The sequence below is a fragment of the Candidatus Halobonum tyrrellensis G22 genome, assembly GCF_000495475.1.
Lineage (GTDB): Archaea > Halobacteriota > Halobacteria > Halobacteriales > Haloferacaceae > Halobonum > Halobonum tyrrellense.
Genome location: NZ_ASGZ01000029.1, coordinates 55,334 through 111,897, shown reverse-complemented (window position 1 = coordinate 111,897; position 56,564 = coordinate 55,334). Strand labels below are relative to the sequence as shown.

Here is a 56,564-nt window from a genome sequence, read left to right as displayed (position 1 = left end):
CCGGCAGGCGCTCAACGCCAAACTCGAAGAGCGCGAGGAACTGTTCGAAGACGACGAGGACGACGAGACGGAAGGAGAGGAGGAGGACGCCGGCTACGACACGTCGCCGATGGAGGGTAACATCGACGAGGGCGACGTCGGCGTCGCCGAGTTCCAGCAGCTACTGAAGGAGAAGATGGAACTGCTCGACATGGACGAGGAGTTCGCCTCGCGATATCTCAACGCGGGCTTCTCGGGCGGCGAGAAGAAGCAGAACGAGGTGCTCCAGGCCGCGATCCTCGAGCCGTCGATCGCGGTGCTCGACGAGATCGACTCCGGGCTGGACATCGACCGCCTCCAGGACGTCTCGAAGGGGATCAACCGCCTCCGCGACGAGCAGGGGACGGGCATCCTCCAGATCACCCACTACCAGCGCATCCTCGAGTACGTCGAACCCGACCGCGTCCACGTCATGCTCGACGGCGAGATCGCCAAGAGCGGCGGTGCCGAACTCGCAGAGCAGTTGGAGGACGAGGGGTACGACTGGGTGCGCGAGGAAGCGTACGGGACAGCCTGATAAGGACAGAGCGGCAAGCTACACGAGATCAACCAATGAGTTCCGATCAAGACCACCTCAAAGAGACCGACACCGAGGACCGCTTCGACTTCAAGAAGGACGAGAAGTCGGCGTTCCGCTCGGAGAAGGGACTGACCGAGGAGACGGTTCGCGCCATCTCCGAGGACAAGGACGAACCGGAGTGGATGCTCGAGCGCCGCCTCCGCGCGCTCGAACAGTACCACGCGATGCCGATGCCGACCGACTGGCCGGGGCAGCCCGACCTCAGCGAGGTCGACATCGACGAGATCGTCCCGTACATCCGGCCGGACGTCGAGACCCGCGGCGGCGTCGACGACTGGACCGAACTCCCCGACGACATCAAGGACACCTTCGACAAACTCGGCATCCCGGAGGCCGAGAAGAACGCGCTCTCCGGCGTCGGCGCGCAGTACGAGTCGGAGGTCGTCTACCAGAACATGCAGGAGCGGTGGGAGGAGAAGGGCGTCGTCTTCTGTAACATGGACGAGGCCGTCCAGGAGCACGAGGAGCTCGTCAAAGAGCACTTCATGACGACCTGTGTCCCCCCGAGCGACAACAAGTTCGCCGCGCTCCACGGCGCGATCTGGTCGGGCGGGTCGTTCGTGTACGTCCCCGAGGACGTGACCGTGGAGATGCCGGTCCAGGCGTACTTCCGGATGAACTCCGAGGGGATGGGCCAGTTCGAGCACACGCTCATCATCGCCGAGGAGGGGAGCGAGGTCCACTACATCGAGGGCTGTTCCGCCCCGAAGTACTCCGCGTTCAACCTCCACTCGGGCGGCGTCGAGGTGTTCGTCGGCGACGACGCGCACGTCCAGTACTCGACGGTCCAGAACTGGTCGAAGAACACGTACAACCTCAACACCAAGCGCGCGCTCGTCGAGAAGGGCGGCCGCATGGAGTGGATCTCGGGGTCGATGGGGTCGAAGGCGACGATGCTGTACCCCTCGACCATCCTGAAGGGCCGCGGCGCCTCCGACAACCACATCACGATCGCGTTCGCCGGCGAGGGGCAGGACATCGACACCGGCGCGAAGGTGTACCACAACGCCCCGAACACGAAGTCGACGATCGAGTCGAAGTCGATCAGCAAGGACGGCGGGCGGACCAACTACCGCGGCCTGGTCCACATCGCCGACGGCGCGACCAACTCCTCCACCTCGGTGGAGTGTGACGCGCTGATGTTCGACAACGAGTCCACCTCCGACACGATGCCGTACATGGAGATCAACGAGTCGACGGTGGACGTCGCCCACGAGGCGACCGTCGGGAAGATCGGCGACGAGGACGTGTTCTACCTCCAGTCGCGGGGGCTCGACGACGACGACGCCAAGCAGATGATCGTCTCCGGGTTCATCGAGCCGATCACGGAGGAGCTCCCGATCGAGTACGCGGTCGAACTGAACCGCCTCGTCGAACTGGAGATGGAGGGCTCGCTCGGGTAGATGAGCACGCAGGTACCACTCAGCCTCTCGGAGGACACGATCCACACCATCTCCGAGGAGCGCGAGGAGCCGGAGTGGCTCCTCGAACGCCGGCTGTCGGCGTTCCGCGCGCTCGAAGACCTGGAGATGCCCGACGTGATCGAGACGCCGGGCCGGCGGTGGACCAACCTCGAGGACCTCGACTTCGAGACGCTGGTCGACCCGCTGACCCAGGAGGACGAGACCGAACGCGTCGTCCCCGACGCCGAGGGGGTCGAGGTGCTCCCGTTCACGGAGGCGCTCGCCGAGTACGGCGACCTGCTGGAGGAGCGGTTCGGCTCGGTCACCGACCCCGAGACGAACTACCTGACGGCGCTGTCGACGGCGCTGTTCACCACGGGGACGTTCGTCTACGTCCCGGAGGGCGTCGACGCCGAGGACGTGAAGGTCCGCGCGGAGATCAACTCCCGGTCGCTGTTCAGCCACACGCTGGTCGTGACCGAGGAGAACGCCTCGGTGACGATCCTCGAACGGATCGACACGGGCGCCGGTCTCTCCGAGACCCCCCGCGAGGCGGGCGAGAGCGCCGACCAGGACCTGGGGACCGAGCGCTACTTCAGCAACCTCGTTGAGGTCGACGCCGGCGAGAACTCGTACGTCCAGTACGGCTCCCTGCAGAACCTCGACGAGGAGTCGTACACGTACACGCTGAAGCGCGGCGACGCCGACACCTACTCGACGATCAACTGGGTCGAGGGGAACCTCGGCTCGCGGCTCACCCGCTCGGACATCGAGACGGAACTGAACGGCGACTCCTCGGAGACGAAGATCGTCGGCGCGTTCTTCGGCCACAACGACCAGCACTTCGACGTGAACGCGCGGGTGTGGCACAACGCCGAACACACCACCGCCGACCTCGTCACGCGGGGGGTCCTCGACGACCACGCCCGCTCCGTCTACGAGGGCGTCCAGGACGTCGGCCGCGAGGCGTGGGACACCTCCAGCTACCAGCGCGAGAACACCCTGATGTTGAGCGACGAGTCGGAGGCCGACGCCTCCCCGAAGCTGATCATCAACAACCACGACACCGAGGCGTCCCACTCGGCGACCGTGGGGCAGGTCGACCGGGAGGACCTCTTCTACATGACCTCCCGAACCATCCCCGAGCGCACCGCGCGCAACATGCTCGTCGAGGGGTTCTTCGTCCCCGTCCTCGAGGAGGTCGAAGTCGACGAACTCCGCGAGGACATCAGCGACCTGATCACCCGACGGCTCCACTGAACGGCCGCCCGGTCACCTCTCTCTCGACGTTCTTCCCGTCTTCCGGCTTCCCCTCCCACGTTCTCGCCGTCGCTCGCCGTCGAGCCGACTCCGGCGAGCGGTGCGCTCATACGTCGTAGCGACCGATATCCGGCGTGGATCTCCACTCGCTCCCCGCGGCCGTTCGACGACACCCCTCGGCGACGTTCGGCGTCGTCGGCGGGCTGTTCGCGCTCGCGTACCTGCTCGCGGCGTCCGACGGGCCGGTCGACGACCGTCTCCCGGTCGGACCCGAGGCGTTCCTCGTCGTCGGGGGGTTCCTCGGTGGCGCGCTCGTCTCGTGGGCGCTCTGGGGACGACTCGGCGCGGCCGACTCCCCGCGCAGGGGGGCGGCCGCGGGCGCGCTGGTGGGCCTACTGGCGCTGCCGGTCCCGTTCTACCTCCTCGAACTCGGGGTGATCGCGTTCGAGGGCTCCCTGTTCGACCCGGGGCCGGGGTCGTCGCCGCTCGCGCGGGCGGCCGAACACCTGTTCCTGCTGGTCGGGACGCCGCTCCTGCTCGGGGCGTTCGGACTCGTCGTGACCTGCGGCGGGACGGTGGTCGCCGGGGCCGCCGCGGGCTACCTGCTCGCGCGCCGGTGAGCGGCGGGCGACCGGCGGGCGACGGGCCGCGACCGCAACCCGCTCAGTCGCCGCCGAACACGCTCGCCCGGCCGGCGGCGCGACCCAGCCGTAAGAGGGCGGGCAGCGTCGCCACCGCGAGGAGCACCTCGACCCCGCCGGCGACGCCGAACGCCGCGAGGTAGCCGAAGCGGGTCTGGACGGCGCCGCCGACGACCGAACCGGCGAGGAAGCCCAGACTACCGGCGGCGTTGAAGCCGGCGACGGCGACGCCACGCTCGTCGTCGGCCGCGATGTCGACGACGAGCGCCATCGTCGCGGGCGACATCAGCGCGCCGAGGACGCCGACGAGCACCATCGCCGCCGCCGCGAGCGGGACCGACGGGGCGAGACCGACGCCGACCACCACGACGCCGAACGTCAGCGAGCCGGCGGCGACGGGGGCGACCCGGCCGACCCGGTCGGAGAGCACGCCGAACGGGTACTGCAACAGCGCGAACGGCGCGAAGAAGGCGGCGAGCATCAGCCCGGTCGCCCCCGGCCCGAGTCCGAACACCTCCCGGAAGTAGAGCGTGCCGACGAGCGCGAAGAAGCCGGCGGTCATCCGGTCGGCGAAGCCGAACGCGTACGGGACGGCGAGCGCGCGGCGGTCGCGGAGACCGGCGACGATCGCACCCAGCCCGCGCTCGGAGCCGCCGGCGGGGACGCGGTCGGGCGTGGCGAGCGTGAGCACGCCCGCGATTGCGAGCAGGCCGGCGGCGGCGTACAGCGGGGCGAAGACGGACAGCTCGTACAGCTGTCCGCCCAGCGGCGCGCCCGTCGCGGTGCCGAGACCGATGGCGATGCCGGCCGCACCCATGTTCCGGCCGTTCTCGCCGCCGAGGTCGGCGAGCGCGCTGACCGCCAGCGAGAACGCGCCGACGGTCGCGGCGCCCTGGAAGCCGCGGAGCGCGAGCGCGGCCGCGAAGGGGAGCGAGCCGCCCAGCGCCGCGAGCGCGAGGTAGCCGATCGCGCCCCCGAGCGCGGCGAGGGCGATCAGCGGGCGTCGCCGGCCGAGCGAGTCGCTCGCGCCGCCCCAGACGCCAGCGAACAGCGCGAACGCGGCGAACTCCACGGCGAGAAACAGCGTCGAGGAGGCCACGAACCCGCCGCCGCCGAGCGCGTCTGCGAGCAGGTCGACGCCGGGGTAGACGAGCGTCTGTGCGAGCATGACGGCGAGGACGACCGCCGCCAGCGCGACCCGGTCGCGGCTGTGCGTCATCCGACGTGGGTAGGCGTCGGGGCGGCTTGAGGGTTACCGGTCGGCCGCCGAGGGGAACCGTTTAAGGCCGCAGTCCACCGAGTCGATGACGATGTGTAGCGTATCGCCGGTCGACGGTGCCGACTCCGGGGTGGTCCGGCCGTGAGCGTCGGCCAGCGGGTCGGCTCGGACCACCAGCTCGCCCGTCTCCTCCAGATCGGGGTCGTGCTCGAAGAGGTGGTCGAAGCGCGCTCGCACCACCACTACCGGGCGATGGACGCCGAACTCGACGCGGAGTTGGAGGCGCTGTTGGCGGACGCGGCCGAGGAGTCGGCCGACCACCGCGAGCAGTTGGAAGCGCTGATCGCCGAACTCGACGCGGAGTCGGTCCCGTTCGACGAGATAGAGGCGCTCGTGGAGGCGCAGTACGGCAACACCAAACCCGAGGACTTCGACGGCGTCCTCTACGACCAACTGTGCAACGAGGAGACGGCGTACAAGTTCTACGACGACCTGATCGCGGCCGTCGAGGGGAGCGACGCGACCTACTCGGTCGACCGCGACCGCCTGCTCGACACGCTCCGCGGGATCCGCGAGGAGGAGGCGGAGGGCGTCGAGGAAGTGACCGACGTGATGGAGCGGCGAGCCTGACCTAGTATGAACACCGCAGACCAGTACCTCAAGGCGATCTACCTCGTCCAGGAGACGGAGGACGGGCCCGCCTCGACCGGCGCGGTCGCGGACGCACTCGACGTGAGCCCCGCGAGCGCCAACGAGATGATCGGGAAGCTACAGGACCGCGACCTCGCGGAACACGAGAAGTACAAGGGCGTCTCGCTCACCGAGGAGGGGATCGTCCGCGCGCGGGAGGCGCTGTCGAACTACTGTATCATCGAGCGCTTCCTCGCGAACGTGCTCGAAGTCGAGGAGTTCCGTGCGGAGGCGCGGTCGCTGGAGGCGGTGATCGACGACACCGTCGCCGAACGGCTCGACACGATCATCGACCGCTCGTCGGAGTGCCCCGACTGCTTCGACGCCGAGACCGACGCCTGCCGCTACCTCGACGTCGAAGGCAACCAAGAGCAAGAACAGGAGAACCCCGCGGACTGACCGCGAGCGCCGTCGAACCCGGCGAAATCACCCTGCGAAACCGAGGCGGGGGAGTTAAGTTACCCGCTCGGATACGCTCCACGTAGATGAGCGGGGGCATCGGTATCACCGATCGATTCAGACGACTCGTCGGTCTCGAACGGGAGGAGCCGGCGTTGACGTTCGAGTGTCACCGCTGTGGCGCGTCGTTCGAGATGAACAGACAGCAGTGCCCCGAGTGTGACGGGTTCGACATCCGGCGGCGGGCGTGGAGCGGTTCCGGAACGGCTTAGGGTTCCGGGGCGGTACGCCCGTGTGGCGGCCTGAAGTCCCGTGGTGTAGTGGCCAATCATGAGGGCCTTTGGAGCCTTCGACGGCGGTTCGAATCCGCCCGGGACTATCCACATTTTGTTACGAATCCCAATTCAACAGGATTCCCTAGCACCATTCTGTGGCTTATTCCAGTTGTCCGTGCGCAGTACTCCGCAGATGCAACTCGGCGCGGATGTCGACGAGATCGTGTTGACGATCGCGGATGCACGGGGCCGGATCCAGACCACGGGCGAGACGGAGTTGAGTACAGTGGCATTATCTATCGCGTTGAGATTGGGGAGAGCACCACTACGACCATCCATGTCGTGATCTCTCTCGCCACTCGATAACTGGCCGTAGCCCGGCAGCGCGTTCCGATGGAATGTTCGATCAGCCATATACAGCCCTATAACCTCCGTTGACAAAATAGTAAGGGGTGCTAAACTCTTAGATAACTCTATCTTCTCTCCTATCCATAAGTACTAAGTGGGTAGCAATACGAGTATGAATTGTGATGTCCGCTCAAAGTCAAGGGAGTCAGACTGGGGTTGGCGTTGGAGGGCTCGATGAGCTCTCCACCGAGTTGGAAACAATTGCCGTGCTGTGCTCGGCCGTCCCGGAGATTGATGCAGATCTCCGCGCCCTATCTGCCCACGTAGATGCTCTCGATGGCAGCGTCGAGGAACTGGAGGGTGACACGAGTGACCTGCAATCCGAAATCAACGACCTCGGAAGGGCTCTCGGTCAGTTAGCCACGAACGTGACTGACCTCGAAGAAACCGTCGAAGAGGAGATCGACGATCTCCGGAGCCGGCAAGACGACCTCGCGGCACGTCTTGACGCCGTCGAGGGATGTCTGAACCCCGACCTACTGGAGAAGCAGGCGGCACACATCGAAGCGCAACAGCGTTCGTTCCCGTTCGAACCGGGTGCTGAACGCAAACTCGTCGTCGAAGAGATTCAGGGCCGACCGAACTCGACGCTCCGCGGAGAGGTCGAGAAGGTACAGACGTTCGTCGATGTAGACGACCCTACGGAGTTCGAAGAGGGTGACACCGTGGACGTGACCATCACCGACCTTAACCACGAAGGAAACGCTGCGCACGCCGCACTGACCGAGACCTTCGAGGAGTAAGGATGGCAGCAACTTCCCTGCTTGACGCCCGAGAGGGCCGTACACAGACGGACATCGTGGCGGCCATCGCAAAGCTGCAGTTCCGCGATGGAACGGCCCCAAGACAGAGCGACCTCGACGAGCTGCTCCCGGTTTCGAAGGGCGCCATCTCCAACAACTGCCGGAAGCTGGTCGAGACCGACCTCGTACGCGAGACGGACGGGCGCCGGTACGAGATCGTCGAGGCGGAACTGCTGGCGCTGTACCGCGAACACGTCGACCGGTTCCTCGCCCGCGAGTCCGAGTCCGACCGGTTCGCCGACGAGGTGGCCGCGTACAACGAGACGCGCACGGCCGCCAAGCGCGGCCTCCGGGACACGTTCGAGGGCAACGACCTCCTCCTCGACGTCCTCGTCGCGGCGCTCGTCGACGCGCTCGACGACAGCCGCATCCAGACAGTTCGCGAGGTGATGCTCCACGCCGACCAGCTGGTGCGGAGCGCAGCCACCCACCTCGTGACGCACCCGGACTTCAAGGGCCGGGACGACCCGGCGTGGGAGACAGTGCGCCCCCTGCTCCAGCTCGCGGTCGCCCTTGACCGCGTCCATGCGGGCCTCGACGCTCTCGCGGACGCGCACGTGGACATCGCAGAGTACCTCCCCGGCGACACGCCGGCGGCAACGATGACGACCTACTTCACCAACAACGCATGACTGACGACCCTAATCAGCAGACGCTCGCCGACAGCCAGCCGACGACCAACCTCACGACCGACCAGCTCGAGAAACACCTGTTCAAGTGTGCGGACATCATCCGCAACACGGTCGACAAGACCGACTACAAGGACTACATCCTCCCGCTGGTGTTCTACAAGAGCATCAGCGACACCTTCGTCGACGAGTACGCGGCGAACCTCGAGGAGTTCGAAGACGCCGAACTCGCTCGCGACGAGGCGTTTCACGACTTCCAGATTCCGGAAGGGTACCTGTGGGAGGCTGACGACGATGCACTCCCCGACGGGTACGAGTGGAAGGGGAAGGACGCCGAGCAGGATCTCCGGAGTCAGAAGGAGAACGTCGCGTCGTTCATCGACGAGGCGTTCACCGAGATTGAGAACGCGAACCCCGACCAGCTCGACGGAGTGTTCCGCTCGGACTTCATGGCCGCGGATGCACTCGCAGAGTCCGACGGCAAGCTCATCCGCCTCGTCGAACACCTTAGCACCCACAACCTGAGTCAGGAGCGCCTTCCCGATGACATGCTCGGGGAAGCCTACATGGATCTCGTACGTCACTTCGCGTCCGAGGAGGGCCGCGACGGGGGCGAGTTCTTCACGCCGCCGCAGATCGTCCAGATGATGGTGCGGCTGCTTGCACCTTACGAGGCGGGCAACACCTTCCACGACCCGACCTGTGGTTCGGCTGGTTTCCTCATCGAAGCGGCCCACCACTTCCGGGAGGAGCAGGGCGGCGACCCCTCTCAACTCACGATGACGGGACAGGAGGTCAACCCCGACATCGCCTCCATCGCGAAGATGAACCTGTTCCTTAACGGGCTGAAGGGGGAGGTCAAGCGACAGGACTCGCTCAGTGAACCGCTGTTCACGGAGGACGACACCACACTCACCAAGTTCGACTACGTCCTCGCTAATTTCCCGTTCTCGGCCAACTGGGACAAGGACGGGCTGCAGGACGATCCGTACGGCCGGTTCGACTGGACTGAGAAGCTCCCTCGGGCCGACCGCGGCGACTACGCGTTCATCATGCACATCGCCGAACAGCTCAACGAGACTGGCCGGGCCGCCATCGTCGTGCCGAACGGCGTGCTGTTCCGCAAGCACGAGGGGCGGTACCGGGAACCAATGGTAGAGCGCGACCTCGTGGAGGCGATCATCGGATTGCCCGCCGATCTCTTCCAGAACAACGCCATCCCGACGTCCATCCTCGTACTGAACGAGGACAAGCCGGAGGAGCGCGAGGAAGAAGTCCTGTTCCTCCACGCCGCGGACAACCACGCGGTCGACGAGCCGTTCTATCGGGACGTCTCCAACAGCAGCCAGAACGAGCTGACGGAGGCGGGTGTCGACCACATCGTCGACAACTACCACGACTGGGCAACCGAGGAGAAGGTCAGCCGGACAGTCTCCCGCGAGGAGATACGCAAGTACGACTACAACCTCAACATCGCTCTGTACGTCGACACGACCGAACCTGAAGAGGACATCGACGTCGCCGAGGAACTCGCCGAGCTGCGCGAACTCCAGCAGGAGCGTGCCGACATCGAGGCGCGACTCGACCAGCACATGGAGGCTCTCAACTATGAGTAACGACGACATCCCCGCCGACCAGCCCGACGACTCGCCTACTATGGACGCCACCGAGCCGGCTGCCGACGGTGGCGCCGTGGCGACCGAGGCGCCGCAGAGCCGCTTCTGGGGCGTAGTGCCCACGGAGTGGGAATTGGTCGATGGTTCCGAAATATACGACGTGAACCCCTCATACACGCCCGAAGAGGAGGAAATCACGTACATCGAGATGGACGCCCTCGATACCGAACTGCCGTTTCCGAAGTACGCTACGAAGCGCAAGGCGGCGGACTACAGCGGGAAGCTCTTCCGAGAGGGCGACACCTTGTTCGCCCGCATCACGCCCTGTACGGAGAACGGCAAGACGGCCTTCGTTGACGAGATGGGGAGCGACGTGGGCATCGGCTCGACAGAATACGCCGTCCTGTCGCCTGACCACGAGCACATCCACCCGCTGTACCTTTACTACGTGGCCAAATCCCATCCAGTGCGGAACTACGCCATCTCGCGGATGCGCGGATCGACGGGGCGTCAGCGGGTGCCGTTCGACGTGTTCCGGAAGGAGTTGGAGGTCTCGCTTCCACCGATGAAGGAGCAGCGGAAGACCGCCAGCATTTTGATGGACATTGATCAGGCCATCGAAAAAACAGACGAGATAATTCAGCAGACGCACCGGGTCAAGAAAGGAGTGACGCAGGAACTCCTTCGGGAGGGTACTCGGTCGCACGACGACTTTGAAGATACTGCGGTCGGTCGCATACCTTCGGAGTGGGAGGTCTGCTCAATCGGAGACGTCGTTGAGATGGCCCAATATGGCCTCTCAAAAAGCCTGTCGACAGAGGGTGAATACCCTGTTTTCCGGATGAACAACATCGAGAACGGGTACATGGTGGACTCCCCGATGAAGTACATCGACTTGGAGGACGACGAGTTCGAGAAGTACAAAGTCGAAGAGGGGGACGTCCTCTTCAACAGAACGAACAGTTACGAGTTAGTAGGTAAGACGGGGCTTTTCAATCTCGATGGAGACTATGTGTTCGCCTCGTATCTGGTGCGGCTGCGTACTAACAGCCATGCTAACCCCTATTATCTGAATTACTATCTGAACTCGAAGAAGGGACAGGATCGGTTGATGGCCTTCGCAACCAAGGGAGTCAGCCAAGCGAACATCAACGCCCAAAACGTCCAGCGTGTCCTAATGCCTCGACCTCCCGTTGAAGAGCAGCAGGAGATCGCCGAAGTGATCCGAGAGTTCGACAGGCAGATTGAGTCGAACGAGCGGTACAAGTCCCAGCTAGCGAGGATCAAACAAGGTCTACTGAGCGACCTTATTTCCGGAGATGTTCGGACGAACCAAGCCGACATCGAGATCAACCCACGGGTGAGTAAATATGGATAAATCCGCCGCTCCAGACGAATCAGGAGTCAAAGAGGATGTCCTCAGATGGTTAGAGGGACTGAACTACGATACCTACGGCCTCAGAGAGGACGAGGGCGAGGGTGCGAGTACTCTCGACGAGAGGTACGGCCGTGACCCGACAGAGGTCATCTACTACGAGATGCTCCGTGAGTGGCTCGTGGACTCGGAGGTCGGCAACAACGACCAGATAACCGAGGACAACGTCGATGACTTCCTGACCTCGCTCCGGCGCGACCTCGCCCACGACAGCGCCAACCTCGTGGAGGCCAACGAGAAGTTCCACCGGCTGCTCGTCCGCGGGAAGCGGTTCGCCGTCACGAGCGAGGAGGGAAAGGAGACGCAGCGCATCTTCGTTCGCCTCGTCGATCTCCGCGACATCGAAAACAACCGCTTTGTCGCCGCTGACGAGTTCCGCGTGAAGCGCGGGGGGAACTCCATTCGGCCCGACGTGAACCTGTTCGTCAACGGCATCCCGCTGGTGACGATGGAGCTGAAATCGCTCGCGCAGGAGAATGACTACTACGACGCCATCAGCGACCTCCGGGACTACGAGGAGGACGTCTCCCGGTTGTTCGTTCCGAACCTCTGGAACGTCGCTGCCGACTCGATGGCGTACCGCTACGGCGCCGTCGGCGCGACCTCGTCATTCTACATGCCGTGGGAGGCCGATGAGAACGAGACTCCACCGGAGTACCGCGTCGACGAGGAGGACGCCAACCCGCTCAAGGAGCCGGTGCTGGCGATGTGCAACCACGAGACCCTGCTGGATGTCCTCCGCAACTTCGTGTTCTACGAGCATCGCACCGGCGGGACGACGAAGATCATCCCGCGATACATGCAGTACTACGCGGCCAACCGCATCGTCGATCGAGTCCGCGAGGGACGTACCGACGAGGCCATGCGCCGAGGGTTGATCTGGCACACGCAGGGCAGCGGGAAGTCGTTCACCATGCTGTACGCCGCCCGGATGCTGCTAGAGCGTGGCGTCCTCGACCACCCGAAAGTCGTCCTCGTGGTCGACACGAAGGATCTCGAGGATCAGATGGCCCAGACGCTCAACAACCTCGGGAACTTCGAGCAGTTCACCCGGGCCAAGAACATCGACCATCTCGAGCGTCGGCTTCAGACCGACCAGAGCGAACTCATCGTCACGACCATTCAGAAGTTTGAGGACGTGGAGTCCAACCTCCAACGGGAACAGCCCACGGTCGTCATGTCCGACGAGGCCCACCGGTTCATGGAGAAGGATCTCGGCAACAAGCTGGCCGCCGCGCTCCCGAACGCGTTCCACTTCGGGTTCACCGGCACGCCCGTACGGGAGTCCGAGCGGGACACCTTCGACAACTACCGCCCGGAGGGGAAGCCCGACGAACTGTACCTGCACTACTACTCCATTGGTGATGGGATCGACGACGGTCTGATCCTGCCGGTTCACTTCTCCCTCCGACACGACATGGAGTGGGAAATCGACGCCGACGCGATCGACGTCGACTTCGACCGAGAGTTCGCCGACCTCTCCATTGACGAGAAGCAGGAGGTGATCGAGAAGTATCTCACCACCACGGAGATCTCGGAACTCCGACCCCGCGTTGAGGAAGTCGTCTGGGCTGGCGAGCAGAAAGGCATCATAGACCACTTCGAGGAGTCGGTGCGACCCAACAACTGGAAGGGCATGGTCGTCACTCCCAGCCGGAAGGCCGCCGCCATCTACGGCGAGGAGCTACGGAAGTACTACGACCCCGAGGAGGTCGCAGTGCTGTACACCAGCACCGGCGACGACTCCGAGACCGTCCGCCAGTTCCACACGACATCGGAGGAGCGCGACGCGATCGTTGAGGACTTCAAGGATCCCGACAAGGATCCGAAGCTGCTCGTCGTCGTGGACATGCTCCTCACCGGATTCGACGCGCCGGTGCTGAAGACGATGTACCTCGACCGGAACCTGAAGAACCACAACCTCCTGCAGGCCATCGCTCGGACGAATCGGCCGGCCGACGGCAAGCACAACGGTGAGATCGTCGACTATCAGGGCGTGTTTGCGAACCTCGACAACGCCCTTGACTACGGATCGGACGTCCGCGACGAGATTGATCGATCACGCGAGCAACTGCTTGAGGACATCGAGGAGGTCATCGACGACCTTCTTGGCCTGTTCGACGGCATTCCCCGCGACAATCGGCAGGAGACGCTCAACAAGTGCCTCGCAAGGCTCAGCAAGCCCCAGCCGAAGCGCGACTTCAAGCAGGGATACCGTGAGCTGCAGGATCTCTACGAGACCCTGTCACCTGACCGGGAGCTGGTCGATCGCGGGATTCAGGACGACTACAAGTGGCTAACCAACGTGTATATTGCCTTCCGGCGGAACAACAACCGCGAAGAGAATCCCGAGGAGAATCTTCGTGAGAAGACGAAGGAGATCATCGCCGACAACGTCGAGATCGGCGACATCAAGAGCAGCTACCCGGTCTACAAGCTCGGAGAGGAACATCTCCAGCAAGTCGACCAGATGACCGAGCCCGCCGCGAAGGCGAATGCTATCGAACACGCCACGCGGGAACACCTTCAGCCCCGGGTCGACCGGAACCCGAAGTACAAGTCGCTCAGCGAGAAGCTGGAGGACATCGTCGACCGCTGGCAGCGCGGCGACCTCACAGATCCGGAGGCCGTCGAGAAGCTCGAACGCGTGGAACGCGATGTCATCGAGTTCGAGGAAGACCTCGACGAACACGGCCTGAGCGAGGCGGCACACGCCATCTACTCCGAGCTGACGGAAAACTACAGCGACGAGGTGGCCGATGAGGATGAGGCCGAGCGCATCGCGACCGACATCTTGGAGCAGTTCGACGCCGAGATTGAACGGTTCGAGGGCTGGGAGACCAACTCCCAGACGCGCAAGGAGATCCGCCGCCTCGTTATCCGTCGGCTGGCCAAAGAGCACGGGAAAGTCGCGCTCGCCAAGGACGACCGGTTCCTCGAGCAGACCATCGAGTACCTCGTCGAAAATGCCGAATGAGAACGCCGGTTCGCTCCGGGTCTTCGACGAGACGATCGATTACGAGGTTCGACGCAGCGAGGACGCGACCCAGCCACGGATCGATGTCGACATCCACGGCGTGGCGGTGGTGCTGCCTGCCGAGAGCGACATCGATCCGCAAGAACTCGTAGAAGACAACGCACGCTGGATCCTCAAGCAGTGGCGCCAATACCAAGATCACCGTGAACAGGCACCATCGCGGAGGTTCGAACCCGGTGAGACCTTTCTTTACCGTGGTGATGACCGGCAGATCGAAGTGAAAGATGTTGATAAGTCACACGTTGAGCCTGAAACGTTCGCTCTCGCGGCTGATGCCGTAGAAGAAGAGGGGATTCAGGACACACTAGAGTCGCTCTACCGACGAAAGGCCCGGTTGGTTTTCAAGTCCAGAATCGACCACTATGCTGATGAGATGAGCGTTGAGCCGGGGAAACTTGAGCTTCGTAACCAACGAACTCGGTGGGCTAGTTGTTCCCCCCAGAGAACACTTAGCTTCAACTGGCGGCTCGTGATGGCACCTGACGACGTGATCGATTATGTCGTAGTCCACGAGCTCGCTCACTTGCGCGAAAAGAATCACACGCGTCGGTTCTGGAACCTCGTCCAAAAACACGATCCGAAGTACGAGGAACACGTCGACTGGCTTACGGAGAATAGCGTCCAACTCATTTTTACTGAAGACGACCTCTAAGTACTTCTTGTAAGTTCCCGCAAGATCGGCAATGCAGTTTCACCGTCATTCCGCATCACCGATAGAATCACCATCAGGAGTCACGAACTCAACGTCGCGTGCATATGCGGCCTCCACGGCGATTCCGAACTCGTCGCGGGGTATGACGATGACGTCGACATCCTCGACACCAGCGTCAACCTCGCCGTGGGCGGCCACCACATCGCCCGGGTCGCCGATCTCCTCGGTGTCGTACTCGATGCCGTCCTCGTCCTCACCCCGCGTCGGCACATCGGTCACGGGTGGTGCGTCCGACTCCGGCGGTGCTGGCGGCGCGGGATCCTCGGTGTCGTCCTCATCGCCACGGACGCCTGCGACGATCTCGGTCACCTCGTCTTCGTCTTCCTCGCGTATCAGGAGCGTTTCGGCGATCTCATCGGCGTCCTCGTCGGTGTCCTCGGCCATCGCCTCGACGGCCTGCTCCTTCTGCGCCGCCGTGTACCGGCGGTCGGGGGTACTTCCGTCGGTGTCGCCACCATCGTCACTTGCGCTGCTTTCGTCACTGTCGTCGTCCTCGGTGTCGTTAGTGTTCACACCCCCCGCATCCGGGTCGTCGTCACCCCCGTCGTCGGAGTCGGTGTCGACGCCCTCGACGAGGTGCTCGACCGCATCGAACGCGTCACCGCCGAACCCGAACTCGCGCATCACCTCGTACACGTCCGCCTCGGGGTGGGTCTCAACGTACTCACGCACGTCGGCGAGCGGCACGTCCTGCTTCCAGTCGCCGTCCAGTACGCCCTGATCGTCGTCCGGCTGCTCGATGGCCGCGAGCTGTGCGCCCCGGGCAGTCCACTCGATGCCGACGAAGCACTGGACGCGGTCATCATCGCTGAGAGCGCGAGACTGACCGGCTTCGATGGTGAAGTCGTCGAGTTTCTTGACGTCGTCCTTGAGCTTCTGCGGGTTCAGGTTCGGGAGGTCGTGTTCGTCGGCGTACCGGGAGTACGCATCCACGACGTGGTCTTTCCGCACTCGACCGTAGGCTCCGTCCGGTTCTTCCACCTCATTGAACGCGGTCGTCGCGAAGTCGCGGACGGGGTTCGCCGCGTTCTTCATCTGCTCACGGACTTCCTCCGGGGTCTTACTCTCGGGGAAGAACTCGCCCGTCTCGTCGTACCGCTGAATCTCTTCGACGGTGCGGGCGAGAAGCCCCTGCAGTTCTTCCTCGGTCGTCAGTTCGTCCATCAGCTCGCTCTTGGGCTTCGCATCATCGCCGTCGAACCGGTTCGGGAACGGAATGTACATCCACCGGCTCCACCAACCGTGAGAGTCCTCGGGGGACTGCGGCACGGTGTTCACCGCGAACATCAGCGTCGCGTGGTTCTGGAAGTTCACCGTCTCGTTGGCCTGCTTGACGTCCGCATTGATCTGGTCGTCACCGGTGAGCTTCTTGATCATCCGACTGTCGTTCAGCTCGTTCGGCGAGAGGTCGCCTTCGAGGTTGGCGAGCTTCCCGTGCAGATCCTGCGCCGCGAAGCGGTAGTCGGTGAGGCTCTGGATGCCGCGGGCGACCGTATTCTCACTCCCGACGAACTCCTCAAACAGGTCAAGGACGGTGCCCTTCCCGTTCGCGCCCTCACCGACGAGGAGTGCTGCCTTGCGCGACGGATACTCCTTGAGGAGTATATGCGCGGCAAGGCGGTAGAGCGTCGAGACGTGCCCGTCGTCCACGACCTCGCGGAAGAACTTGTCGATGCGGTCGGTCTGGGCGTCGGGGTCGTACGCCACATCCACACGGGTTGTGTGGTACTCCTCCGGGGTGTAGTCGCGGAGTTCGCCGGTCTTCAGGTTAAGGATGCCGTTCTCAACGACGAGTTCGTGCGCCGGCGGCTTCTGTGCGTCAATCTCCCGTGCTGCGGCACGGTTACGACGCTTGAGCTTGGCGACGATCTCTGAGACTACGTGGTTGTCGGCGAAGTCACCGAGGAGCTTCTCGGTGATCTCCTCCGCGGCGGTCTCGCCGTTCGTGGTGTAGATGCCTCGGTCTACGTCGTAGATGTAGAGCGTGTTCTGCCACTCTGCGCTGGCCGCGTCCGGGTAGAGCCAGTGCCAGTAGGTGTCGATGATGACCGCGAACTCGTGAATGGCCGGTTTCTTCCCGAGCGATTCGACGTCCTCGTCTTCGGGTGGGTTCATTCGCGCGAAGACGTCCTGCACGCGGTCACGGGCGAGGTCGATCAGGTCGGCCTCGTCATCCACGCCGTCGTAGTCCGGCTCCTCAGGTTCGTCGTGAGAGTGCGGGTCGCCGATGTCGTACCCGTCTTCGCGGGCGGCGGCGAAGATCTCGCGCCACGTCTCCGTGTCGAGACCGCCGTTATCCCACTCGCCGCACTCGATGATGTCGTGCTGCATCCCGATCAGGTGGAGGGCGTTACCGGTGCAGCCGTGCCGCCAGCAACGCCAAGTCTCAGCGCCGTCGTCGACTTGGAAGTTCGTGCCAGTGCTGGAGCCGTGGACGGGGTGAGCCGTCCGTTCCTCTTCGGGGTACTCCGCGCTGAACAGCACGTCGTGGACGTCGAGGTAGACGTCGTCGTTCTCGTGCTCACGCGTCCCCGGCTTCAGGTCGGGGGTCGGCTCCTCAATCTCCGAGTCGGATAGCAGCACTTCGACGAGCCGTTCGGCAGAGACCGTCGCGATCTCGCGGTCTTCGGCAACGGTGTAGTCGCCTTCGTCCGGCTGAGTGCAGTCGTGCCACTCCTTGCCGCAGTCGTCGAGCGTGCTGCCCGCGGCGACGACGTACTTGTTGCTGACTTGGACTTCGCCCCAAGACGGAACTGGGTTCTTCGCGCCGATCTCATCGTCGAACACGGCGGCCGGCATCCGACCGTCCGCGTCCACGGGGACGTGATAGTAGAGGTGTTCGCCACCGTGCGGACTCTCCTCGATGAGCGTGTCGGGGAGGTCGAACGGGAGGTCGTCACCATCGTAGTCGTCCACGTCGAGGACGACGAGTTGGTCGGCGGCAGTCAGGTAGACGCCGAAGTTGCCAGCGGGAGGGCTGTCGTACCGGTTGTCGGTGTCGGTGTGATCGCCGTAGCAGACCTTCTCGCCGTCTGCAACGGAGACGTACCGGTTGTCGGTTCGGACATCAGACTCGTCAAGACGGGCTTCAATCACTTCGCGCGGGGTGATGGATCGGTCAGAGTCCATCTACCACATCTTTGATACACTAGGTATAAATACGAAACAGAAGACGGCCCGGACGCATTGGACGCTTAGGATACACTGGACGCCCCGGACGCACTGGCTACACCGGACGCGGGTAGTGTGAGAAACTGTTTTACCTGTCAGAACCTAATAATTGACTGGTCAGAGTCCAATTCTCCACTTTTTCATCCCGAGTAGTGGCTACACTGGACTCACTGGCTGCTCTGGACGCACTGGCTGCTCTGGACGCACTGGATTCACTGGACGCGGGTGGTTCCGTCAGCCAGACACCGCACTCGCTACCAGCACCGGCAGGTGTCAGACCCGGTGTCAGAACCTGCCTCAGATCGAGGTCGGGCAGTAAACCGCTTCACAAGGGTAAAACGACGGGGTGTCAGAGTGGTCAGAGCCTGCAGCGTACTTTGCACACTCCCTTGGGGGGATCTCAGAAGGTGTAGGCGGGGGTACAAATATGCGCTAAGGTTCTGACGCCCCCCTTGGTTGACCCACCAAAAGAAGATGAAAATTGAACCAATAGGCTCTGAAACGCCCCGCGATCCCCCGTCAGAACCTTGGAGTGATCAGGGTCTGACACCCCACCACCGGGACAATCTCTACCTACACGGAAAAGGCGTCGAAGATGGTAAAATCACGGAGTACGGGGTGTCAGAACCTCAGGGTCTGACGCCAACTGACGTCCCTACTCGACGAGCATCCGCTAATTCGCAACGGCGGTGGGGGTCGTTGGTAGGAGGCGTGGGTGGCGTCGCTTTCGCCACTTGTGTCACTTGGGTCTCTTACGCCACCGATGTTGCTTTCGTCACCGACGTCACTTGCGTTGCTTAGTCGTCACCCCTGTCAACGGCTTCGAAGTCGCCTTCGAGGAAGTTGACGCCGAAATGAGGCTCGTCGGCGGGGTTGGAGCCGTCGTCGAACTCCACCTCGTACTGGAAGGAGTTGATGACGTACGCGACCGTCCCCGTGCGGCCATCGAACTGTTCGTGGTCATAGCGGGCAAGACGGTACTCAACGCGTTCTTCGGGGGTGGCGTATTCGTCCGGGTCGGGTTCGGGGACGTTGACGCGGACGCGATCTCCTTCACTGTACTGCGGCGCGGTGTCGTCGTTGACGTTGGCCATAGATGTGTCTGAAAGGGATGTGTTTGCTGTGGCTGGCGGGACTGCGACGTTAGGCTTCGGCGGGGTCGGCAGTGCGCGGAGCCAACATCACGGCGCCGTGGCTTTCGCGCTCAAGGACGGACGGGTGGGGCTGGCAGTCGTGGAGAACGTGTTCGCTGGCGGGGTAGCGACCCGAGCCGTTGAGCACTCGGATTCCGGCTTCGATGATGCCGGCGTTGAGTCCGACCATGTTGTCGTCAGAGTCGTCGTACTCGTAGGCGATTTCGTCGTGGTCGTCAGGGATGCGGGAGTAGTACGGCGGCACCTCGACCTCGGTCACCTTGTGCTGGTCGAGGTAGTCGTTGAGTCCGCGGATGACCACACCGACCGTATTGGCACTGATGGATTTGTCGAGCGCGTCGGGGTTGCTGGAGTCGCACGAGATGAACTCCGCACCATCCAGACTGGTGGTCTTGCTCGTCCAGTCGAGGACGCCGTGCCGCGGATCCGGTTCGACGTTGCCGGGTTGGTAATACCGGTGGATGGGGGCAGGCGTGACGCTCAGCTTGGAGCCGTCAGCGGCGTCCGCGCTGCGATAGTCGTCGGCGACGCCCCAGTCGTGGTTGTCATCCCAGAGGCAGTAGGAGTAGAGGTGACTGGTGGCGTCCTCGTGCTCGGGGTAGCGTGCGAGCGTCGTGGTGTCACCATCAGGCGTGCGGAGCGTGACCTTGTGACCGCTCACTCGTCATCACCCCGGTTGACCCGGGCGCGGAGTTCGTCGATGGTTTTGCGGATGGTCTTTCCGCCGTCGTCGATGTAGATGCGTTCGGCGCTGTCTTCCATTGCGTCTGCGTGTTCGGTGATGATGTGGTCGGCGAGGTCGACGTAGCCTTCGTCGTCAAACAGGGTTCGGGCGTCACCCGCGTAGATGTGGTCAGGGTCTGCGAGCCGTTCGTTGAGTTCGTAGGCGACAGCAGCTCCTCGTGCCGCCAAGACCGGGGAGCCGGATTTCATCCGGCTGATGGCCTTGTTTGCGAGTTCGTCGCGGGCGGGTTTGAGGGTCTTGTCGGCGGCTTCGACGGGGGTGGCTTCGGCGTAGTTGATTTCGTAGCGGTCGTCGTCGTAGGGGTTCTTGCTGATGGACATAGGCGTGGCTGTTGGGGTTGTTGTTTCTCGACTGCTTCGCGATCTGTTCGTGGGTCAGGGCGGGGCCGTGGGCCGGTTTGGCCTGTTCTGGGTTTCTGTCAGTTCCTGCGTACCAGTGAGGAGTGACCACTTAAACTTATAGGCTTTTGTTTTCATTTGACACTTAACCAAATCGCTTGTTTTCTGGAGTTTCAGGCCATAGGAGGCGGGAATGGGGTTTTCCGAACTCATACTCTCTGGTCTTGTTCACTTAAAAGTAATGCTTCTTAGAGTGTGACACGCGAGTGATGTTGACAAGCAACTTGCCGGGCGTCAATACCCTCTGCTAACATATCAAACTCCAACAATGTTAAGCAGCCGACGCTCCTAGTACGTGTGCAACGGTGATCCCACACATCGTCAGTAAGCTCGATGGACTGACCGCAGATGATGACGTCCGCGTGACCACGACCGACGGCTACGAAGTCGACGGCACCGTGGAGACCGCTGATAGTACTGTCGACGAGGAGCGTCCACGTGATTGTCACGTCTACGCTCACATCCTGATCTCGCCCGAGGCTGCTGATGACCTCGGTGCGGTGTTCTGCTACGTGAGCGTGTTGGCGACCCGTCTTGAGGACGGGTGGACGATACCTGACGTGGAGTACGCAGCCGACATCGATGACAGCGGTACCGAGGAGCACGAGTCGCTGGGCGAGTTGGAGTCCATTGAGCGCATCGACTGACTGATAGTCTTCCTTTCTCGCGGTTCCTTTCCTTTTCCGAATGGGATTGCTGCACTGCGCTAGCGCAGTGAGACCCACACCCCGGCTCTTGAATGTAAACTCGAGGTCGCCGGGGCAGGGAGACCCCTTGGATTCGCGTGGAGCCATCACCCACACACCCCTCGGTTCCGATGAAGACCGCCTCGCGTCGATGCCGGGAATCAGTCCTCGGCGAGGCGTTGGTAAACCGTGATCGCTGTGAGGGTGGTGGTAGCCGCGTCGACGTCGAAGCCGGGAACCCTGTCCCCGCGGTAGTGTCCGGAACCCCGCTCCTTGAGGAAACACGGGGAACCCCGCTTCACGAGGGTCAGGGGAATCCAGCCCTCACAGCGGAGAGGGTGCTGGGAGACGCCGCCGAGGCGGTCTCCTCCTCACCCACGGTGCGGGCCTCTGCCCCGGCCACGCGGACACGCACTCGAGATCCACTCCTGAGGTTGAGGCGGGGGAGTCCGGCACGCGGAGCACTGCGGAGCCTCCGCTACCGCCGCCGAGACGGTCTATATACTGACGGCGCTCGGTGTGCCGCGCCGGCATCGCGTTGAATCCCCGGTGGCGTTCACGGGGTGGAAAGCCGGCAGTTTCGCCGCGCAAGTTCAAACGGGGTGTTCTCGGGGAGCACTTACGGGCGTTGGTAAACCATCAAATAAGGTAGAGGTGATGGACGACGACATCGACCTTGCCCGAGAGGATCTAGCCGTTCTGCACGCCGTCGTTGACGCTGACAGGGCTGTGAGTACCAGCACGATCAAAGAGCAACTGTACTGTATCGATACGGGCAGTCAGGCCCGGTACCGCTTCAACAATCTCGAAGGATGCGGGCTAATCGAAACGTGGCACGACGACGAACGGACGCCTGAGCATCAGATGGCGGTGCGAGTGGCCGAGCCTACGGAGGCTGGCCGTGAGATCGCCGAGGAGTTCGACGAGGACACGGAGACGCTCCCACTTGAGGAGCGGATGTTGCGGTTGGAGAAGCAGGTGGGTCGAATGCGGGAGACCTACGGTAAGGTGAAGACCCGTATCGTGGATCTTGAGGACGAGGTAGAGGATCACGACGACGACCTCGAAGAGGTCGCCGAGGAAATCCGCAACATCAAGCGCGTCCTCGTTGACGAGACGGATTCGCGCATCAGTGCGGGTGAAGACTCATAATCCGAGAGATCGTCCAGCGGATCGACGGAGCCATCGCTGACCGAGTGTTGCCGTGGTGCAGTTCATCGGAACCGAGGAGTGTGTGAGCTAGGATAGTGGAACCCGCACCGGCGGATGGTTTTCATCGGAACTTGAGGGGGTGGGGTCACTCCTCGTCGCTGGGGAGGTCGTCAATCAGCACGTCGATGTCATCGAGATTCTCGTCGTTGTCGAGCTGCTCAACGCGTTCGCGGGACTCCTCGCGTTCGCGCTCGACCTCGTGCATTTCGCGGGGATGATCGTGGTAGTACGCGAGGGCGTGGTAGACGTTGGCGATGTCGAGGTCGAATCGGTCGGCCACCGTTTCAGCGTCCTCGCCGCCCTCCTCGACGAGCGCGCGCAACTGGCGAACGGGGATTCGACGGCCGGCGACGTGCGGTTCGCCCATCAGGTCGCGAGCGACTCTCGCTGCATCGTCACCGTCAAGGTCGATGCCGAGTTCCTCGGCGACCTCTTCGGTTTCATATTGTCTGTCCACGTCCTCGATCTCGTCGATGCGCTCGTCGATGATCTCTGCTTCACGCTCCGTCATCTCCCCCCATCGCGTGTCCGAGTAGTCGGTATCGTCGGGATCCGGGTCATCGGGCATACGCGTATTATCTTCCCCCGTCCCGATAGTCGCTTTGACGGCCTCAAGGATAGCTATGGGCATTTTCGCGGATTCTGCGTTGGTTTTAGGGAGGTGGAGGACACAGTGGTAATCGGCGGGGGCGAAACCCGCCGGTTAGGTGCCCGGTATAATCCCGGGCGGTGGTTCTGGGGGAGCCATCCCCTTTTGGCTTCACGCCGGCATTTATCCGGCAGTAGTGATGTCGAAGCTACCGCTATGGACGAAAGCGAACGTCTGAAGACACAGTTGGCGATGTTCGTCAGCGGTGCAGCGGGTTGGCTCGCTACCGCGGAGGACGCAGACGTGGACGACGAGGTCATCGAGGAGGTCGAACAGGCTCACGAACACGCCCGGGAGGCGTTCGACCTGTTTCGAGAAGAGGAACAGTGAGCCGTAGCAGCCGTCGGCACCGAGCCACAGTTCTTCCCCGTACTTCGTGAGGTGGGCAGGGAGGTCAGCGTCGCGCCGGTGGGTCTGCGGTACGTCCACGCCGTCAAGATCGGCGAGCGTCAATTCGCGCGGCCAGTCGGCTGGCGGCGTGTCGGACTGCACGGCAGGGTAGACGTGCGCGTTCTTCATCGGTTCGACACCCCAGTGCTTCGTGCGGTCGTCCCATTAGAGGGTGTACACGTGGTTGTGGTAGCCGATCCGGATCTGCTCCGCACCGTACGTCTTGCCGCGGACGTTCCACCCGTAGTGGTCGTGGTGATGAGTCGCGGGCATTGGACACCACTTACTCGGACTCCACGTGCAGCACCTCGTCGCACCGCGGGTCGACTGCAACCTCGCCCGAGCAGTCAGGACACTCTCGCAACTCTCCGTTAGGATCGACGCCAGTGTAGGTGATCTCTCCCGTGCGGTCGCGCCGCGGGCACGTCGTCTTGACGACCGGCATTAGTCGTTCAGCACCTCCTCGTCCCATTCGCGCAACTTGTCGAACATCTCCTCCTTTTCTGGGGGGATTTCACCGACCGATGAGGCACCGAGCGGCGTCACGCAGTGTTCGGAGCCGCATTCTGGGCAATCAAGGAAATCAACGTCTGCTCCGGTCAGGAACCTAATCTGCTCGCCACACGCGCCACAGGTATCAACCACTGCCGTCATACATCGTGATCGATGAGCGAGATCGGACTTGAATGCCGGCTCGCCGGCTGCCAGCGGTGGCTGCGGGGGACGCGGATCTTTTTGACCGATGCTACTCGACCGCGGCGTTGGTACGATGGTTCCACGCATCACAGAGGTTGACCGCGAGGAGTTGACGGAGGGCGAGCACGTCGAACTCGCCGTCGAAGGAACAGGCCACCGAGTCTATATCACCGCGGTCGAGGGGCAGACCGTCGCGGTCGTTGGTAATGGGGCCGGCGAGCAGGCGTCGATCTCCCTCAACAGCGAAGGATGGCGGCTCAACGCACCTGAGAAAATAGATTAGAACGACTCGTTCCCGCGTATCCACATCTGGACGAAGGTCAGCGATCCGTTGTAAAGGTGGCAGCCGATGGGGGAACTAGTGCCATACGGATTGCCTGAGTCGCACCCTCGTCAACCCGCCGTACTCGTCGTGTGCATCGGATTGGAACTCTTCCCACGCATCGTCCGGCCACTCCTCATCGTGCGTTGACACCGACTCGACTTCTCGCTTGATGGGGTCGACGCGCAAAATTAGTCCCTCAATCGGTTCTAAATCAGGCCAGAATGCACGGCGGAACGCCTCTACTTGTTGGTAATGGCTGCATCGAATCTCGTGAGCAAGTTTGTAGTCGGCCGCGTAGATCCCCTTAGGGACGGCCCCACCGTTGATACGGGCCAAGCGATCAATCTGGCCACCATACCGTGTTCCATTTACATCGGTGACGAACAGCATCTCGTCGGCGAGTGGGTCATAATCCACCACGTCCGTCCACCACATACTCGCCAGCATCGACGCATTGCGCGCTTGCTCGACAGCAGCCCACGTGACGATTCGCTTCGCTTCCTCGAAGCGGTCAAAACGGTCGAAATCAACCTCCTCGGGCGGGCGTACTGTTGGGTCATACTCAGCGACCGCGCGCCACGTCGACAGCCAGTGGCCCTCAAACTCCTCTCGGAACAGGTCGTGGTGATCATCGCCGTGGATGCCGTCCAAATCGTCGTGCATTATGACACCACGAGCGCGTCGATACTCTGCCGGTAAATCGCTATCATCTGACTCTCCTTTGGCGGATGCCGTGATTGTGTTCACGGACAGGACAGGCTCGTCATCGTCTCGTTGGTAAAAGCTACCCTCATCGTTCTGTATCGACCCACGGTGAACACCGCGTTTGGCCTTCCTAATTTGAGTATCAATCAACGGATTCCGTACCTCGCGCGCGTACCGTTCCACAACTCCCATACCTGTGGATGGGTATCCACCCACAAAATGGTTCATCACTTGATACTTTCGGTTATCGTCGTGGCTGTCCCCCACGTCCGCGGTACTCGTCGATGTCGATACCAAACCGCTCCTGTAACCGCTGCTCGTGCCACTCCGTCCAATCGCTGAACCCGATTGTTTCGGCTTGCACATCGAGCAGCGTCCGGACTTCTTCCGCTTCGATGTTACCGCTCCGAATCGCGTCTTCCGCCGATTGGCCGTCGCGACCGATCTCGTCGATTGCCGGCCCACTCGTATTCGTGACAATTTCCATCAGGAGTTCCATCACGGTATCCTCCGGAATCTGGACACGTGCGCTACACCGTGGGCAGTAGTTCGCTTCTGGCGTCAATGCCGCCGAGCAGCGCGGACATCGGTCGAGTTCAGGCTCACCAATCCCGTCCTCATCGATGTCGAACCCGTACCGCTGGAGAACCTGCTTATTAATCTCGTCTTCTTGGATGTGCTCGTACCGGTCAAGCATATCCGAATCCCGACTCCAACCGGCCCGATGCTTGATTTCCCTGTCCGTAAATCCCTGACGCGCCCAAATAGTGACGGCAGTATGCCGGAAAACGTGGGGGTGGACATCTTCTGGATCAAGGTCGGTGTCACCATCCCTAACGAGTCTCTCAAGCCGTTGACGGACGAGTGCCGGCGTCATACTGCCATCATCGTCCTCATCCGTCCATCCTTCCGACTTGTGGAACAAGGGTGCTTCGTCATCGTCCGGTCGGGGATGCTCGTCGAACAGGTAGCTCTCGATGTGAGCTGCCGACCACGTAAGCGGCTTCCGCTTGTCATCCCCCTTCAAACCAGTCGCATCCGGGTTTGCTTGGAAAAATCCGCCACCCGAATTCTCCCTGAAATCCACGTCCTTGACGCGCAGCGAGAGCATCTGTGCGATTCGAAGCCCCGTATCGGCGAGCATCGCGACGATGGCTCGATCGCGCGCTGTCCGGCAGCAATCCTGTATCAGCGTCTCGATCTGCTCGCGTGTCAGGATGTCTTCGGGAGTGATCTTCGTTTCGTCCTTGTCCGAGAGACGGATGGCACCACGTGCCGGGAGAATTGACGAGTAGTCACGCCCAAACTCCTCGACACGGGCGTTTCGTAGTTCTCGGCAAAGGACTCTCAGCGCCTTCTCGTAGTTGCGACGCGTTCCCTTGCTTGACCAGCCGCGTTCTTCCTCAAGGTCGTCAAGAACGGAGTCCATCTGCCGCGGGGTCAGTTCTTCGATTGGTGCGTCAGACTTCTCCGAGATAGCACGGAGTTTCGAGAGATACTGGATGACCGTCGACACGGCCATCTCCTTACTGGCGACAGCCGCGAAGTCCCACAGCATCCGGGCGTCCTCATCGGAGAGCGAGTCCAATTTTTCCTTTTGACTCTGCAACTGCGAGTCGAGGTTATGCGGGTCGTCGACTCCCATTTCACTGGACGACGTCTCGAAGGACTAACTAACAATTTGTGATTTATCCGCCCGGGACTACTCTGCGACGGACGAAGCGAGTGGGAGCCATCCTCACGGGTTCGACACGCAGAACGTGAGAGGGTTCCAGCCGTCGCGAGTCGACCCGGAGTCGGCTCGCGCCGGTCCGGCCGCGACCTACGGCTCGGCCGACTCGATCTCGTCGAACAGGGCTTTCACGCGCCGTTCGGTCTCGTCGCGGATCTCGCGTACGCGCTCGGGGGTCGCCCCGTCGGGGTCGTCGAGCGTCCAGTCGCGTACCTCTACGTCCTCGCCCACCTCGCCGACGTCGAGCGTCGAACAGCCCATCGTCGCCACGTAGTCGCACGACCGGAGTTCCTCGCCCGTGATCTCTCGTGGCGTCCGGTCGGAGAGGTCGAACCCCTCTTCGTCCATCGCCGCGATCACTTCCTCGTGGACGCGGTCGGCGGGGTGGGTCCCCCCGGTCAGGATCCCGACGCGGTCGGTCAGCCCGCGCCGCTCGCGTTCGCGTTCGGCGAACGCGGTGGACATCTGCGAGCGGCCGGCGTTCTGGACGCAGATGAAGGCGATACGGGTCGGGTCCGGGTCGGGTGTACTGGACATGGGTGGTCGTCGGTCGCGGGTTCGGTCGCCGTCGTATCGATACTACCGGTCGTCTCGCTCCCCCGGTCGAACCGGCGCTGGAAGGAGAGCGCGACGTTCACCACCGCGAGGAGCACCGGAACTTCGATCAGTGGGCCGACGACGGTGGCGACCGCGACCCCCGAACCGACGCCGAACACCGCCACCGCGACGGCGACGGCCGACTCGAAGTCGTTCGACGCCGCCGTACGTCCGGTCGCGGTCGTCTCAGTCGTCGGCTTCCGCCCGCTCCGCCCGCGGCACCGTCACGTCGGGCAGGTCAGCCTCTATCTCGCCGCGGCGCGCCTCGAACTCGCCGGGGAGGACGAGCCGACCGCCCAACTCGGAGAGCGGTTCGTCGCTGTCGTAGCCCGGGTCGCGCGTCGCGAGTTCGAAGAGGACGCCGTTGTGCTCCCGGAAGTACACCGACCGGAACCAGTGGCGGTCGATCTGTCGGGTGGGTTCGAGCCCCGCCGCGCGGACCGCCTCGCGCATCGCGGCCTGGTCGTCGTCGGTCGGCGTCTGGAACGCGACGTGGTGGACCGTGCCGTGGCCCTGTCGGCCGGCGCCGACGGTCGGGAGCACGTCGACGTACCGGCCGACGGGACCGGCGGCCGAAAAGCGGGTGCGCTCGTCGCCCGGCGTGTCGCCGGGCGACTGCTCGGTCCCCGCCTCCTCGAACCCCATCGTCCGGAGGAGGTCCATCGTCGCGTCGGGGTTAGCGAGCCACAGCGTCACCGAGTGGAACCCGCGGATCGCCGCCTCCTCGGGGACGAACTCGGTCCACGGCACGGTCGGGTCGTCGTCGGCTATCGGGACCGCCACCAGTTCGACCGGCAGGCCGTCGGGGTCGCGGAACGGGAGCACCGTCTCGGAGAACCGTTCGACCCGCTCGTCGTAGTCGACGCCGTACTCGTCGAACCGCTCCTCCCAGTAGTCGAGGCTCCCCTCGGGGACGCGGAACGCGGTGCGGGAGACCTGTCCCGACCCGACCTTCCCCCGCGACATCTCCTCCCACGGGAAGAACGTCATGCTCGTCCCGGGCGTCCCCTCGGCGTCGGCGAAGAAGAAGTGGTACGTGCTCGGGTCGTCCTGGTTGATCGACCGCTTGACCAGGCGGAGACCGAGCGTCTCGACCCAGAACTCCACGTTCCGCTGGGGGTCGCCCGCGACACACGTTACGTGGTGGATGCCCGGCGTGGGCGTGACGTCCGTCATCGCCCGGGGGTACGCGGCCGAGCGACTTGAGTCCGCGCTGACGCGAGTGTTACCGGGTCGAGTGTGACCGCCACCGTCCCGGAGGTTCGGCGGGTCCGGCGGGTCGGCCTGGTCCGCGTCGCGTGCGGCGCCGCCGCTCCGCCGTCGGGCGGTCGTATGTTGCCCCGCCGGAAACCCTAATACAACGACGAGGAAACGAGAACCGAGACTCATGAGCGAACGCATCGTCCTGCTCCGCGGGTCGTCCGACTTCCTCCACGGCCGCGACTGCAACGTGATCGAGACGTACGAGTTCGACGACGACCTGGAGGCGGCGCTGATCGACTGCGACGAACGCGAGGAGTCGTCGCTCGCGGACCACGACCGGGTGGTGTCGGTCGACCCCAACTACACGGCCCAACTCCCGATCGAACCCGAGTACGTGAGCGCGGACCCCGACCGAATGGCCACCATCGAGGACGTGCGCGAACTCCACGACGTCCCCGACGATGGCGACACCGGCGCCGGCTACACCGTCGTGGCGATGGACTCGGGCGTCGACACCGGCCACCCCGTCTTCGACGACGACGACGTCGAACAGGTCGACGTGACCGGGACGGGCGAGGGCGACGCCGTCGGCCACGGCACGGCGGTGTTGGGGCAGGTCACCCAACTCGCGCCCGGCGCGGACCTGGTGGCGCTGCGCATCTTCGGCGAACAGGGGCAGACCAAGGACAACGTCATCATGCGCGCCTACGAGTGGCTCCACGGCCACGCCGACGAGTTCGACGTGGTGAACATGTCGTGGGGGTCACAGGAGACGTCGCGGTCGATCAACGAGGTCCACAACTCGCTGGTCGAGACGGGCGTCAGGTGCGTGGTCTCGGCGGGCAACTCGGGCGAGCGCTCGGGGAGTCCCGCGACCGCCGAACGGGCGTTCAGCATCGCCGCCTGCACCGAGGAGGGCGCCATCGCGGAGTTCTCGTCGTACAACCCCGACCGGGACAACCCGGACGTCGCCGCCATCGGGAAGGACAACAAACTCGCGCAGGCGGACGGCACCGCGATGGGCGAGCAACTGGAGGGGCCGTGGGTGAAGTCCTCGGGCACCTCCTTCTCCGCGCCGGAGGTGGCGGGGATGGTCGCGAAGTACCTCGACGTCCGCGGCGAGACGCCGCCGGAGACGGTGATGCGCGACTTCGAAGCGGCGGCCCGGAACGTCCCCGACCAACCGCGCGACGGCGCCGGACTCGCCGACTACGAGGCGGCGGTCGCCGGCGAGTCGGACGAGTCGAACGAGTCGGGCGGCACCGGCGGTCCCGACGACTCCGGGGACGCTGAAGGCTCCGAGCGTCCCGAAGGGAGCGCCGGAAGCGCGGGAGACGACAACTGACGGGGCGACGGTTCGCGGGTCCGGACCGCGGGGGGGCGAACCCGCGACGGGATAGCCGCGTTTTTCACCCGGTCGGCCCTGGGAGTCGACCATGAGTCTGGAGGCGGCGGTCGCCGCGCCGTTCCGCGGGGCGGGGACCGACCGGATGGGCGAGGGCGAGTTCGTCGTCGCGCTCTCGCTGGACCGCGAGTGGTTCTCGCCGGACCAGGCGAAGCGGCTCATCGACGTGGCGACCGGGCGGGGGCTGCTCTCGCGGGCGGACGACGGCGCCGTAGTCGCGGAGTTCGACCCCTACGAGGTGGCGGTGCCCGACGGGTTCGTCCCCGACGAGTCGGTGTTGCGCGAGCAGTCGACGTTCGAGCGCGCGGTCGACGCGCTCGTCGCGTCGGGGATGGAGAAACAGGAGGCGGTCGCGGCGGCCAACGAGCGACAGCGCGACCGCGGCGTGACGTTGGAGACGGCGGCGGTGCTCGTCGCGCGCGAACGCGGCGTCGGCGTCGACGACGTGGCCGCGGACGCGCGGGCGTCGCTCGTCGGGGAGGAGTGACGTGGCCGACGACCGCACGGCCGACGGCGTGCGCATCGCCCAACTGCTCGCGTCGGAACTCGCCGCGGGCGGCGGCGCGCTCGGCCCGCTGGCGGTGACGGACGCCGACCCCGACGCCGAGCCGACGGCCGACGGCGCGCTCGCCTACCGGGTCGTCACCGCGGAGGCGTCCGGAGGCGGAGGGAGCGAGCGCGAGGACGACCCGCTCGCCGCGGTGTACGTCCACCCCGACCGCGCGCGCGTCGAGTTCGTCGCCGCGCCCGACGCGGCCGCGCGGGCCGCCGAGGAGGCGGGACTGCGCGTCCGGCCGACGGCCACCCGGCCGCCGCGGACGCTGGTGTTCGTCGAGGACGGCGCGGAGGTAAAGCGGGTGTTGCCGGCGTTCGCGGCGGCGGTCGAGGGCGGGGACGGCGAGGAGTAGCGCGGAGCTACGCCGACGCCGGGACGGGAGTCACAGCGACGCCAGCACGCCCGGCAGGTCGCGCGCGAGTCGGTCGCGCTCGACGGTCGCGACGGCGTCGGGCGCGGGTTCGTCGCCCTCGCCGAGCACCTGTATCGGGACGAGACCGGCGTCGGCGGCGCCCGCCATGTCCTCGGCGGGGTGGTCGCCGACGAACGCGGTCTCCTCGGGGTCGGTGCCGAGTCCGTCCAACAGCGCGCGGAACGCGCGCCCGTCGGGCTTGCCCGCGGGGAGCGACCCGGAGACGTGGACGGTGTGGAACTCGTCCCACCAGCCGAGCGCGTCGAGTTTCGACTCCTGTGCGCGGACGGGACCGTTCGTCAACAGCCCCACGCGGTACGTCTCGCGGAGCGCCGCCAGCAGGCCGACGACGCCCTCGACGGGCACGAGCGCGTCGACCACGGCCTCGCGGTAGGCGGTCGCGAGCGCCGCGGGGTCGGCGGGGTCCGCCTCCGTCTCGGCGCCGGCGTCGCCGGCGACGACCGGGTCGATGCCGCCGAGCAGGTCGGCGAACACCGGTTCGCGCGTCTCGGCGGTCCGGTGGCGCGCGTGCGCGTCGAGGTACGCCTCGCGGGTGACGCCCGCCTCCAGGAGGGCGGGCGACGCCACCTCCCTGACCGCGTCGGCGAGGATGTCGCGGCGCGAACGGTTCGGCACCGCGAGCGTGTAGTCGAGGTCGAACCCGACGGCGTTGAGCACGCGAGTGGGGACGGGTTGCACACGCAAGAACCTAGCGACACGCCAGCGCCCGTCTACCGGCCGAAACGCCGGCGCCCGGCGGCCACCCCGTATCGGGTCACGGCGCCGACCAAAACGAGACGGGCGGAGGGCCGCGACCCGCAGTGCGTCCCGGGAGTCCAGACGCGTGACCGCCCGCCGGCGGTCGACCACACCGCTTTTGCTGGTCGGGTGTCGTGTACTCGGACGTGACGCTCGACCCCGTCCACGTCGACACCATCGCGCATCTCGCGTCGGCTATCGCGGACGGCGTCGACGACGGGGACCACGCCGACCTGGCCGGGCGGGTGTGGGAGGAGTTCCTCGACCCCCTCCGCGAGGACGGCCGGCCGACGCTCGACCCGTTGGGCGCACACGAACTCCGGCGGACCCCCGTGACGGACGCCGCGCTCGCGGACCGCCCGTTCGCGTCGAGTCACGGCATCGACTCGGGGACGCTCAACCCGACGGCGTTCAAGAACGGGCTGGTGCTCGACGTGGCGCAGGCCGCGATGGGGACCGAACCCACCGACCTCGACGTCCACGGCTGCCGGAGCATCGTCGTGACCGTCCACGCGAACGACACCACCGTCCGCTTCCCCTCGGGGTGGCAGCGCTACGACGGGGGACGGAGCGAGCGGCGCGTGCTGAAGGTGCCCCGGACGCGGCGGTTCGCCGACGAGACGGTGCACGAACTCGCGCTGTCGCTCGCGGAGTCGCACCACGCGCTCCAACACAGCCACCTCGTCGACGACCTGCTGGTGCTCGACGGGCCGCTGTACCCCAAACGGCTACTCAACTGGGCGACCCGCGACCGCGAACTCCGCGAACTCGCGTACGGCGACGCGGTCGCGGAGGCCGTCGAGAACTACGTCCGCCTCGTGGAGCGACACGTCGAGCGGGGCGTCCCGCTGGTGGGGTTCGTGAAGAACCCCACGTCGGGGTACATCGGCCGGACGCTGGAGGCGAACGGCGTCGCCGCGCCGTGGCCCGACGACGCGGCGCTGTTCACCCGCCTGCTCGAACGCCGCGAGGACGGCGAGCGGCTGACCGACGCGGTCACCCACACCAGTTGGTTCCGGTCGCGCGGCGGGTCCGACCGCCCGCTGTCCGCGCGGGGCGACGCGCTCGGGGTGGAGCGCGAACGCGACCCCGAGGAGTACGAGGTGACGTTCATGCACGCGTACGACCCGCGGGCGGACCTGCTGTTCAAGGTGGAGGCGCCCGCGGCGTTCACCCGCGAGGAGTCGACGCGGCGGGCGCTCACCCGACAGGTCGTCTCGGAGGTGGCGGCCGCGGGCGGCCCGCCGCGGGCCGTCGAGAAGGCGGACGAACTCGCGCGCATCGGCGTCGGCGAGAAGGCGGCGCTGCGCCGCAAGTTCGAAGAGCGGTTCGACACCGAGTTCCTCCGCACGTACGACGACGAGCGCTGGGGCGGCGAGTACGAGTAGCCGCCGCGTCGGGAACGCCGGCGGGTGTCTCCCCGAGCGGAGTCGCGCGGCTCAGACGTGCCGTTCCTTCCGCACCTCGACGTCGACGTCCGCCTCGTTGACGCCGACGCGCGCGAACTGCGTGCGGACGTGCTCCTTCGCGGCCGCGACGGCCTGGTCGCGCGTGTCGAACCCGCGGGGGAGCGGCGTCTCGAAGGCGACCCGGATCTCCTCGCCGTCGACGGTCAACTCCGACCCGCCCGACTCGACCTGGTAGAACTCGTCGCAGACCCAGACGTACGCGGCGTCCTCGTCGGGGGCGCCCTTGAACGACGGCGCGCGCTCCCCGCGCTCGTAGATGGTCCCGGTGAGCGTGGTGCCGCCACCGCAACCGCGCACTTGTATCATGGAGCGAGGTACGCGCCACGCGCGGAAAAACCCGTCCGGCCGTCCCGACACGCGTTCACACGGCAGTCACTCTCTACCTCGCGGCCGACCGTCGCCGCCGTCGCCCGGGGGTCGGTAGCCCGCTGCTAGCCGGTGTGAGCGCGGGACTGCGCGGGGGCGTGCCGGCGAGGGTCGACGACGACGGCGCGGAGTAGGCGACTGGTACCGACGCGGACACGTGCGGGCTTTATGTCGGGCGCTCGCGTGGACGCCGACATGACGGATTCGGGCGACCCGAACGATTCGAGCGGTCCGGAACTGGGGGACTTCGAGGCGTTCGGCGCGGGCGACGACGCCGGGTCGGAGTCGACGCCCGCGACGAACGGGAACGGGGAGGGCGAGGCGGCGGCGGACGCGGACGCGGCGACGGCGGCGGACGCGAGCGGCGCGGACCGCGACGGAACCGGGGGCGGTACGGCCGCGGACGCCGCCGACGGGGCGGGGCGTTCCGGGACCGCCGACGCGGACGACGACGGGGCGGGCGGGTTCACCCGGTACGCGATGGAGGCGGCGGACGGGCGGGCCGCCGAGGGGGTAGGCACCGTCTCGGTCGCACAGGGGCTACGCGTCGCCGAGGACGGCGACGAGACGTGTCTGCGGGCGTTCGTCACCGCCGACAACCGCGACGCGGTCCGGATCGGGACGTACCTGCTGGTCCCCTACCCGGACGGGGAGACGCTGTTCTCGCGGATCACCGCCCTGGAGTACGCCCAGGAGTTCCGGACGGACGACGCGACGGAGTTGACCGCCCGCAGGCGGATGCGCGAGGGGGGTGACGGGTTCACCGAGGCCGACTACAAGTTCGTCGCCGAACTCGATCCGACGGCGGTGCTGTTCTCGCAGGGCGGCGAACTCAAACGGCGGATGGCCGACCGGGTGCCGAAGCCCGGCGCGCTGGTCCGGCAGGCGACCGACGCCGACCAGATCAAGACCGGGCTAGCCATCCCCGACGACGGGGTGTTCCTCGGTCACCTCTCGGTCGGCGGCGAGAAGGTTCGGACCGCGGCGGAGCCGCCGACGGTCGACTACCGGCTGAAGGACGACTACGACGCGGGCGACCCGCTGGTCTTCCGGCACACGCTGGTGGCGGGCGGCACCGGGTCGGGGAAGACCCACGCGTCGAAGAACGTCCTCAGGCAGTATCTCGACCGGACGTACGAGATGGACGACGGCCGCGACGCGAGGGCGGGCGTCGTCCTGTTCGACCCGCAAGACGAGTACGCCCAGATGCACGACGACAACGACGCGCTCAACGCCGAGACCGCCCGACGGCTCGACCGGGAGGGGGTCGCCCACGGCGGCCACGACGACACCGTCGCGCTGGTCCCGAAGGAGGCGGGCGTGAGCTACCCCGGGAGCGGCCACCGCGCCGAGCAGGTGGAGTTCACGATACCGTTCAGCATCGTCGACGAGTACGACATGCCGTGGCTGGTGGCGGGCGCGTCGCTCAACGAGAACCAGTTCCCCGCGCTCGCGCAGTTGCTGCGGCGGTTCTTCCGCAACTACGACGACGGCACCTACGAGGAGTTCCTCTCGTTTCTCGACGACCCGGCGCTCAAGGAGGAGCTCCACGAGTCCGGTCGGGTCCACGAGGCGACGTACGACGCGGTCAAGCGGCGCGTCCGCGGCGTCCCCTCGGGCGTGTTCGACCAGGACGCGAAACCCATCACGGAGTTGGACACCACGCTGGTCCGGCCGGGCGGGCTGACGGTGGTGCCCACCTACCACCTCTCGTCGTCGCGCGCCAAGGAGATGTTCGTGCTCGCGGTGTCGACGATGCTGGTCGACGACAAGCTCTCGAACGACCCGACCAGCCGCCGGGTCGACGAGACGCCGCTGCTCCTCGGGATGGACGAGGCGCACAACTTCCTCGCGGAGGCCGACAACGTCCAGGCGCGGAAGGTCATCTCGACGTTCACCGAGGCGGCCAAGCAGGGGCGAAAGGAGCGGCTGGGGCTGTTCCTCGTCACGCAGGACCCCCAGGACATCGCCGACCCCGTGTTCAAGCAGGTCAACACGCGGCTGGTGCTCAACCTCGGCGACGACGACGCCATCTCCAGCGTGAACATCCCGCCCGCGCTCTCGGAGAAGGTGCCGTACATGGAGAAGGGGCAGATGGTGGTGTACTCGCCCGACAACTCCGAGCCGGTCGAGGTGACCGGCCTGCCCGTCTGCGTGACCCGGCACGGCGACTGACGGCCGTCGTCACCCGTCGCGACGACCGGCCGTCGGCGGCCGAGCGGAAGGTGGGTTTTTCTCCCCCGGCGAGAACCGCGAGGTATGGCAGACCGGATCCTCGTCGCGTTCGACGGGAGCGAGCAGGCCCGGCGGGCGCTGGAGTTCGCGGTCGGGGAGTGGTCCGACGCCGCGTTCACCCTGCTGTACGTCATCGACCCGGCGCGGGCGGGTAGCTCGCCGACCGCCGGCGTCCCGAGCGGCGCCGAGGAGTGGTACGAGGGGGAGAAGCGCGACGCGGAGTCGACGCTCGCCGACGGCGCGGCGCTGGTCGGCGGCGAGGCGACGACCGATGTCGTTGTCGGCCGACCGGCCCAGTCGGTGGTCGACTACGTCGACGACCACGGGGCCGACATCGTCGTCGTCGGGAGCCACGGCAGACAGGGGCTCTCGCGGGTCGTGCTCGGGAGCGTCGCCGAGGAGATAGTCCGCCACTCGCCGGTCCCCGTCACCGTCGTCCGGTAGCTCGCGGCCCGCGGGTTTTCAGCGCCGATAGCCGGGGGGCAGGGTTTAGATGCCGACCCGACCGCACGACGGGTATGAAGCTACGGAGCGGGGGAGTCGGAGCCGGTGTCGCGGCGGCGGCCGTCGTCTGGACGCTCGTGTTCGTCGCCGGGCCGGCGCTCGCGGCCGACGCGGGCTGTACGGCCACCGACGGGGAACCGGTCTGTCTCGACGGCGTGTCGGTGTCGGACGAACGGCTCGCGAAGGGGGAGTCGGCGACGCTCGAAGCGACCGTGCGGAACGCGGGCGAGACGCCCGCGAACGCGACGGTCGTGTTGAACACCGCCGGCCCGGACAACGTCACCCGGTCGTTCACGCTCGGCCGGGTCCGGCTGGCGCCCGGCGAGACGCGGACGGTCACGCAGCCCATCGACGCGAGCACGCCGGGCAGCCACGGACTCCAACTGCTGGTGTTCGACGGCAGCGGCGCACGGACGTACGACTCCTCGGCGGTGCTGACGGTCGCCGTCACCGAACGCGGACTGGGCGGAGCGCTCGACCGGAGCGAGTACGCGCTCGGCGCGCTGGTGGGCGCAGTCGCCGTCGTCGGCGGCCTCGGCTACCGCCGGCGGTAGGAGTCCGACCGCGGACGGAGTCGACGTGGACCGACGGACCGGCGGGTGAACGACCGACTCGTGCGGACGGGGAGCCCGTCGCTCAGAAGATGTTCGCCTGTCGGTAGACGGAGATACCCTCGTCGGTGATCTCGTACGGCTTCGTCTCGCGGGAGTGGTTGGCGTCGCGGATCTTCTGGATCTCCACCCCGAGCCGCGTCTCCCGGGAGTTGGAGGGGCGGATGTACTGGAGGACGAACACCGCGTCAGCGAGGTACTCCACGATGCCGTGTCTGGAGGTGTACGGGTCGGCGGTCGACGCCTCGGAGGTGAGCATCGTCGTCACGCCCGCGCGCTTGAGCGAGCGGGCGAAGTCGAACACCTCCGAGCGGCGCTTGGAGGGGTGGTCGTACATCGTCTCCAACAGCGACACCGAGTCGAGGACGAGGCGGTCGGCGTCGAACTCGGTGACGAGCCGCGAGATGTCGTCCCGGAGCGAGTCGAGCGAGTTGGCCATCTCGACGGGGTCCATCGCCACCACCGCGAGACGGCCCTCGGTCTCGTACTCGCGGTAGGGCCACCCCTTCTCCTCGGCCGTCGAGAGGATGGCGTCTTCGGACTCCTCGAGCGTGATGTAGACGGCCTTGCCGCCGCCGTCGAGCGCCTCGTTGAGGAACTGGAGAGCGAACGTGGTCTTGCCGGTGCCGGCGCTCCCGACGACCGCCATCAGCGACCGCTCGGGGACGCCGCCGAGGACCATCTCGTCGAGTCCCTCGATGCCGACGTCGACCCGCGCGATGTCCGACTCGAACTCCGCCTCCGCCGCCTCGAACCCCTCCGCGTCGCCGCCGCCGAACCCGTCGGAGGCGTCGAACCCGCCTCCCCCGCCGCCCTCGGGGGAACCGCCGGGGAACGACGCCCCGCTCATCTCGGCGCCGAAGTCGCCGAACGGGTCACCGCCGCCCGACCCGGGGCCGTCGGCGTCCCGACCGGGGTTCCCCTCCGGGGCGTCGGTCCCGGCGCCCAAGCCGCCGAACGGGTCGGCGTCGTCGCCGAGCGCGCCGTCTCCCGAGGAGCCGTCGGCGCCCGTAGCGGTGTCGACACCCGCGTCGGTGTCGGTACCCGTATCGGCGTCGGTCTCCGCGTCGGCGGCGCGGCGCTCGTCGTCCGCCCGCCCCTCCGTCTCGCGTTCGCTCGCGTTCTCGTCGTCCTCCTCGTCGAGCGCCCGTTCGAACCAGTCGTCGTCGGTCACGGCCGTTCCCCCCGCCGACCGGCGCGCGCGGACGGCCCGCTCGGCGCCCCCCCGGGGCCCGGAACCGGTGACCCGCAGTCGGTCATGTGCATACCGAGTGTAGCCGGAGGCATGAATGTTCCCCAGCGTGCGACGCGCGGTGAGAATCGGGCTACCGGTCGCCGCCGGCCGTCCGGCGGGCTTTTCCACCGGGGGAGCGAACCGGAGATATGGACGTGGACGTCGGGGTCGTCGCCCAGAAGGGGAACGAGCGGGCCGCCGCCCTCGCAGGCACCGTCCGCGACCGCCTGGAGACGGCGGGCGCGGCGGTCGCCCTCGACCGGGCGACCGCGGGGTCGCTCGGGACCGACGGGGTCGACGTCGACGCGATGGCGGCGCGCGACCTCGTGGTGTCCATCGGCGGCGACGGGACGTTCCTGTTCGCCGCCCGCGGCGCGCGCGGGACGCCCGTACTCGGCGTGAACCTCGGCGAGGTGGGGTTTCTCAACGCGGTCTCGCCCGAGGAGGCGGTCGACGTGGTGCTCGCGGAGGTGGAGGCGTTCCGCGTGGGCGAGGCGACCGTCCGGGAGGTGCCGCGGCTGGCGGCGACCTGCGACGGCTGGGAGAGCGAACACGCCGCCAACGAGGTGGTCGTCCAGGGCGACCGCCGCGGTCACGGCGGCGGCGTCGACTGCGAGGTGCGCGTCGACGGCTCGCCCTACGCGTCGGGCCACGCCGACGGCGTGCTGGTGTCGACGCCAACCGGCAGTACCGCGTACAACCTCTCCGAGCGCGGCCCGCTGGTCCACCCGAGCGTCGACGGGATGGTCGTCACCGGGATGAGCATGGACGCCGCCGACGGGATGCCCCCGCTGGTGGTCGCGCCCGACGCGACGGTGAGCGTCGCGCTGACCGCCGCGGCCGCCGACGCGGTCGTCATCAGCGACGGTCGCGACCCCCACCCGGTCGCGGTGCCGACCGAGGTGCGGATCGAACGCGCCGACCCGCCGATGCGGGTCGCCGGCCCGGACGTCGACTTCTTCGAGGCGCTGAACAAACTGGAGTGAGCCGGTCGCGAGCGTCGAGCGGACCCCGACGGGCGCGAACGGGAATCGAGGACGAAATCGGGAGCGAGAATGAACCGGGAGCGACAAGCAGAACGGGGATTCGGCGAGCGACGCGAGCCGCGAGCCGGCGTCAGCGGCCCCAGTCGGTGGTGTGACGCGGCCGGTCGGAGACGGCCATCACGTCGATATCGTCGTCGCGGTGCGAGAGCGCTTCGAGCGACGCCCGCGCCGCCGCCTCGGTCGAGACGTACGGCACGTCCTCGTCGACGGCGGTCCGGAGCGCGTCGCGGTCGTCCGACACCAGCAGGTCGACCTTCCCGGTCTTGAGCGCCTCGGTCAGGTCGTCGAACGTCGCCTCGTCGTAGTAGTCGACGAACCCGTCGCGGATCTCGGCGAACGCGTCGTCGCCGTCCGCCGGGAGCGCGTCGCCGCGGGTGGTGAACGTCACCGTCCCCCCCTCGGGGAGGCCGTGACCCGCGGCGTCGAGCGCCTTCTCGTACGCCTTGCCGAACGTCCGGGCGGTCCCCATCACCTCGCCGGTCGACTTCATCTCGGGACCCAGCCGCGGGTCGGAGTCGGGCAGGCGGTCGAACGGCAGGACGACCTCCTTCACGCTGGCGTGTTCGGGGATGGCCTCACTGGCGTCGATGTCCGCGAGCGACTCGCCCGCCATCACCCGCGCGGCGAGTTTGGCTATCGGGACGCCCGTCGCCTTCGAGACGAACGGGACGGTCCGCGACGACCGCGGGTTCGCCTCCAAGACGAACACCTCGGGTCCGTCGTCGCCCTCGCGGACGGCGAGTTGGACGTTCATCAGGCCCACGGTGTCGAGCGCGCGCGCGATGTCCTCGGTCACCTCGCGGACGCGCGCCATCGTGTCCGCGCCGAGCGACCGCGGCGGGATGACGCACGCGGAGTCGCCCGAGTGGACGCCCGCCTCCTCGACGTGTTCCATCACGCCGCCGATCAGGACCTCCTCGCCGTCCGACACCGCGTCGACGTCGAGTTCGACCGCGTCCGCGAGGAACTCGTCGACGAGGATCGGCCGGTCGGGCGACACCCGGACGGCCTCCTCGATGTACTCCTTCAACTCCTCGTCGTCGTCGACGATCCGCATCGCGCGCCCGCCGAGGACGTAGCTCGGCCGGACCAACACGGGGTAGCCCAACTCGTCCGCCAACTCCAGCGCCTCCGCCTCGCTGGTGGCGCTCCCGCCTTCGGGCTGTGCGATCCCGAGGTCGGACATCAGGCGGTTGAACCGGTCGCGGTCCTCCGCGAGGTCCATCGCCTCCACCGAGGTACCGAGGATGTCGCAGTCGACGCCCCGGCGCTCGAGTTCGTCGGCGAGCGGTTCGCCGATGTCGACCGAGGTCTGGCCGCCGAACTGGATCATCACGCCGTCGGCGTCGGTCGCCTCGATAACGTCCGCCACCTCCTCGGCGGTGATGGGTTCGAAGAACAGGCCGTCGGAGGTGTCGTAGTCGGTCGACACCGTCTCGGGGTTGTTGTTGACGACGTGCGCCTCGACGCCCATCTCGCGGAGCGCGCGCACCGCGTGGACCGAACAGTAGTCGAACTCGACGCCCTGGCCGATCCGGATCGGGCCGCCGCCGACCACGACCACGCTGTCGGTGTCGCGGTCGACCCGGAGTTCGCCCGCCGCGGCGTCGCCCTCGTACGGGCCGGCGAACCACTCGGGCTGCCGCGAGGAGTAGTAGTACGGCGTCGACGCCGCGAACTCGCCCGCGCAGGTGTCGACCTGCTTGTACGTCCGACCGGGCACGTCCGCCTCGACTTGGCCGACGCCCGCGCGGGCGGCCGACACCGGGATGGCGTCGCCGTCGTCGCCCTCGGCGGCCGCGCCGCCCGCGGCCGCCCCGGCGGCGTCCGCGCTCGCAGCCTCGGCTTCGGCCGCCTCGGTACCGCTCTCGGTCGCATCCGCGGTCCGCCACGCGCCGCGCGTCTCGGGCAGCCACGTCAGGCTGCTGTCCTCGAACACGTTGCCCGCGAGCGCGCTCACCTCGGCGTTCGTGAACCCCGCGACCGCCGCCGGGGTGAACTCGCCGTCGACCACCTCCTTGCTCGCCTCGACGATCCGGGCGAACCGCTCGACGTACCACTCGTAGATGCCGGTCGCCTCGACGACCTCCTCGACGTCGAACCCGCGCTCGAACGCCTCGAACATCGCGTACGGCCGGTCGGGGCTGGGCCGTTCGAGGTACTCCTCGCGGAGTTCGTCGTCGTCCAGTTGGCCGAAGTCGACGGCGGGGTCGTACTCGGAGCTACGGAGCGCCTTCAACAGCGACTCCTCGAACGTCCGACCGATCGACATCGCCTCGCCGGTCGACTTCATCGCCGTCGAGAGGGTGAAGTCGGTGTCGTCGAACTTGTCGATCGGCCACCGCGGCACCTTCGTCACCACGTAGTCGATTGCGGGTTCGAACGCCGCGGTCGTCTCGCCGGTGATCTCGTTGTCTATCTCGTGGAGGCGCTTGCCGAGCGCCACCTTCGCGGTCACCCGCGCGATGGGGTAGCCCGTCGCCTTCGACGCGAGCGCGGACGAGCGCGAGACGCGGGGGTTCACCTCGACGACGCGGTACTCGCCGCCGGGGGTGCCGTCGTCGCGCCACGCGAACTGGATGTTACAGCCGCCCTGGATCCCCAGGTCCCGGATCACTTCGAGCGCCGCGTCGCGCATCTCCTGGTGGCCGTCGTCGGGGATCACCTGCGAGGGGGTGACGACGGTGGACTCGCCCGTGTGGATCCCCATCGGGTCGAGGTTCTCCATGTTGCAGATGATGATACACGAGTCGTCGGCGTCGCGCATCACCTCGTACTCCAGTTCGACCCACCCGGAGATGGACTCGGTGACGAGCACCTCCGAGTTGCGCGACAGCCGCAGGCCCGTCCGGACCCGCTCTTCGAGTTCGTCCATCTCGTCGACGACGCCCGACCCGCTCCCGCCGAGCGTGTACGTCGTCCGCGCGATGACGGGGAGGCCGCCCACCGCGTCGACGGCCGCCTCGACGCGGTCCCGGAGGGCGTCGGCGTCCACCGCCGCGACGGACTCGTCGTCGTCGAGCGAGATGGTGGTCGACTTCGGTACCGGTTGGCCGAGACCCTCCATCCGCTGGCGGAACAGGTCGCGGTCCTCGGTCGCGTAGATCGTGTCCAGCGGCGTCCCCATGATCTCCACGTCGTACTCGTCGAGGACGCCCTCCTCGGCGAGTTCGGCGGTGACGTTCAGCCCGGTCTGCCCGCCCAGCCCCGCGATCACGCCGTCGGGACGCTCCCGTTCGATCACCTCGGCGATGGCCTCGGTCGTGATGGGTTCGATGTACACCTCGTCGGCCATCTCCGGGTCGGTCATGATCGTCGCCGGGTTGGAGTTCACGAGGACGACTCGGGCCCCCTCCTCTCGAAGCGCACGGCACGCCTGCGCGCCGGAGTAGTCGAACTCCGCGGCCTGTCCGATCTGGATGGGTCCGCTACCGATCAGGAGGATGGTCCTGTCGTCTCCACTCATTACCCCGAGCGAGTGCGTTCATCGTAATAAGGCCGGCGACTTGGGACGATATTCGTAGCGCAGTTACGAGATTCGAAGTGAGACGGAGTGACACGGTGTGGGCCGCGTTCGGGCTACGCCGGCGGCACGCCCGGCAGGTCGACCGCCCGGACCGGCGGGGCGGCCTCGACGCTCCCCCACTCACCGTCGCAGGTGCCGTCGGTGTCGACCCGCGAGCGGTCGACGCGGCTCGCGGGCGCGCGGACCGCCTCGCCGGGGACGCGAACCGTACAGGCGCCGACCGAACACGCGCCGTCCGCGACGGCGACCCCGTCGGTCCCGTCCCCGTCCCCCTCCAGACAGCAGCCGTCGCCGACGGTCAGGTCGCGGCCCGTGACGGAGACCAGTGCGTCGACCCGCGCGGTGTCGACGACGCGCGTCCGTTCGAGCGTCACGTCGTGCGGCGGGTCGGTCGACGCGTGGGGACCGGCCGTGCCGGGCCGCTTCGCCAGTATCGGCGGGACGCCCGGCGCGTCGACGCGGACGTCGGCGTCGCGAACGTCGAGTGCGCCCGCGTTCGGCCGGACCACCACCCCGCACACCCCGGTCGGGAGGCTCGCGTCGCCGCTCGCGTCCGCCCGGCCGTCGCCTCCGCGGACGACCACGCGGGAGCGGTCGAGGGTGACGCGGCCGGGGGAGTCGAGCGCCCCCCGCTTCGCTTCGACCCAGAGCCCGCGCATGAAGAACGACTCCGACTCGCGGGCGGGTTCGCGCGGGCCGGCGTACCGCGCGGGGTCGACGCCCACGACGGTGCCGCGGACGGTACAGCCGTCCGCGCCGACCCTGATGGAGGCGACGTTGTTGTTCCAGAACGCACAGCGCTCGACGACAACCCGACCCGGCGCTTCCGACCCGTATATCCCGTTGTTGCCGAACTCCTCGACCCGGCAGCGCTGGACGCGGAGTTCGCCGACGTGGTCGCCGCCGACCCACGCCCAGATCCGACCGTCGCCGCCCTTGTAGCGGGCCCACGTCGACCCCTCGGCGGCGACCACGTCCCGGACGACGCCCGTCCCGTCGGGGTGGGTGACCGCGAGGTTGAAGCAGTTGGTCACCTCGCCGTCGGGGTGGGTGCCCCGGCCGACGAACGCGACGTCGCGGACCAACAGCGTGTCGGCGTGTGCGCGGATCCCGGCGACGCCCGTCTCCTCGCCCACGTCGACGTCTATCCCGTCGAAGACGAAGTGCTCGCCCGCAACGGAGATTGCGAACCGGTTGTAGTCGGGCGGGACGACCAGCGTCGGCTCCGCCCCGGTGGCGGCGCGAAAGCGCACCGCGCCCGCGCCGTCCGCCGCGAACTGCCCGCGGAGGTGGACGTCGCCGTCGGGGAGGACGACGTCGGCGCCCGGCGCTATCGAGTCCAAGTCGAGCGTCGTCCGCCCGTCGGACGCGGGGACGACTCGGTGTTCGGCGTCGTAGCCCGGAAAGCTCGGGGGCGCGGCGTCCGGGTCGGGAGTCACGCGCGGGGGTTGGACGTGCCGGCGTGAAAGCGCTCGGGTCGGTCCGACCGGCGTGCCTCTCCCACGAGGGTCCTCGGTCGCGGCTCAGACGTACACGTCGTCGGCGTCGAGGTCCCGCTCCGCGCGGTACTGCTCGACGAACTCGCCCACGTCGAACTCCAGCATCTGCTGTTCGAACTCGGTCATCGCGTCGGAGTCGTCCGCGTGCGACACCGCGTGCTCCATCAACTCGATTACGAGTTCCACGATGGTCTCGTGGAGCCGTCGGGAGTCGAACTCGGTCACCCACAGCATCGAGTAGCCGAGGTCCTGGTCGTCGCTCACGTCCTCGGCGACGACCTGTCCCGGGAACTCCTCGAGGACCATCCCCATCAGGTGGGGGGTGCCGAACTCCGGCATCTCCTCGCTGGTGGTCTCGACGGTGTCACGTAGCAGCGAGACGAGGAACTCGGGGAGGAAGCGGTCGGGCGGGTTCACGTCGGTGACGACGGCGTGGGTCGCGCCACAGTCGCAGTCGAACTCCCGCATCCCCATGTCGAACTGACGGACGGGGACCGTCTCCTCGCAGGGGAGGTCGACCGTCTCGCCCCCGCCGCCGGGGACGCGCGGTTGGCTCATGCCCCGGGGTTGGCGGTCGTCGCCCGTAAAAGACGCGTTCGGCGGTGGCGGCCCCGCGTGGCTCACAGCCCCGGCCGCCCGTCGAGGCCGAATGGGAAGGCGCTTAATCCTCCCGCGTCGACCCACTCGCATGATCGCCATCGTCGGCGGCGGCATCGCCGGGCTCTCCGCCGCGCGCCGACTCCGCGAGCGGGGGTACGACGTTCGGGTGTTCGAGGCCGGCGGGCCGGAGGCGCTCGGCGGACTCGCGCGCACCTACCCGACCGCGGGCGACGACGTCGAGCAGTTCTACCACCACCTCTCGAAGTCCGAGGAGACCATCGTCGAACTCGCCGAGGAGGTGGGCGTCGGCGACGACCTGGAGTGGCTGGTCGGGAAGAACGCCTACTACGTCGACGGCGAGACGTACCCGATGGACACGCCGTGGGAGATACTCGCCTTCCCCCACTGGAGCCTCTACGACAAGTTCCGGCTCGGAATGTTGACGCTCGACGTGGACGTGCGCGGCGGGGTGCCGTCGTTCGACACGTACGAGCGGCTGGAGGACTTCGAGCACCAGTCGGCGGTGGAGTTCGCCCGCGAACACACCACCGAGAACGTCTACGAGACGTTCTTCGACCCGCTGCTCGACGCCAAGTTCGGCTCGCGAAAGGGGGACGTGAGCGCGGCGTGGCTGCTCGGCCGGATCAAGTTCCGCGGCGAGCGCGACCTGTTGCGCGGGGAGATACTCGGCTACTTCGACGGCGGCTTCCGCACGCTCGTCGACGCGCTGGTAGCCGACGTGGGTCGCGAGCACATCGAGACGGGCGCGCGCGTGACGGGGCTGACCACCGAGGCGGGTGCGGTCTCGGAGATAACCGTCGACTCCGACGACGAGGAGGGCGAGCGGACGGAGGCCGTCGACGAGGTGGTGGTGGCGGCGATGCCGAACGTGCTCGAAGAGCTGTCGGGCTACCCCTGCGACATCGACTTTCAGGCGGCGGTCTGCGCCGTCGTCACGATGGAGAAGGAGCTCACCGACACCTACTGGCTCAACGTCGCCGACGACGCGCCGTTTGGCGCGCTGGTCGAACACACCAACTTCGTCCCGCCCGCGCGCTACGGCGGCGACCACCTGCTGTACGTCGCCAGCTACGTCCAGTCGCCCGACGAGTGGCTCTGGGAGGCGAGCGACGACGAGGTGGAGGAGCGGTGGCTCGACCACCTCGCCGAGATGTTCCCGGGGTTCTCGCGGCGGTGGGTGAGCGACTTCCGGCTGGCGCGCGCGCCGCGGGCCGCGCCCGTCTACGAGCGGGGCTACCTCGACCTGGTCGTGCCGTACGACCTGGGCGAGGAGGTGGCGGAGGGGCTCTACTACGCCGGCATGGCCAGCCGCGCGCAGTACCCCGAGCGCAGCCTCGACGGCGGCGTGGTCGCCGGCTACGAGTGCGCCGACCGCATCGACGCGCGACACGGCTGAGTCGCTCCTTCCCGGTGATCGGGGACGGTCCGGGAGACGTTCGGCCCGGCGGACGAGCGGCAGGCGGTGAGAGCCGAGTACGACTCGACGACCCGTATCGTGCCGTCTGCCAGAGAGCATACAGGGCTTCGAGCCGAACCCACTACTGCCATGTCGGAGCTACCGAACGGTCAGGCGACCATCGTGTACGAGGACCCCGACGAGGGGAAGACGGAGGTCACGGTGAAGAACAACCAAGTGGTGTACGTCCGCGACCACTGGGCGGTCAAGTCGGGTACGGACGACGAGGGGAACGACGTTATGAAACAGATCCCCACCAAGCGCGTCCACTACGTCGAGCGGAACGTCCAGCAGTTCGAAGAGGAGATAAACACCGTGCGTCACCGCGTGGAGTCGCTCGCCGACGAACTCCGACAGAAGCTCCCGATGGACATCGGCCAGTCGGGACAGTCGTCGGGGAGCGGCAGCCAGGGCGGTTCCTCGTCGGGGAGCGGAAGCAAGGGCAGTTCCTCGTCGGGGAGCGGGAGCCAGGGCAGTTCCTCGTCGGGGAATCAGGACCAGTCGTCACAGAGCGAGAGCGGGAGCGGGCGGTAACCGCCCCGTGGGCGCGGCGCCGGTCGAACCGGACCGACTAGGCGCTGCCCCCGTCCCGTGACTCGTCGGCCACGCCGACGGCCTTCTCGACGTCCACGTCGGCGGGTTCGCTCCCGCCGCCGACGGACACCTCGCCCGTCTCGTCTTCGACGTACACGTCGTCGGAGAAGCCCGCGACCGCGTTCTCGAACGCGCCGTCGGCCCGCTTGTCGGGCGTCGCGGGCGCGTCCGCGATGCCGTCGGCGGGTCGGAACTCGCCGAGCGGGTCGTCGATCGTGATCCCGTGGAGTTCGAAGAACCGCTCGTAGCGCCGGTAGTGCTCCTCCAGTTCGTCGTCGGGGATCTCCATCATCTCCACCCAGCCGTGGTTGAAGAAGTCGAAGTTGGCCTGCGCGTGGGTGACCTCGCGGGCCTCCGCCTCCGGGAAGCCGGCTTCGAGCGCCGCAACGTACGTGTCCATCGTCGCCTCGAAGAAGTCGTCGAGGTGGTCGCGCCGCTCCTCGCGGCGGGCCTCGTCGGCCTTGTCGAGGAAGATACTGGTGTGGAGTCGCACCATGGCCGCGACCGTGACCGACCTGAGGCCGGGCGTGGTGAGCGCCTTCTTCGTCGCCCAGTGGCGCGCGTTCTGTCGGATCTTCATCGTCGGCCGCTTGGGCGCGGACGGGCATAAGCGGTGGGCCGCGACCGAATCACCCGACGGCGGCCACCGGGGGTGAGATAAATGATACTCGGATAGCAACCCACATTAACCCCCGCTCCGAACGGGGCTGTATGAGCGAGTCGTTCGTCATCATCGGCGACGGGATCGCGGGTAGTTCCGCCGCCGAGACCCTCCGCGAGGAGGCACCGGACGCCGACATCACCGTGATCACGGACGAGGGGGAGTCCCTCTACAACCGCATCCTCATCAAGGAGTTCGCCAAGGGGAAACTCCCCGAGGCGCCCATCTCCATCCACGACGAGTCGTGGTACGAGGAGCGGGAGATCGACCTCGAACTCAACACGCTCGTGGTCGACGTTCGGACGGACGACCACGAGATCGAGACCCACGAGGGGGACGTCTACGAGTACGACAAACTCCTGCTGTCGATCGGCGGGACGCCCCAACAGCTCCCGGTGGAGAACTCCGACGCCGACGGCGTCCACCACTTCTGGACGTTCCAGGACGCCCGCGCGATCCGCGAGTCGGCCGACGCCGCCGACGACGCCGTCATCGTCGGCGCGGGGCTGCTCGGCATCGACTTCGCGGCCATCTGCGGCGCCCAGGAGATCGAGGGCAAGTACCTGATGCGGGGCAACCGCTGGTGGCGGTACGCGCTCTCGGAGGAGGGCGCCGACCTGATGCACGAGGCGATGCTCGAACGCGGGGTCGAACCCGTCTTCGACTCCGGCGTCGACCGCTTCGAGACCGACGACGACGGCCACGTGGTCGCGGCGGTCGACCCCAACGGCGACCGCTACGAGTGCGACTTCGCGGGCGTCGCCATCGGCCTGAACATGAACACCGAGATCGTCGAGGACACCGACGTCGAGACCGACGACGGCATCCTCGTCGACGAGTACATGCGGACCAGCGTCGACGACGTGTTCGCGGCGGGGGACATCACCCGCTTTCACGACGTCATCCTGGGCGAACGGGCGCAGAACGGCGCGTGGGGGTCGGCGAAGGAGCAGGGCACCATCGCCGCGCGCAACATGCTCGATCCCGAGTCGGAGGAGTTCCGCTGGGTGTCGTCGTACTCGATCACCCACTTCGACTTCCCGTTCCTCTCCTTCGGTCACCCGACGCTCGGCGACGACGAGGTCATGCGGAAGTTCGGCGACGAGGAGTGGCGGCGGCTCGCGCTCAAGGACGGCAGGATCGTCGGCGGCGTCCTGATCGGCAACCTCGCGCCCCAGTCGGGGTACAAGAAGCTGATGCGCGAAGGGGTCGACGTGAGCGGCCAGAAGGAACTCCTGATGAGCGAGGACTTCTCGATCGACGACCTCGAACAGGAAGCGGCCGCGGAGTAGCGTCCCGCGTCGTCCGGTCGCACGCGGTCGGTTCGCACGTCTTCTCGGACCTGTCGGCTCGTTCGGTCGTTCGTCACTCGCCGACCGCGAGCCACATCGCCCGCGCGCCGGCGGGGGCCGTGGTCCTTACACACAAGGGGGAAGCCACGGTAAGATTTAAGGAATACTGTGCCATATGGTACCTCGTGACACGACAGAGGGAGCGACTGACGGTCCGGCGCACCGACGAGGTGCCGGAGACGGCGACGGTCCGGCACGTGGACCAGTTGTCCGAGGGGACGCTGGAGGAACTGGTCGGCATGGTCGACGGCGAACCCCGACCGGTCGCCGGTGTCGAGGCGGGAGAGGTCGTCGTGTTCACGTCGTATCTGGCGGTCGTGCGGGCCGACCCACGGCGCGACGGACGCACGGGCGCGGCCGAGTCGGTCGAGACGGCCGAACCGGTCGAGGCGGACGACCGGCGTGCGGACGCGGGTCCCGTGGGCTGAACGGGCGGACGATCGGATCGGGCGGCGGTCGACGGCCGGGGAACCACGGCGGGGGCGCGGACCCGGGGAACCCGCGGTCCCGCAACCGACACCGTTTTCGGCGGCTCCGACCCATCGAACGTATGGACAGCGGCGGGTCGACCGACATGACGCTCGCGTTCGAGTTGGAGGCGCTGAAGTCGCTCGCGGACCCGAACGCGGTGTTCAACGACGCGCGCGGGTGGACGGAGTACGTCGGCGTGGTCTCCGAGCAACCGACGTACGTCGTCACCAACTTCACGCGGAAGCACCGCGTCCGACAGGACTTCTTCTCGGGACCGCGCGGGGTGAAGGAGTCGCTCGAGAACGTTCGAAAGCAGTTCGAGACCGACCGACACGTGTTCGTCGGCACCGGCGACGACGACCGGGCGGTCGCCGACGAGTCGGGGTGGGAGTTCCTCCCGGTCGAACAGGCGGCCGAGGCGGCCGGGTGGACGGTCGCGGCCGCCGACGAGGAGGCGGACCCGTTCGAGGAGGAGGAGGCGCGCGACGACTGGCCCTGAGCCGGACGGCCGCGGACGCCGCCCGAACCGCGAGATATCGGGGGGTTCTCGCGGGTGCGCCTTTCGAAAGCCCTAATCGGGTCCCAGCCGTGTAACTTTCCACGAGATGAGTCACCAGCTGCCGGACGTGCAAGCCAGTCGCCCGGACGTGACGGTCGGACTGAGTCAGGTCGGGGTGACCGGGGTCGAGAAACTGGTGAAGGTCGACCGCGGCGGGGACCGCCCGCTGGTGTTCATGGCCGACTTCTCCGTGTTCGTCGACCTGCCCGGCGAGCGGAAGGGGATCGACATGAGCCGGAACATGGAGGTGATCGACGAGGTACTCGAAGACGCCACCCGCGAGGAGGCGTACCGGATCGAGGACGTCTGCGGCGACGCCGCCGACCGCCTACTGGAGAAACACGACTACACCTCGATGGCGGAGGTACGGATGACCGCGGAGTTCGTGCGCCGCGAGCAGACGCCCGCCTCCGAACGCGAGACGCAGAACGCCTCGACGGTGATCGCGAGCGCGACCGCGACCGAGGAGGGCACCCGCGAGGAGATCGGCGCCGAGGTGACGGGGATGACCGTCTGTCCCTGCTCGCAGGGGATGTCGGAGTCGCGCGCCCGCGAGACGCTGGAGGAACTCGACGTCGACGGGGGGACGATAGACGAGTTCCTCGACGAGGTGCCCCAGCCCGGCCACTCCCAGCGGGGGCACGCGACGCTCACGTTCACCGCCGACGGCGCGCCCGAGGTGGACCTCCTCGACGTGATCGACACCGCCCGCGACGCGATGAGCGCGCGGATCTACAACTACGCCAAGCGGCCCGACGAGGACCACATGACGTACGAGGCGCACACGAACGCCAAGTTCGTCGAGGACTGCGTGCGCACGATGGCCGAGGACGTGATCGACCGGTTCGGCAACCTCGACGACGACGTGGTGGTCCGGATGAAGCAGTCGAACGACGAGTCGATCCACCAGCACAACGCCCACGCCGAACGCGACGTCCGGATGGGGCGGCTCCGACGCGAACTCGACGGCGAGCGGGCGTACGGCGACGACTAGGCTAAAACGACAGCGGCTCGGACTCCTCCCACCGACGCCGGACCGTCTCGCGGGCGTCGCTCGCGAAGTCGGGGTCCGTCAGGTCGATCATCGCGAACGACTCGTCGGGGTCGACCGGACTCGGGACCTCCATGCACACCTCGTTGTCGTCGACCAGCGTGAACGTCCCGCGGAGCCGCGGGGTCGTGCGCACCTCGAACTCGGGGTGGGCGGCCATCCGGTCGGCGTAGCGCTCGCCGACGCTCGCGGGCAGGGTCGCCGGGAGGTCGTCCGACAGCAGAAGCGAGACGGAGACGCCGCGTTCGAGCGCCGCCTCCAACTCCTCGGCGACGCGTTCGCCGACCGCGCCGATGTCGAGCCCGGAGGTGGGCGTGGCGGCGATCATGACGACCCGGTCGTCGGCGGCCGCCAGTCGTTCGAGGAGGAGGTCGGCGGTGTCGTCGGCGCCGACCGCGGCGGTCCAGAACTGCTCGTCGACCGGTTCGCCCGGTTCGAGTTCCGCGGAGAGCTCCTCGACGACCTGCTCGTACTGTTCGGCCTCCTCCTCCAACTCGCGTCTGCGGTCGGCGAGCAGGCGGTCGAGCGCCGCGTCGGGTTCGACCGCGAGGTACTTCTTGGGTCGGCTCGCCGCCTGGCTCCGCGCGAGTCGGTGGCGCTCCAGGCTGTTGAGCACGTCGTAGACGCGACCCATCGGCACGTCGCTCGCGGCGGACAACTCCTTGGCGGTTGCCGGCCCGGTCTCCAAGAGCGCCCGGTACGCGCGGGCTTCGTACTCCGACAGCCCGAGGTCGCGCAGGTCGGCCATACCCGGTCGTCCGGGGCGGGCGACAAAAACGCACCGGCGGTTTATTCGTCCCGGGGATCGCTCGACCGCCCACCGCGCCCCCACCGTGTCCCTGTCACGCCCTACCGCCTCTCTGTCACGACTCTACCGCCTCCCTGTCGCACCCCTACCGTCTCCCTGCCACGACTCTACCGTGTCCCTGCTACGGCCCTATCGCGGCCCTGCTGCGGCCCTACTCGCTGACTGCGGAGACGCGTGCCATCAGCGCGTCGGGCGACTCCGCGGGGTCGAGCTCCCGGCCGCGGAGGCTGGCGGTGCCGTCGGGCGTCCGGTCGGAGTCGGGGACGACGGTCTTCTCGTGGTCGGCGACCCGGAGCGCCGCGCGGTGGAGCTCCGACCCCGCGGGTGCGGCCACGTCGACGACGAGGGGGTCGCGAGTGAGGCGGGCGGCGACGCCGCCGAAGCCGGCGACCTGCGCGCCCATCCGTTCGGTCGCGCCCGCGAACGCGCCGACAGCCTCCCGAGCCCGTTCGCGGTAGCGCTCCTCGCCGGTCAGCGCCGCGAGGTCACAGAGCGCGTCGGCGAACTCGACGGTGTCGTCGATGGGGTACAGCGGTTCGTCGAGCAGCCCCGGGCCCTCGGCGGGGCCGTCGCGGAACGCCGCCCGGTCGCCGAGTCGGTCGAGCGCGCGGTCGGCGACCGCCGCGGCGCGGTCGGTCCCCTCGCCGAGCACCGTGCCGGCGCGCGCGAACGCCGCGACCACGCGGGCGGCGTCCGCGAGCAGGTCCGCCTCGCCCGTCTCGTCGGTCTCGCGGTAGCGGACGACCCGGCCGTCGTCGTCCACGAGGTCGTCGCGGAGGTACGACAGCGCGCTCTCGGCGGCGTCGCGGGCCGCCTCGTCGTCCGTGTACGCGTAGAGGGTGAGGAGCGCGTCGACCGCGAGCGCGTTCTCGCCGGCGTAGGCGGTGAGGTCGCGTCGGTCGCCGTCGGGACCGACGCTCCCGCCGAACGCGAACCCGGACCACAGTTCCTCGCGGAGGAAGCCCGCGGCGTCGGCGGCCGTCTCGCGGTACGACTCGTCGCCCGTGTAGAGGTAGGCGTTGGCGAACGCGCGCACCAGCGCGGCGTTGTCCGCCAGCAGTTTCTCGCGGTGGGGGTCGCTCCAGTCGCGCGCGCCGGCGTAGCGGAACAGGCCGCCGTCGTCGTCCGCGAGGTTGCGGGTGACGGCGCCGAGCGTCTCGGTCGCCTTGTGCCGGTCGCGCTTGAGCGCGAACTCGACGGTCCGGGGCATGGGGAACTTGGCGTCGGTGCCCCAGCCGGCGAACTCGGCGTCCCACTGGTCGTCGAGTTGACCCGCGAGGTGTTCCTCGATGTACGGACCCACGGGACCGGCGGGCGTCTCCTCGCCCGAGAGCGCGCGCGGGACCCGGCCCGCGGTCTCCCCCTTCGCGTCCCACGTCTCGCGCACCCGGTCGAGCACCGAGCGGAACCCGTCGGGACCGATGTACGTCGCGCCGGTGAGTATCTCGCCCGACGGCGTGGTGAACACGACCGAGGGGAACCCGCCCATATTGTACCGCTCGCGGACGCGCGGGTGCCGGTCGACGTCGACGCGGACCGGGACGAACCCGTCGGAGACGTTGGCCGCGATCCGCGGCTCGCCGAACGTCTCGACGGCCATCCGGTGGCAGTCGTCACACCACGTCGCGGTCAAGAACAGCAGCACGGGCGCGCCCAAGCGGTCGGCCGCGGCGAACGCGCCGGGACCCCACTCGCGCCACTCGACGCGCGTCTCGTCGTTCATACTCGCCGTCGGGGGTCCGGGGGGGTAAAGCCGACGCTCGCGGGTCGCGTGCGTCGGCTCCAGCGCCGGCGGCGCGCCGGGTGCGGCCCCGCCGACGCGGCGTTCCGGGCGCCCTCGGCCCGCAAGGGATATAGGCCGTCCTCGAAAACCCCGACTATGCGCACTCGGTATCTCCTCGTCGCCCTCCTCGCCATCCCGCTGGTCGACGCGGCGTTCCTCGTGTGGGTCGCGGGCGAGATCGGCGCGGTGAGCACCATCGCGCTCGTCGTCCTCACGGGGCTGGTCGGGATGTTGCTCGTCCGCGCCGAGGGCCGACACGCGATCCACGGACTCGAACGGAAACTCGCGCGCGGCCAGCCGCCGACGAGCGAACTGCTCGACGGGGCGCTGTTGGTCGCGGCGGGTGCGTTCCTGCTCACGCCGGGGCTGGTGACCGACACCGTGGGGTTCCTGCTGGCGATCCCGCCGACGCGCTACCCGATCCGCGAGGCGATCAAGCGGTACGTCGTCGTCCCGTACATCGACCGCCGGACCGACGGTCTCGCGAGCGGCGTCGCGTGGACCGGCGGCTTCCCGGGCCCCGACGGCGGGCCGGGCGCGGCCGGCAGCGGCGGCCCGGGAGCGGGCGGGAGCGGCGGGTCGTCCACCACCGCCGGCGGCGCGAACGCCGAGTCGGGAGCGGGGTCCGCCGGGTCGGGCGGGCAGGGCGACGACGTGGTCGACGTGAACTACTCGGTGGACGACAACGAGTCACAGGACCGCAGGACGTGACGGCGACGCCGAACGGAAACGCTTAACCGGGGTCGTCCGCAACTCGGAGATGCGCTCACCTGGGCCAATAGCTCAGTCAGGTTGAGCGCTCGGCTGATAACCGGGAGGTCCGCGGTTCAAATCCGCGTTGGCCCACTACTCCGCTTCGGCGGGGGATTGGGGCCGGGAACTCCCCAGCCAACCAATCTCGTATCTCACACCCGCGAGCCGACGGCTCGTCGTTCTCTCATTGGGTCCACCGCTCCGACTGGTACCTCGCGTACAGTCCGCCGACGACGGCGACGCCGGACGCGACGACCGCCGACAGTCCCGACCCCGCGGTGGTCCCACTACTCGCGGCACGGCCGACGCTGCCGTCGGGGCGCCGGGACGCCAACCCTCACGTGTCTCGCTCCCCTCGTCCACCTATGGGTTCGCTCAACCCCGACTTCGGAGACGACACGGTGATCGTCACGGGCGGCAGTTCCGGCATCGGCCGAGCGGTCGCACTCGCGTTCGGCGAGGCGGGCGCGACGGTGATCAACGCCGACGTGCGCGCCGACTCGAAGAACCCCGACGCGGACCGCCCCACCCACGAGGCCATCCGGGAGGGAGGCGGCGACGCGGAGTTCGCCGAGACGGACGTCTCCGACCCCGCCGAAATCGAGTCGGTCGTGGAGGCGGCCCGCGAGTACGGCGGCGTCGACGTGATGGTGAACAACGCGGGCGTGTACACCAAGCGGCGCTTCCTCGACGTGACGCCCGAGGAGTTCGAGGAGGTCCACGCGGTCAACGCCCGCGGGGCGTTCTTCGGGACGCAGGCGGCCGCCCGCGACATGGTCGACCGGGGGGAACCCGGCTGTGTCGTCAACACCTCCTCGGACACCGAGGGGCGCGCGTCGTGGGACCACTCCCACTACGCCGCGACGAAGGGTGCGATCCGCGCGATCACCCGGAGCGCGGCGCTCGAACTCGCCCCCGAGGGCGTCCGCGTCAACGCCGTCGCTCCCGGTCCGGTGGCGACCGAGATCCGCGAGGGCTGGTCGGAGGAGGCCTCCGAGATAAGCGGCGAGGGGGAGACGCCGACCCCGCCGCTCCGGGCGGCGTCGCCCGACGAACTGGCGGGCGCGTACCTCTATCTCGCGAGCGACGACGCCTCGTACGTCACCGGCGAGACGGCGTGGGTCGACGGCGGCGGCCGTATCGCCTGAGCGGCGGCGAGTCGCCGGTCGCGTCGCTCGCGTCGTCGTCGGTCGGAGCGCGGTCGGTCCCGCGCGTTCGGTCCGACGCCGCCGCTCCGACGTCGTCGAGTGTGGAGAACGGGAGAGAGATGGCCGCGGCCCCGGTCGAACCGACCGGGGGGCGGCGCGGTGTAGTGTGGGTCCGCGGTTCGTGTCGACGCCGGGCGCCGCGCGCCCCGCCCGACACCGAACTGTCGTGTGGCACTCGTCCCGACGGCGACCTCGTAAAATAACGTTGCGCCCCGGTTTTCAGACGGGATAACGACGGGTCAGAACCCCTCGCGGAGGAACGTCGGCTCCGGCGGGAACGCGGCCGCGAGCGTCGCCAGCGCCGGCGCGTCGGCCGTCAGGTCGCCGAGCGCGTCCAGCCGCGGGGCGGCGTGCGAGCCGACGGCGAGCCGCGAGAGCGCTCCCACCCCGAGCGACACGTCGGGGTCGGCGTCCGTCGGCTCGCACGCCGCCGTCCCGCCGCCGACGGTCAGCCGGAACCGGCCGTCGTTCCACGCGCAGGTGTCGTCCGCGACGTCGAGGACGACCGACCCCTCGGCGTCGGCGGGGTACGCGAGCGAGTCGAGCGCCGCCGGCACGTCGACCAGTCGGACCATCGGTCCCGGGCGGACGCTCGTCTCGGCCGCCCGCGGGTCGTCGAGTTCGTCGAACAGCCGGAGGTCCGCCCGCCCCTGGAGGCGGACGGTCGACACCTGCGAGTCGTGGTTGCGACAGAAGCGGAGCAGGTGGCCGCGCGCCTCGCGGTCGACCGCTGCGAACTCCGAGACGGAGAGCCGCCGCCCGTCGGCGTCGTCGGCGTCCTCGACGGAGTAGACGAGGTAGCCGCGCAGGTCGCCG

General features: G+C 67.2%; 55 protein-coding genes, 2 tRNA genes and 1 pseudogene (2 of these 58 running past the window's edge). 34 read left to right on the top strand and 24 right to left on the bottom strand.

All coding sequences use genetic code 11. The features are described from left to right. From K933_RS09565 to K933_RS09550, 4 genes are all read left to right on the top strand, one after another. Positions 1-556, top strand: partial view of an ABC transporter ATP-binding protein gene (locus K933_RS09565; protein WP_023394525.1) — the 3' portion only. The gene continues 362 nt to the left of window position 1, outside the view; only the last 556 of its 918 coding nucleotides appear in the window; its start codon lies off the left edge, out of view; the stop codon is at positions 554-556. 35 nt (positions 557-591) lie between these two features. Continuing rightward, positions 592-2,022, top strand: coding sequence for a Fe-S cluster assembly protein SufB (gene sufB / locus K933_RS09560; protein ID WP_023394524.1), 1,431 nt, complete (start codon positions 592-594; stop codon positions 2,020-2,022). After that, positions 2,023-3,282: a Fe-S cluster assembly protein SufD gene (gene sufD, locus K933_RS09555; protein ID WP_023394523.1), complete on the top strand. Its 1,260-nt coding sequence runs from the start codon at positions 2,023-2,025 to the stop codon at positions 3,280-3,282. A gap of 134 nt (positions 3,283-3,416) precedes the next feature. Beyond that, positions 3,417-3,902 carry a hypothetical protein gene (locus K933_RS09550; RefSeq protein WP_023394522.1) on the top strand — a complete coding sequence of 162 codons (486 nt, stop codon included), beginning with the start codon at positions 3,417-3,419 and terminating at the stop codon, positions 3,900-3,902. A gap of 43 nt (positions 3,903-3,945) precedes the next feature. Here K933_RS09550 and K933_RS09545 read toward each other — a convergent pair whose 3' ends face one another. Next, positions 3,946-5,142 (bottom strand): MFS transporter, encoded by a 1,197-nt coding sequence (locus tag K933_RS09545; protein WP_023394521.1) that lies wholly within the window; start codon positions 5,140-5,142, stop codon positions 3,946-3,948. A 141-nt stretch (positions 5,143-5,283) separates the two neighbouring features. On the opposite strand from K933_RS09545, the gene K933_RS09540 reads away from it, so the two are divergent. The 10 genes from K933_RS09540 (at position 5,284) to K933_RS09495 (ending at position 15,086) form a co-directional block, all read left to right on the top strand. Then, the gene (locus K933_RS09540; RefSeq protein ID WP_023394519.1) at positions 5,284-5,772 is read left to right on the top strand and encodes a hypothetical protein; all 489 of its coding nucleotides are present in this window, start codon (positions 5,284-5,286) and stop codon (positions 5,770-5,772) included. Between the two features lie 6 nt (positions 5,773-5,778). Beyond that, positions 5,779-6,231, top strand: a complete 453-nt coding sequence (locus K933_RS09535) for a metal-dependent transcriptional regulator (protein WP_023394518.1) — start codon at positions 5,779-5,781, stop codon at positions 6,229-6,231. An 86-nt stretch (positions 6,232-6,317) separates the two neighbouring features. Further along, on the top strand, positions 6,318-6,503 hold the full coding sequence (locus tag K933_RS09530) for a hypothetical protein (RefSeq protein ID WP_023394517.1): 186 nt from the start codon (positions 6,318-6,320) through the stop codon (positions 6,501-6,503). 34 nt (positions 6,504-6,537) lie between these two features. Then, positions 6,538-6,610, top strand: a tRNA-Gln gene (locus tag K933_RS09525). Between the two features lie 423 nt (positions 6,611-7,033). Next, positions 7,034-7,657, top strand: coding sequence for a hypothetical protein (locus K933_RS09520; RefSeq protein ID WP_049947745.1), 624 nt, complete (start codon positions 7,034-7,036; stop codon positions 7,655-7,657). A 2-nt stretch (positions 7,658-7,659) separates the two neighbouring features. Further along, on the top strand, positions 7,660-8,349 hold the full coding sequence (locus tag K933_RS09515) for a hypothetical protein (protein WP_152529795.1): 690 nt from the start codon (positions 7,660-7,662) through the stop codon (positions 8,347-8,349). Further along, entirely contained in the window at positions 8,346-9,962 is a 1,617-nt protein-coding gene (locus K933_RS09510) for a class I SAM-dependent DNA methyltransferase (protein ID WP_023394514.1), read from the top strand. The genes K933_RS09515 and K933_RS09510 overlap by 4 nt, the downstream gene beginning before the upstream one ends. Continuing rightward, complete coding sequence (locus K933_RS09505) at positions 9,955-11,340, top strand: restriction endonuclease subunit S (RefSeq protein ID WP_023394513.1); 1,386 nt, start codon at positions 9,955-9,957, stop codon at positions 11,338-11,340. Before K933_RS09510 ends, K933_RS09505 begins: the two co-directional genes overlap by 8 nt. Further along, entirely contained in the window at positions 11,333-14,374 is a 3,042-nt protein-coding gene (locus K933_RS09500; RefSeq protein ID WP_049947744.1) for a type I restriction endonuclease subunit R, read from the top strand. The genes K933_RS09505 and K933_RS09500 overlap by 8 nt, the downstream gene beginning before the upstream one ends. Beyond that, positions 14,364-15,086, top strand: coding sequence for a M48 family metallopeptidase (locus K933_RS09495; protein WP_023394511.1), 723 nt, complete (start codon positions 14,364-14,366; stop codon positions 15,084-15,086). The genes K933_RS09500 and K933_RS09495 overlap by 11 nt, the downstream gene beginning before the upstream one ends. A gap of 45 nt (positions 15,087-15,131) precedes the next feature. Here K933_RS09495 and K933_RS09490 read toward each other — a convergent pair whose 3' ends face one another. From K933_RS09490 to K933_RS09475, 4 genes are all read right to left on the bottom strand, one after another. After that, positions 15,132-18,275, bottom strand: coding sequence for a phage/plasmid primase, P4 family (locus K933_RS09490; protein WP_049947743.1), 3,144 nt, complete (start codon positions 18,273-18,275; stop codon positions 15,132-15,134). Between the two features lie 839 nt (positions 18,276-19,114). Continuing rightward, entirely contained in the window at positions 19,115-19,411 is a 297-nt protein-coding gene (locus K933_RS09485) for a hypothetical protein (RefSeq protein ID WP_023394509.1), read from the bottom strand. Positions 19,412-19,460: 49 nt separating this feature from the next. Next, entirely contained in the window at positions 19,461-20,132 is a 672-nt protein-coding gene (locus tag K933_RS09480; RefSeq protein ID WP_023394508.1) for a hypothetical protein, read from the bottom strand. Next, positions 20,129-20,536, bottom strand: a complete 408-nt coding sequence (locus tag K933_RS09475; protein WP_023394507.1) for a hypothetical protein — start codon at positions 20,534-20,536, stop codon at positions 20,129-20,131. The genes K933_RS09480 and K933_RS09475 overlap by 4 nt, the downstream gene beginning before the upstream one ends. 383 nt (positions 20,537-20,919) lie before the next feature. On the opposite strand from K933_RS09475, the gene K933_RS09470 reads away from it, so the two are divergent. Both K933_RS09470 and K933_RS09465 read left to right on the top strand, forming a co-directional pair. Continuing rightward, positions 20,920-21,261 carry a hypothetical protein gene (locus tag K933_RS09470; RefSeq protein WP_023394506.1) on the top strand — a complete coding sequence of 114 codons (342 nt, stop codon included), beginning with the start codon at positions 20,920-20,922 and terminating at the stop codon, positions 21,259-21,261. Positions 21,262-21,957: 696 nt separating this feature from the next. Further along, positions 21,958-22,452 carry a hypothetical protein gene (locus tag K933_RS09465; protein WP_023394505.1) on the top strand — a complete coding sequence of 165 codons (495 nt, stop codon included), beginning with the start codon at positions 21,958-21,960 and terminating at the stop codon, positions 22,450-22,452. 145 nt (positions 22,453-22,597) lie between these two features. On the opposite strand, the gene K933_RS09460 is transcribed toward K933_RS09465, so the two are convergent. Further along, the gene (locus tag K933_RS09460) at positions 22,598-23,080 is read right to left on the bottom strand and encodes a DUF433 domain-containing protein (RefSeq protein ID WP_235063439.1); all 483 of its coding nucleotides are present in this window, start codon (positions 23,078-23,080) and stop codon (positions 22,598-22,600) included. Between the two features lie 237 nt (positions 23,081-23,317). Between K933_RS09460 and K933_RS18715 the strand changes: the two genes are divergently transcribed. Further along, entirely contained in the window at positions 23,318-23,491 is a 174-nt protein-coding gene (locus K933_RS18715) for a hypothetical protein (RefSeq protein WP_200862312.1), read from the top strand. 343 nt (positions 23,492-23,834) lie between these two features. Here K933_RS18715 and K933_RS18710 read toward each other — a convergent pair whose 3' ends face one another. The 8 genes and pseudogenes from K933_RS18710 to K933_RS09440 form a co-directional block, all read right to left on the bottom strand. Beyond that, complete coding sequence (locus tag K933_RS18710; RefSeq protein ID WP_023394503.1) at positions 23,835-23,996, bottom strand: hypothetical protein; 162 nt, start codon at positions 23,994-23,996, stop codon at positions 23,835-23,837. Beyond that, a complete protein-coding gene (locus tag K933_RS17970; RefSeq protein ID WP_152529794.1) occupies positions 23,996-24,205 on the bottom strand; it encodes a hypothetical protein in 210 nt (69 codons plus the stop codon). Before K933_RS17970 ends, K933_RS18710 begins: the two co-directional genes overlap by 1 nt. A gap of 91 nt (positions 24,206-24,296) precedes the next feature. Continuing rightward, positions 24,297-24,554, bottom strand: coding sequence for a hypothetical protein (locus tag K933_RS18360; RefSeq protein ID WP_161631415.1), 258 nt, complete (start codon positions 24,552-24,554; stop codon positions 24,297-24,299). 51 nt (positions 24,555-24,605) lie between these two features. Then, positions 24,606-25,235, bottom strand: coding sequence for a hypothetical protein (locus K933_RS09455; RefSeq protein ID WP_023394502.1), 630 nt, complete (start codon positions 25,233-25,235; stop codon positions 24,606-24,608). A gap of 286 nt (positions 25,236-25,521) precedes the next feature. Next, positions 25,522-26,922 (bottom strand): site-specific integrase, encoded by a 1,401-nt coding sequence (locus K933_RS09450; protein WP_023394501.1) that lies wholly within the window; start codon positions 26,920-26,922, stop codon positions 25,522-25,524. 177 nt (positions 26,923-27,099) lie between these two features. After that, the gene (locus tag K933_RS09445; protein ID WP_023394500.1) at positions 27,100-27,546 is read right to left on the bottom strand and encodes a low molecular weight phosphatase family protein; all 447 of its coding nucleotides are present in this window, start codon (positions 27,544-27,546) and stop codon (positions 27,100-27,102) included. 5 nt (positions 27,547-27,551) lie between these two features. Beyond that, a pseudogene (locus K933_RS19405) lies at positions 27,552-27,821 on the bottom strand (ACR3 family arsenite efflux transporter); the annotation flags it as partial. Next, positions 27,793-28,782, bottom strand: a complete 990-nt coding sequence (locus K933_RS09440) for a VOC family protein (RefSeq protein WP_023394499.1) — start codon at positions 28,780-28,782, stop codon at positions 27,793-27,795. The gene K933_RS09440 and the pseudogene K933_RS19405, both read right to left, overlap by 29 nt. 211 nt (positions 28,783-28,993) lie before the next feature. Between K933_RS09440 and K933_RS09435 the strand changes: the two genes are divergently transcribed. The 3 genes from K933_RS09435 (at position 28,994) to K933_RS09425 (ending at position 31,122) form a co-directional block, all read left to right on the top strand. Beyond that, the gene (locus K933_RS09435; RefSeq protein WP_023394498.1) at positions 28,994-30,154 is read left to right on the top strand and encodes a S8 family peptidase; all 1,161 of its coding nucleotides are present in this window, start codon (positions 28,994-28,996) and stop codon (positions 30,152-30,154) included. 91 nt (positions 30,155-30,245) lie between these two features. Further along, positions 30,246-30,701 (top strand): DUF2240 family protein, encoded by a 456-nt coding sequence (locus tag K933_RS09430; protein ID WP_023394497.1) that lies wholly within the window; start codon positions 30,246-30,248, stop codon positions 30,699-30,701. 1 nt (position 30,702) lies between these two features. Next, on the top strand, positions 30,703-31,122 hold the full coding sequence (locus tag K933_RS09425) for a hypothetical protein (protein ID WP_023394496.1): 420 nt from the start codon (positions 30,703-30,705) through the stop codon (positions 31,120-31,122). Positions 31,123-31,152: 30 nt separating this feature from the next. Here the strand turns inward: K933_RS09425 and K933_RS09420 are convergent, their stop codons facing one another. Then, complete coding sequence (locus K933_RS09420) at positions 31,153-31,860, bottom strand: HAD family hydrolase (protein WP_023394495.1); 708 nt, start codon at positions 31,858-31,860, stop codon at positions 31,153-31,155. A 227-nt stretch (positions 31,861-32,087) separates the two neighbouring features. Between K933_RS09420 and K933_RS09415 the strand changes: the two genes are divergently transcribed. Continuing rightward, complete coding sequence (locus tag K933_RS09415; RefSeq protein WP_049947756.1) at positions 32,088-33,329, top strand: DNA double-strand break repair nuclease NurA; 1,242 nt, start codon at positions 32,088-32,090, stop codon at positions 33,327-33,329. Between the two features lie 51 nt (positions 33,330-33,380). Here the strand turns inward: K933_RS09415 and K933_RS09410 are convergent, their stop codons facing one another. Beyond that, positions 33,381-33,716 (bottom strand): DUF7113 family protein, encoded by a 336-nt coding sequence (locus tag K933_RS09410; protein WP_049947741.1) that lies wholly within the window; start codon positions 33,714-33,716, stop codon positions 33,381-33,383. A 255-nt stretch (positions 33,717-33,971) separates the two neighbouring features. Here K933_RS09410 and K933_RS09405 point away from each other — a divergent pair, with 255 nt between their 5' ends. The 3 genes from K933_RS09405 (at position 33,972) to K933_RS09395 (ending at position 37,069) form a co-directional block, all read left to right on the top strand. Next, a complete protein-coding gene (locus tag K933_RS09405) occupies positions 33,972-35,951 on the top strand; it encodes an ATP-binding protein (protein WP_049947740.1) in 1,980 nt (659 codons plus the stop codon). Positions 35,952-36,035: 84 nt separating this feature from the next. Then, entirely contained in the window at positions 36,036-36,455 is a 420-nt protein-coding gene (locus K933_RS09400; RefSeq protein WP_023394491.1) for a universal stress protein, read from the top strand. A gap of 74 nt (positions 36,456-36,529) precedes the next feature. Then, entirely contained in the window at positions 36,530-37,069 is a 540-nt protein-coding gene (locus K933_RS09395) for a hypothetical protein (RefSeq protein WP_023394490.1), read from the top strand. A gap of 82 nt (positions 37,070-37,151) precedes the next feature. Here the strand turns inward: K933_RS09395 and K933_RS09390 are convergent, their stop codons facing one another. Further along, complete coding sequence (locus K933_RS09390) at positions 37,152-38,300, bottom strand: KaiC domain-containing protein (RefSeq protein ID WP_023394489.1); 1,149 nt, start codon at positions 38,298-38,300, stop codon at positions 37,152-37,154. Between the two features lie 215 nt (positions 38,301-38,515). Here K933_RS09390 and K933_RS09385 point away from each other — a divergent pair, with 215 nt between their 5' ends. Then, positions 38,516-39,346, top strand: a complete 831-nt coding sequence (locus K933_RS09385; protein ID WP_049947755.1) for an NAD(+)/NADH kinase — start codon at positions 38,516-38,518, stop codon at positions 39,344-39,346. Positions 39,347-39,476: 130 nt separating this feature from the next. Here the strand turns inward: K933_RS09385 and carB are convergent, their stop codons facing one another. The 3 genes from carB to K933_RS09370 all read right to left on the bottom strand — a co-directional run bounded on the left by carB (position 39,477) and on the right by K933_RS09370 (position 44,989). Continuing rightward, positions 39,477-42,872 carry a carbamoyl-phosphate synthase large subunit gene (gene carB / locus K933_RS09380; protein ID WP_023394487.1) on the bottom strand — a complete coding sequence of 1,132 codons (3,396 nt, stop codon included), beginning with the start codon at positions 42,870-42,872 and terminating at the stop codon, positions 39,477-39,479. Between the two features lie 113 nt (positions 42,873-42,985). Continuing rightward, positions 42,986-44,371, bottom strand: a complete 1,386-nt coding sequence (locus tag K933_RS09375) for a hypothetical protein (RefSeq protein WP_023394486.1) — start codon at positions 44,369-44,371, stop codon at positions 42,986-42,988. 84 nt (positions 44,372-44,455) lie between these two features. Next, positions 44,456-44,989, bottom strand: coding sequence for a DUF5815 family protein (locus tag K933_RS09370; RefSeq protein WP_023394485.1), 534 nt, complete (start codon positions 44,987-44,989; stop codon positions 44,456-44,458). A gap of 130 nt (positions 44,990-45,119) precedes the next feature. On the opposite strand from K933_RS09370, the gene K933_RS09365 reads away from it, so the two are divergent. Further along, positions 45,120-46,448, top strand: a complete 1,329-nt coding sequence (locus K933_RS09365) for an NAD(P)/FAD-dependent oxidoreductase (RefSeq protein WP_023394484.1) — start codon at positions 45,120-45,122, stop codon at positions 46,446-46,448. 150 nt (positions 46,449-46,598) lie between these two features. Beyond that, complete coding sequence (locus K933_RS09360) at positions 46,599-47,042, top strand: hypothetical protein (RefSeq protein ID WP_023394483.1); 444 nt, start codon at positions 46,599-46,601, stop codon at positions 47,040-47,042. Positions 47,043-47,079: 37 nt separating this feature from the next. Here the strand turns inward: K933_RS09360 and K933_RS09355 are convergent, their stop codons facing one another. Next, the gene (locus K933_RS09355; RefSeq protein ID WP_023394482.1) at positions 47,080-47,682 is read right to left on the bottom strand and encodes a DUF6149 family protein; all 603 of its coding nucleotides are present in this window, start codon (positions 47,680-47,682) and stop codon (positions 47,080-47,082) included. 131 nt (positions 47,683-47,813) lie between these two features. On the opposite strand from K933_RS09355, the gene K933_RS09350 reads away from it, so the two are divergent. The 4 genes from K933_RS09350 to mptA all read left to right on the top strand — a co-directional run bounded on the left by K933_RS09350 (position 47,814) and on the right by mptA (position 51,139). Then, positions 47,814-49,055 carry an NAD(P)/FAD-dependent oxidoreductase gene (locus K933_RS09350; protein ID WP_023394481.1) on the top strand — a complete coding sequence of 414 codons (1,242 nt, stop codon included), beginning with the start codon at positions 47,814-47,816 and terminating at the stop codon, positions 49,053-49,055. A 185-nt stretch (positions 49,056-49,240) separates the two neighbouring features. After that, the gene (locus K933_RS17960; protein WP_023394480.1) at positions 49,241-49,543 is read left to right on the top strand and encodes a hypothetical protein; all 303 of its coding nucleotides are present in this window, start codon (positions 49,241-49,243) and stop codon (positions 49,541-49,543) included. 122 nt (positions 49,544-49,665) lie between these two features. Beyond that, complete coding sequence (locus K933_RS09340) at positions 49,666-50,085, top strand: DUF7124 domain-containing protein (RefSeq protein WP_023394479.1); 420 nt, start codon at positions 49,666-49,668, stop codon at positions 50,083-50,085. A 106-nt stretch (positions 50,086-50,191) separates the two neighbouring features. Then, complete coding sequence (mptA, locus tag K933_RS09335) at positions 50,192-51,139, top strand: GTP cyclohydrolase MptA (RefSeq protein ID WP_049947739.1); 948 nt, start codon at positions 50,192-50,194, stop codon at positions 51,137-51,139. 1 nt (position 51,140) lies between these two features. Here mptA and K933_RS09330 read toward each other — a convergent pair whose 3' ends face one another. Both K933_RS09330 and K933_RS09325 read right to left on the bottom strand, forming a co-directional pair. Further along, positions 51,141-51,944, bottom strand: coding sequence for a TrmB family transcriptional regulator (locus K933_RS09330; RefSeq protein WP_023394477.1), 804 nt, complete (start codon positions 51,942-51,944; stop codon positions 51,141-51,143). Between the two features lie 211 nt (positions 51,945-52,155). Continuing rightward, complete coding sequence (locus K933_RS09325; protein WP_023394476.1) at positions 52,156-53,727, bottom strand: DUF255 domain-containing protein; 1,572 nt, start codon at positions 53,725-53,727, stop codon at positions 52,156-52,158. Between the two features lie 156 nt (positions 53,728-53,883). Here K933_RS09325 and K933_RS09320 point away from each other — a divergent pair, with 156 nt between their 5' ends. The 3 genes from K933_RS09320 to K933_RS09310 all read left to right on the top strand — a co-directional run bounded on the left by K933_RS09320 (position 53,884) and on the right by K933_RS09310 (position 55,688). Further along, a complete protein-coding gene (locus tag K933_RS09320) occupies positions 53,884-54,498 on the top strand; it encodes an FxsA family protein (protein WP_023394475.1) in 615 nt (204 codons plus the stop codon). Between the two features lie 61 nt (positions 54,499-54,559). Then, positions 54,560-54,633, top strand: a tRNA-Ile gene (locus tag K933_RS09315). A gap of 272 nt (positions 54,634-54,905) precedes the next feature. Continuing rightward, positions 54,906-55,688 carry an SDR family NAD(P)-dependent oxidoreductase gene (locus K933_RS09310; protein ID WP_023394473.1) on the top strand — a complete coding sequence of 261 codons (783 nt, stop codon included), beginning with the start codon at positions 54,906-54,908 and terminating at the stop codon, positions 55,686-55,688. A 299-nt stretch (positions 55,689-55,987) separates the two neighbouring features. Here K933_RS09310 and K933_RS09305 read toward each other — a convergent pair whose 3' ends face one another. Further along, positions 55,988-56,564, bottom strand: the end of a protein-coding gene (locus K933_RS09305) for a GNAT family N-acetyltransferase (protein WP_023394471.1). It continues 644 nt past the right edge of the window; 577 of the gene's 1,221 nt are visible here — the last part of the coding sequence; its start codon lies beyond the right edge, outside the window — the gene reads right to left on this strand; the stop codon is at positions 55,988-55,990.

What these genes read in the sequence shown, in the direction of transcription:
- sufB (WP_023394524.1), top strand. Translation starts at nt 592, where the DNA reads ATGAGTTCCGATCAAGACCACCTCAAAGAGACCGACACCGAGGACCGC.
- sufD (WP_023394523.1), top strand. Translation starts at nt 2,023, where the DNA reads ATGAGCACGCAGGTACCACTCAGCCTCTCGGAGGACACGATCCACACC.
- K933_RS09545 (WP_023394521.1), bottom strand. Translation starts at nt 5,142, where the DNA reads ATGACGCACAGCCGCGACCGGGTCGCGCTGGCGGCGGTCGTCCTCGCC.
- K933_RS09535 (WP_023394518.1), top strand. Translation starts at nt 5,779, where the DNA reads ATGAACACCGCAGACCAGTACCTCAAGGCGATCTACCTCGTCCAGGAG.
- K933_RS09530 (WP_023394517.1), top strand. Translation starts at nt 6,318, where the DNA reads ATGAGCGGGGGCATCGGTATCACCGATCGATTCAGACGACTCGTCGGT.
- K933_RS09515 (WP_152529795.1), top strand. Translation starts at nt 7,660, where the DNA reads ATGGCAGCAACTTCCCTGCTTGACGCCCGAGAGGGCCGTACACAGACG.
- K933_RS09510 (WP_023394514.1), top strand. Translation starts at nt 8,346, where the DNA reads ATGACTGACGACCCTAATCAGCAGACGCTCGCCGACAGCCAGCCGACG.
- K933_RS09505 (WP_023394513.1), top strand. Translation starts at nt 9,955, where the DNA reads ATGAGTAACGACGACATCCCCGCCGACCAGCCCGACGACTCGCCTACT.
- K933_RS09500 (WP_049947744.1), top strand. Translation starts at nt 11,333, where the DNA reads ATGGATAAATCCGCCGCTCCAGACGAATCAGGAGTCAAAGAGGATGTC.
- K933_RS09495 (WP_023394511.1), top strand. Translation starts at nt 14,364, where the DNA reads ATGCCGAATGAGAACGCCGGTTCGCTCCGGGTCTTCGACGAGACGATC.
- K933_RS09490 (WP_049947743.1), bottom strand. Translation starts at nt 18,275, where the DNA reads ATGGACTCTGACCGATCCATCACCCCGCGCGAAGTGATTGAAGCCCGT.
- K933_RS09485 (WP_023394509.1), bottom strand. Translation starts at nt 19,411, where the DNA reads ATGGCCAACGTCAACGACGACACCGCGCCGCAGTACAGTGAAGGAGAT.
- K933_RS09475 (WP_023394507.1), bottom strand. Translation starts at nt 20,536, where the DNA reads ATGTCCATCAGCAAGAACCCCTACGACGACGACCGCTACGAAATCAAC.
- K933_RS09465 (WP_023394505.1), top strand. Translation starts at nt 21,958, where the DNA reads ATGGACGACGACATCGACCTTGCCCGAGAGGATCTAGCCGTTCTGCAC.
- K933_RS09460 (WP_235063439.1), bottom strand. Translation starts at nt 23,080, where the DNA reads ATGCCCGATGACCCGGATCCCGACGATACCGACTACTCGGACACGCGA.
- K933_RS18715 (WP_200862312.1), top strand. Translation starts at nt 23,318, where the DNA reads ATGGACGAAAGCGAACGTCTGAAGACACAGTTGGCGATGTTCGTCAGC.
- K933_RS18710 (WP_023394503.1), bottom strand. Translation starts at nt 23,996, where the DNA reads ATGCCGGTCGTCAAGACGACGTGCCCGCGGCGCGACCGCACGGGAGAG.
- K933_RS17970 (WP_152529794.1), bottom strand. Translation starts at nt 24,205, where the DNA reads ATGACGGCAGTGGTTGATACCTGTGGCGCGTGTGGCGAGCAGATTAGG.
- K933_RS09455 (WP_023394502.1), bottom strand. Translation starts at nt 25,235, where the DNA reads ATGCACGACGATTTGGACGGCATCCACGGCGATGATCACCACGACCTG.
- K933_RS09450 (WP_023394501.1), bottom strand. Translation starts at nt 26,922, where the DNA reads ATGGGAGTCGACGACCCGCATAACCTCGACTCGCAGTTGCAGAGTCAA.
- K933_RS09445 (WP_023394500.1), bottom strand. Translation starts at nt 27,546, where the DNA reads ATGTCCAGTACACCCGACCCGGACCCGACCCGTATCGCCTTCATCTGC.
- K933_RS09440 (WP_023394499.1), bottom strand. Translation starts at nt 28,782, where the DNA reads ATGACGGACGTCACGCCCACGCCGGGCATCCACCACGTAACGTGTGTC.
- K933_RS09435 (WP_023394498.1), top strand. Translation starts at nt 28,994, where the DNA reads ATGAGCGAACGCATCGTCCTGCTCCGCGGGTCGTCCGACTTCCTCCAC.
- K933_RS09430 (WP_023394497.1), top strand. Translation starts at nt 30,246, where the DNA reads ATGAGTCTGGAGGCGGCGGTCGCCGCGCCGTTCCGCGGGGCGGGGACC.
- K933_RS09410 (WP_049947741.1), bottom strand. Translation starts at nt 33,716, where the DNA reads ATGATACAAGTGCGCGGTTGCGGTGGCGGCACCACGCTCACCGGGACC.
- K933_RS09405 (WP_049947740.1), top strand. Translation starts at nt 33,972, where the DNA reads ATGACGGATTCGGGCGACCCGAACGATTCGAGCGGTCCGGAACTGGGG.
- K933_RS09400 (WP_023394491.1), top strand. Translation starts at nt 36,036, where the DNA reads ATGGCAGACCGGATCCTCGTCGCGTTCGACGGGAGCGAGCAGGCCCGG.
- K933_RS09395 (WP_023394490.1), top strand. Translation starts at nt 36,530, where the DNA reads ATGAAGCTACGGAGCGGGGGAGTCGGAGCCGGTGTCGCGGCGGCGGCC.
- carB (WP_023394487.1), bottom strand. Translation starts at nt 42,872, where the DNA reads ATGAGTGGAGACGACAGGACCATCCTCCTGATCGGTAGCGGACCCATC.
- K933_RS09370 (WP_023394485.1), bottom strand. Translation starts at nt 44,989, where the DNA reads ATGAGCCAACCGCGCGTCCCCGGCGGCGGGGGCGAGACGGTCGACCTC.
- K933_RS09365 (WP_023394484.1), top strand. Translation starts at nt 45,120, where the DNA reads ATGATCGCCATCGTCGGCGGCGGCATCGCCGGGCTCTCCGCCGCGCGC.
- K933_RS09360 (WP_023394483.1), top strand. Translation starts at nt 46,599, where the DNA reads ATGTCGGAGCTACCGAACGGTCAGGCGACCATCGTGTACGAGGACCCC.
- K933_RS09355 (WP_023394482.1), bottom strand. Translation starts at nt 47,682, where the DNA reads ATGAAGATCCGACAGAACGCGCGCCACTGGGCGACGAAGAAGGCGCTC.
- K933_RS09350 (WP_023394481.1), top strand. Translation starts at nt 47,814, where the DNA reads ATGAGCGAGTCGTTCGTCATCATCGGCGACGGGATCGCGGGTAGTTCC.
- K933_RS09340 (WP_023394479.1), top strand. Translation starts at nt 49,666, where the DNA reads ATGGACAGCGGCGGGTCGACCGACATGACGCTCGCGTTCGAGTTGGAG.
- mptA (WP_049947739.1), top strand. Translation starts at nt 50,192, where the DNA reads ATGAGTCACCAGCTGCCGGACGTGCAAGCCAGTCGCCCGGACGTGACG.
- K933_RS09330 (WP_023394477.1), bottom strand. Translation starts at nt 51,944, where the DNA reads ATGGCCGACCTGCGCGACCTCGGGCTGTCGGAGTACGAAGCCCGCGCG.
- K933_RS09325 (WP_023394476.1), bottom strand. Translation starts at nt 53,727, where the DNA reads ATGAACGACGAGACGCGCGTCGAGTGGCGCGAGTGGGGTCCCGGCGCG.
- K933_RS09320 (WP_023394475.1), top strand. Translation starts at nt 53,884, where the DNA reads ATGCGCACTCGGTATCTCCTCGTCGCCCTCCTCGCCATCCCGCTGGTC.
- K933_RS09310 (WP_023394473.1), top strand. Translation starts at nt 54,906, where the DNA reads ATGGGTTCGCTCAACCCCGACTTCGGAGACGACACGGTGATCGTCACG.